This is a genomic window from Kitasatospora sp. NPDC050543, assembly GCF_044457565.1.
In the GTDB taxonomy this organism is placed as follows: Bacteria; Actinomycetota; Actinomycetes; order Streptomycetales; family Streptomycetaceae; genus Kitasatospora.
Window position 1 is genome coordinate 298628 of sequence record NZ_JBITGZ010000002.1, and the last position, 54978, is coordinate 353605.

The following is a 54978-nucleotide window of genomic DNA, read 5'->3' on the forward strand; positions in this document are numbered from 1 at the left end:
CGCCCCCCCCCCCCGGCCCCGCCCCCCCCCCCCCCCCCGCGCGCCGCCCCCCCCCCCCCCGGGGGGGGGGGCCCGCCGCCGTTGGTGCATGCTCCGGCCTCGCCTCGTCCGGACGGACGAAGCGAGGCCGGGTGCTCAGCCGAGCTGCTGTTCGATGGCGCGCAGCTTGCGCTCCAGCGAGTCCAGCTTGGGCATCGACAGGGTGTCGTCGTCGATCGTCAGGTCGATGGACGACGAGGAGGAGTAGGACGAGGACTGCGAGGAGCCGACGGCGGCCCGCGGGCGGCGGCCCGCCGACAGCGCGCTCATCGACGCGGGTTCGAGCACCGAGCGGCCGGCGGCCGAGAGGTCGCTTTCCGCGGCTAGAGCAGGCTCCGTAGAGTTCGGGCCGTCCCCGGCAGCGGTCAGCGCGGGCACCTGGCGCCCGCTGCGGGCCCGGGCGAGCATGCTGCCCTGCCGGGAGATGGCCTTCAGCTCGGCCCGCTCACGGCGGTCCGCACTGCGGGCGCGCTGCTTGGCGTCCAGCTTGTTCTGACGCTCCTCGCGGACCTCCTCCACCGCCTCGTCCAGGCTGCGGACGTTCTCCAGCAGCATCAGCGACCAGGCCGCGTAGGTCTCGCGCGGGGCGCGCATCCAGCGCACTATCCGGATCTGCGGCAGCGGGCGCGGCACCAGGCCCTGCTCACGCAGCGCGGCCTTGCGGGTCTGCTTCAGCGCCCGGTCGAAGAGGATCGCGGCCGAGATCGACATGCCGGAGAAGAACTCCGGGGCGCCGTCGTGGGCACCGCCGCGCGGGGCGTGCACCCAGTTGAACCACGCCGAGGCGACCGCGAACACCCAGACCAGCAGGCGCGAACCGAGCGCCGCGTCACCGTGGCTGGCCTCACGCACCGCGAGCACGGAGCAGAACATCGCCGCGCCGTCCAGGCCGAACGGGACGAGGTACTCCCAGCCGTTGGAGAGCCCGAGGTTCTCCTTGCCGAAGCCGACCAGGCCGTGGAAGGACAGCGCGGCCGCGACGCCGGCGCAGCAGAACAGCAGGACGTAGGAGGAGATCCCGTAGACCATCTCCTTGCGTCGCCGGCGCTCCTCGCTGCGCTCCCAGGAGTCACCGGACTCCTCGCTCTTGGTGCTCTTGAAACGCAGCGTGGCCACCAGGATGGCGGTGAACAGCAGGGCCGCGCCGCCTACGACGGTCCAGACCAGCTGTATGGACGAGAGGTTCATTGCGGGTCGGGCCTCGGCTTTCCGCAGGAATGGGCACTGTGCGGCACAGGGAGTCAGGTCCCGGGGAGTGTGGTGGGTTTGACGGTGTGTCGGTTCCCACCGTGAGCGACTGCTGCGCCCGTACGTGGTTGCCGGGACACCTGTGCGGCTAGACGATATCGCGTCCGAAGGAACGGCATCGTACGGGAGGCCCGCTGCCGGCCGCCACTTCGGCCGGTGGGAAGCCGGACGGTGCCCGGCGTTCACCACTGGGTAGATGAATTCATGCGCACGTGGGTCGACCGATGAAGGATCATGGGGCGTCAGATCATCTGGCGGACCTGGGGGAGGACTGGATGGCCTCGGTTTGGGAGTACCTGCGGGGGGAGCGCAACACCCTCGATCCCGGTGGGCAGCACAAGGTGACCCTCACCAAGTCGCAGCCGCAGCACCGGATCGCCGGCGCCGCGGCCACCACCGGCTACCTGTACGTCAATCTGCACTGGACCACCAGGGAGGGCGGCGGCCGCTCGGCCCGGGAGTCCGTACGGCGTTGGTTCAGCCCCCGGATCCTCAGCCCGATGGAGCCCGACTCGTACCAGCCGACCCGGGTCAACGTGGACCTCGACCTCGCCTGCCTGTACGAACTCACCGACGGTGCCCGGGGGGTGGTGCAGCCGCTCGGCAAGTACTTCGGGGACCTCCAGAAGCCGCCGTACATCAAGCTCAGTGGCGACGACGTGTACGGAGCACCCTCCGGCGAGACGATGTACGTCAACCTGGAGAAGAAGGAGAAGTTCAAGCGGCTGCTCATCTTCGTGTACATCTACGACGGCACGCCGGCCTTCGACCAGACCCACGCGGTGGTCACGATCGTGCCGCAGACCGGCCCGCGGATCGAGATCCAGCTGGACGAGCGGGCGCCGGCCGCCCGCTCCTGCGCGGTGGTGCTGATCGAGAACACCGGGGACGGCGAGCTCACCGTACGCCGCGAGGTCCGCTATGTGAACGGGTTCCAGGCGGACCTCGACCGGCTGTACGGCTTCGGGATGCAGTGGCAGCGCGGCTACAAGACGGGCCCGGGGTCGGGGGAGTAGCGGGACGGCTGTAGTTGCGGTCGCGCTGCTCTCCCGCGGTGCCCGGGTGCGGGTGGCGGTGCGGGCATCAGCGCGGCTGGAACTGCGGTCCCTGCGGGGGCAGTGCGAAGCCGTCCGGAGAGGGCTGCTGGGCCGCCGGCGGCGCGGCGGGCGGGGGTGGCTGGACCGGCTGCTGAGGCTGCTGGGTCTGGTGCGACTGCGGGTAGCCGTAGCCCCCGGGCTGCGCCGGCTGGGGGTAGCCGTATCCGGCCGACTGCGGCTGCTGGTGCGGCTGGGGTGCCGGCGGGTAGCCGTAGCCGGGCTGCTGGGTCGGTTGCGGGTAGCCGTAGCCTCCGGGCTGCGCCGGCTGTGCGGCGGCGGCCGGGGCCGGGTGGTGCGGCTGGGGTGCCGGTGGGTAGCCGTAGCCGGGCTGCCGGGCCGGGGGCACGGGCGGCTGGGCGGGGTGCTGGGTGGGCGGCGCGGTCGGCGGCGGGGGCGGCAGCGGGGTGGTCGACGGTACGGCGGGCGCGAGGGTGTACGTGCCGGGCTCGGAGCGCGGCTCGGGGCGCGCGTCCGGCCGGTGCGCCGGGGCGGGCGCCGGCGCGGGGTGGCTACGGGGGTCCGGTGCGGGAGCGGTAGGCGCGGATGCTGCGGCGGGCGCGGTGTGCGGCGCGGGCGCGGGGGTCGAGCCCGCGGCCTCGGCCGGGGCCTGCTCGTCGTCCTCGACCGTGATGCCGAAGTCCGTGGCCAGGCCGATCAGGCCGGAGGCGTACCCCTGGCCGACCGCCCGGAACTTCCACCCGCCGTCGCGCCGGTAGAGCTCGGCCGCCAGCAGCGCCGTGACCTCCTCGGCGTCCGTCACGGCGAACTCCGCCAGCGCGGCGGCGCCGTCGCCCGCGGTGGCGTCGTACAGCAGCACCCGCAGGCGGGCCACCGCACGGAAGGAGCCGCCCTCCGCGGAGCCGGCCAGCACCACCCGGTCGACGTCGGCGGGCAGCTTGCCGAGCTCCACCTCGATGGTGTCGGCGATGTCACCCTCGGAGCCGACCCGGTGCTTGGGCAGGTGGCGCACCACGCCCGAAGGGTGCCGGGGCTGGTTGTAGAACACGAAGTCCGCATCCGAACGAACCCGGCCGTCGGAGCCCAGCAGTAGCGCGGAGGCGTCCACGTCCGGGGCGCCGGGGGTGGCGTTCCAGCGCAGCACGGCGCGGACCGCGGCCGCCGGCAGCGGGATGTTGGCGCCCTTGGCCATCACGTGCGTCATAGCCGACCATCCTGCCTCTTCGCCACCCATTCGGACAACGTGGCCGAAGGTGGCTGAACCGTGGGGGACTTTGCCGAATGCTTGCGCTTTGTGAAGTGGACGGTAACCTTCCGAGAATTCGATGTTTCGGAGCCGCATTCGCTGGGATCGGTCCGTACGATTGGCGGCCAGTGGCTCCGGGGGGTTCAGTGGTCCAGTACATCCGCCGACCGGCCGTCCCGCAGAACGCCGTCGGGCCGGGGCAACCCCGTCACCGATCCGGGAACCACCGGGCCGCGTGGACCGGTTAGCGATACGTCGGCCGGGCCGCTGCCGCGCAGACCGCACCGCCGCAATCCCGCCGCCCCGCCGCACACCGTGCCCCCTGCCGTACCCCCCGTCGCACCCAGCCCGGCTCCCGCCGTCGTTCCCAGCTTCGTCAGCACCACCAGTACCGCCAGCACCCGAACTTCGCGGCCGTGACGCCCTGCACGGCGCCACCCGCACCCCCGCCGCCCCGGCGGGCCGGACCTGATCGAGGAGAGCACCTTGCGCCATTTCGGCCACCTCGCCGACGACGTACGCGACCGCCTCTTCCTGGAGCAGCCCAGGAACTTCGGCCGGGACAGCGAGGCGGCCGTCCTCTCCACCGCGCTCGGCGCCACCCTCTACAGCCCCGCCACCAGGACCACCCTGCGCACGGACATCCGCAAGCAGGCCTCGCGGGGTGTGGTCTCGATGGTGCTCTGCCTGGAGGACGCGATAGCGGACCACGAGGTGCCGGCGGCCGAGGAGAACCTGGTCGCCAGGCTTGGCGAATTGCACACGGACAGCACACAGGATCTTCCCCTTCTCTTCATTCGGGTTCGCACCGCCGATCAGATCACCGACCTCACCCGCCGGCTCGGCCCGGCCGTCCGCCTGCTCACCGGATTCGTTCTGCCGAAGTTCACCGAGGAGAGCGGCGGCGACTTCCTGGAGGCCCTGACCACGGCCGAGAACGTGAGCGGGCACCGCCTGTTCGCCATGCCGGTGCTGGAGTCCCCCGAGCTCGCCCATCTGGAGACCCGCCGGGAGCAGCTCTTCGGCATCTCCCGGCTGCTCGGCAAGCACCGCGAGCGCATCCTCGCCGTCCGGCTCGGCGTCACCGACCTCTGCTCCGCGTACGGCCTGCGCCGCTCCCCGGACCTGACCGCCTACGACGTGGCGCTGGTCGCCGGGGTGATCGGTGACGTGGTCAACGTGCTCGGCCGGGCCGACGGCAGTGGCTACACCGTCACCGGGCCGGTCTGGGAGTACTTCCCGGTCCAGGAGCGGATGTTCAAGCCGCAGCTGCGCCGCACCCCGTTCGTCGAGGCCGACCCACCGGGTGAGGACGTCCGCCGCCGGATCATCGAGCACGACCTCGACGGCCTGATCCGCGAGATCGAGCTGGACCGCGCCAACGGCCTGCTCGGCAAGACCTGCATCCACCCCAGCCACGTCCCCGCCGTGCACGCGCTGTCGGTCGTCACGCACGAGGAGTTCTCCGACGCCCGCGACATCCTGGACCGTGAGCGGGGCGGCGGCGGGGTGCTGCGCTCGGCGTACACCAACAAGATGAACGAGGCCAAGCCGCACCGCGCCTGGGCGGAGCGGGTGATGGTGCGGGCCGAGGTGTTCGGCGTGGCCAGGGAGGACGTGAGCTTCGCCGAGCTGCTGGCGGCCTGCCTCTGCGCCTGAGCCGCCCCGTACCCTCGGACCTCGTAGGCCCGGCCGGGCGGCCTGCGCGGGCGCGGTGCCCGTCCGCATCCGTCCCACCCGTACGGCCGGCTCCACCCGTGGCGCCAGTTCTACCCGTGGCACCCGTGGGACCCCTGGCGCCCGTAGTACCCGTAGTGCCCGTACCACCAGCTCGCCGTACCACCGAAAGCAGGGCCAGTGACAGCACAGGCAGTACCAGCCGCAGCGCAGCCGGACGCGACCCCGGCGCCGTGGACCGGCCGCTGGGTCGCGGACCGGCTCGGCATCGGCCTGACCGGCTCGGACCGGCTGCCCGAGCTCGTCGGCCTCGCCCTGCGGGAGAACCCCCGGCGTGCCCACCTGCTGGTCTCCACCGTGCTCGGCAAGCACGTGCCGCAGCGCCCGGAGGTCGTGCACGGCGCGGGCCTGGAGCTCGGCCGCCGGGTGCACGAACTGCTGGGCGCCGAGCCGGCCGCCCGCGCGGTGGTGCTGGGGTACGCGGAGACCGCGACCGGCCTCGGCCACAGCGTGGCCGACGCGCTCGGTGCCCCCTACCTGCACTCCACCCGCAGGCCGGTCGAGGGCGTGGCGGCGGTCGGCGGCTTCGAGGAGGAGCACTCGCACGCCACCTCGCACCTGCTGCTGCCCGCCGACCCCGCGCTGCTGACCGGGGACGGGCCGCTGGTCCTGGTCGACGACGAGTTCTCCACCGGCAACACCGTGCTCAACACCATCCGCGCCCTGCATGCCGGTCATCCGCGCTCGCACTACGTCGTCGTCTCGCTGGTCGACCTGCGTGGCGAGGCCGACCGCCGGCGCCTCGAGGAGGCCGCGACCGAGCTCGGCGCCCGGCTGGACCTCATCGCCACCGCCGTCGGCGGCGTACGGCTGCCCGAGGACGTCCTCCCGCGCGCCCAGGAGCTGATCGCCGCCGCAGGCCCCGCCCCCGCCCCGCCGGCGGGCTCGCCGGCGCCGCTCGTCCGGGTCGCGCTGGCCTGGCCCGAGGGCCTGCCGGACGGCGGCCGGCACGGTTTCACCGCCGAGCACCGGGCGCAACTGAACGCCGTACTGCCCGAGTTGGCCGAGCAGCTGGCGCAGGCCGTGACCGGCCCTGCCGGGGCCGGTGTGCCGGTCGAGGCCGCCGCGCGACAGGCACGACCGGTGCCGGGGGTCCCGCGGGTACTCGTGCTCGGCTTCGAGGAGCTGATGTACGCCCCGCTGCGACTGGCCGGCGCACTCGCGGACCGGTTCGCCGGGCAGCTCGGCGACGAGCACGTGCGGTTCTCGACCACCACCCGCTCCCCGGTCCTCGCCGTGGACGACCCCGGCTACGCGATCCGCACCCGGCTGGCCTTCCCCGCCCACGACGACCCGGCCGACGACGGCTCGCGCGAGCGGTACGCCTACAACGTCGCCCCCGGCGCGGACCCGGACCGCCGCTTCGACGCGATCGTCCTGGTGGTCGACGGGCCCGGCGACACCCCCGCTCTGCACGAGGGCGAGCGCGCGCTGCTGCGGCAGCTGCGGCTGGTCGCCGACCGGGTCGTCCTCGCCGTCCTCCCGTCCCACCGGCCGGCGCCCACCCAGCCCGCGTCCGACCCGACGCCGTCCCCTCGGCCACCGTCCGACCGACGGCCGTCCGACCGGCCGTCCGATCGGGGGCTCTGATGCCGGGAACACCGTCCGACGAGGGGAACGCCGCCGTTCGCGCACTCGTTCGATCAACAGCCTTTGACCACCAGCCGAGCAACAGACCGAAGGCGAGCATGACCACGACGCCCCCCAGCACCGCGACCGAACCGCGCCCGCTGTACGGACCGGACTTCTCCTCCTACGCACGCGCCGACGTCACCTGGCTGCTCACCGACCTCTCCGACGTCCCGCTGGAGGCCCCGACCGAGGAGCGTGAGGAGGCCGTCCAGTCCGGCGGCGCCCACTACGCGGAGTCCCTGCCGGTCGAGTACCAGCCCAGCCCCGAGTACCAGGAGCTGTTCCACCAGGCCCTGCGCGCCTCCGCCCGCCGGATCGCGCTGGCCGTGGGCACCGTGGCCGAGACGCTGCTGCGCGAGCGCGGCCCCGACCTGGTGATCGCCTCGCTGGCCCGGGCCGGCACGCCGGTCGGCATCCTGATCCGCCGCTGGCTGGCCTTCGCCCATGACCTGGACACCCCGCACTACGCGGTCTCGATCATCCGCGGCCGAGGCATCGACCCGGTCGCCCTGCGCTACCTGGCCGCCCACCACCGCGCCGCGGACGTCGTCTTCGTCGACGGCTGGACGGGCAAGGGCGCGATCACCCGCGAACTCACCGAGGCGCTCGCCGGCACGGACTTCAACCCCGAGCTCGCCGTCCTCGCCGACCCCGGTGGCTGCGTGCGCACCTACGGCACCCGCGACGACTTCCTGATCCCGTCCGCCTGCCTCAACTCGACGGTCTCGGGCCTGATCTCGCGTACCGTGCTGCGCGCCGACCTGATCGGCCCCCACGACTTCCACGGCGCCAAGCACTACGCCGAACTGGCCGGCGCGGACGTCTCCAACGCCTTCCTGGAGACGGTCGCCGACCACTTCGCCGCCGTACGCGAGGAGGCTCTCGCCGCCGCCGCGCAGCTGGCCGACGCGGACGGCGAGCGCACGCCGAGCTGGGAGGGCTGGGCCGCCGTCGAGCGGATCAGCGCCGAGTACGGCATCGACAACGTCAACCTGGTGAAGCCCGGCGTCGGTGAGACCACCCGGGTGATGCTGCGCCGGGTGCCGTGGCGGGTGCTGGCCCGGCGCGGTGCGGGTGCGGACCTGGACCACGTGCGGCTGCTGGCCGCCCAGCGGGGCGTACCCGTGGAGGAGGTGGACGACCTGCCGTACTCCTGCGTCGGCCTGATCCACCCCCGCTACAACCGGGGCGCGATCGGCGAGTCCGGTACGGCCGTCCTGGCGAAGGAGTCCTGATGAGTGCCGCTGCCCCCGCCGCTGCTTCCGGCGCCGGCTCGGCCGCCTCGCGGTTCCTGGTCGCGAGCGACCTCGACCGCACCCTGATCTACTCGAACCGCGCGCTCGCCCTGGACGTCCCCGACCGGCTGGCCCCCAGGCTGCTGTCGGTGGAGGTGCACGACGGCAAGGCGCTCTCGTTCATGACCGAGCAGGCCGCCGGACTGCTGGTCGAGCTGATCCGGGCGAGCGTCTTCGTGCCCGCCACCACCCGCACCCGTACCCAGTACGAACGCGTCAACCTGCCAGGCCCGACACCGGGTTGGGTGCCGCAGTACGCGATCTGCAGCAACGGCGGGCAGCTGCTGGTGGACGGCGTCCCCGACCAGGACTGGCGCACCGAGGTCCGCTCCCGGCTGGCGGCCGCCTCCGCGCCGCTGAACGAGGTCGTCGAACACCTCGCCCTCGCGGCGGACCCGGAGTGGACGCACAAGCGCCGGGTCGCGGAGGATCTCTTCGCCTACCTGGTCGTCGAGCGCGCCGAACTCCCGCAGGGCTGGCTGGAGGAGCTCGCCGGCTGGTGCGAGGAGCGCGGCTGGACGGTCTCACTGCAGGGCCGCAAGGTCTACGCGGTGCCCGCCCCGCTCAGCAAGAGCGCGGCTCTGGCGGAGGTCGAGCGCCGGGTCGGCGGCGCGATCGTGCTGTCGGCCGGCGACTCGCTGCTCGACGCCGAGCTGCTGCTCGCCGCCGACGCCGGCTGGCGGCCCGGCCACGGCGAACTCGCGGACGCCGGCTGGACGGCGCCCGGCGTCACCGCGCTCACCCATGTGGGTGTGGCGGCGGGGGAGGAGATCGTCCGCCAGTTCCTCGCCCGGGTACGGGCCGGCACGCAGGCCGTCGCGGTCCGCTGACGCGCCCGGCCGCTGTGGCGGGGGTGGGTTGGTGGCCGCTGTGGCGGGCGGCGCGCCCGCCACAGCGGCCTTGACGGGCGTCCCGGCTCAGGGACCGGTGCCGTCGAGCAGTTCGCGCGCCGCGTGCTCGAAGTCGGCCAGGGCCTGCGGGTCGCCGGCGCAGTGGTCCGCCCAGAACCCCGGGCGCTGCCAGCTGGCCGGGGCCATGCGCACGCTGCCGTCGGCCAGGACGGCCGTCCAGCTCGCGGGGATCCGGTCGTCCACCGTCTCGAAGTCGACCGGGTCCCAGAGCAGCCCGGGCGCCTCAGCGCCCTCGCCCAGCAGGCGGATCCATACCTCGTCCACCCCGGCGATCAGCTCCAGTACCGGGTAGACGCCGCCGACCCGGACGCCTTCGAACTCCGCCACGGGGATGTCGGCCATCGGATGGATGATCCCGGTGCACTTGACTCTCATCGGAGCAGTCTCGCAGCGGGGGGTTGCGGCGGTCGGGGCCGGGTGCGCGCGCCCGCCTGGGCTTCGGTGCGGGCTAGCCGCAGCAGCCTCCGCCACAGCAGCCGCCACCCCCACCGCCTGCGCCGGAGGGCGGCTGCGGCGAGCTGCTGCCGCCGCCCACCCCGGTCACGGCGACGGTGGAGAGCAGCTTGACGGTGTCCGGGTGCCCCTGCGGGCACACCGCCGGGTCACTGGCCTGCGCCATCGTCCGGCGCAGTTCGAACGTGGCTCCGCAGGAGCGGCAGCGGAAGTCGTAACGAGGCATACCCCGCAGCGTACCGAGCCGCTCAGCCGCCGGGTACGTCGCGCGGGCGCTTCTCGCGGATGTACACCTGCTTGCGCACCCGGGCGACGACGCCGCCGTCCGACGCCAGCACCTCGGTGTCGAACCAGACCAGCGCCTTCTTGCCCTCCTGGGTCAGCTCGCGGATCTCGGCGAGCCGGTCGTCGCTCAGTGCGAACTCCGCGAAGATGTCGCCGCGCCCCGGCGATACGAAGGTGATCTCGGCGGCGGCGTCCCAGACCACGTAGTCGCGGCCGAGGTTCTGCATGATGAGCAGCATCCAGAACGGGTCGGTCATCGCGAAGATCGAACCGCCGAAGTGGGTGCCCACGTAGTTGCGGTTGAGCCGGCCCAGCCGGAGCCGGACCTTCGCGAAGCGGAAGTCCTCGGAGACGGCCATCACCCGGATGCCCGCGAAGAGGAACGGCGGCCAGAGGTTGATGCCACGCCGGAAGGTCGCGGCCGTCATGGTGCGCTTTCGTGCCATGGGGCCGACTCTAGCCGATTATGTTACTCGCCAGTAATGGCCTCGGGTGGCCGATTCCGGCCCCGAGATGTGGCCGCGAGGGATGCCCCCGCCTCCCCGGCGGCTGCCGCCCGGCGACGCGGCACGCCCGTCCCGCCTGGGCCCGTCAGTGGTGCCCCGAACTGCCCAGATCGCCCCGGATCAGCGAGACCACCTCGGCCGCCGACGCCCGTACCGCAGCCGTCTCGCCCAGGAAGTGCCAGTAGTCCGGGTGCCGCCCCGCCGCCTCCAGGGCCGCCACCGCCCGGTCCAGCCGGCCGACCGCGGCGTCCAGCGGCCCGGCGTGCCGGGGATCCGGCGCCTGCCGCCCCGCCATCGCCAGCCGCTGCGCGTCGCGCAGAGCGAAGCGCGTCCGCTCGATCTCGTGGCTCGGGTTGTGCTCCACCTCGTTCAGCTGCCGCAGCCGCTCGTTCACCGCCGCCACCGAACCGTCCGCCGTGTCCAGCAGCGCCCGTACCGTACCGATCGCGCCGGTGGCATCCGCCCAGCGCTGCTCGTCGCGCGCCCGCGCCGCCTCGGACAGCTTCTGCCCGGCCGCCCGTACCGCCTCCGCGACCTGGTCCGGAACGCGCTGGAGGTCCTGCCAGCACGCCGCGCTGAACCGGCGCCGCAGCTCGCTCAGCGCAGGGTCGACGGTGCCGGCCTTGGTCTCCAGCGCCTGGATCCGGGTCCGCAGACTCGCCACCCGACGGTCGATCTCCCGGGCCTTCTCCGGACGCTGCTGCGCCGACGCCGCGATCGCATCCGCCCGCAGCGCCACGTCGTCCGCACGCCTGAGCGTCGCCGCCACCCCGTGCTTCGCCGCGCCCTCGTTGAGCCGGCTCAGCTCGGGCGCCAGCTCCGCCAGCCGCGTCGCCAGGTCGTCCGCCTGCAACCCCGCCGCGCGCACCGCCTCCAGCGCGGTGGTCGCGGCGAGCAGTGCGCGCTTCGCCTTCTCCACCGCCGGCGTCACCCGCATCAGCTGCGCCTCGGCATGATCCAGCAGCGGCTGCAACCGCGCCAGGAACCCGTTCAGCTCCGCCTGCGCCGCACCCAGCTGCCCCTTCACGTCCTCCAGCTGCCGCCGGGCCCGCGTCGCCGCGCCCGACTCCAGCTCCTCCGCGTCCAGATCGTGCGCGTCCAGCGCCGCCAGGTAGTTCACGCTGACCTGGTCCACCCGGCCGGAGATCTGCTGGAAGTCCGCCAGCGCCTGCCGCGCCGCCGCGCTCTCCTCCGCCGCCCGTACCGTCTCCACCGCCAGCTGGACGTCGCGCTGGGTGGAGTCCAGCTCGTAGAACGCCTGCTGCGCCTCGTCCCGCGCGGCCTTCGCCTCGGCCCGGCCGGCCTCACCCCGCCGCCACCAGCCACCCCGGCCGCCACCCGTACTGCCGAACGACGCCGCGACCACCGCCGGCAGTACGAGCGGCAGCATCAGCGTCAGCCCCAGCGCCTCGACCGCCGCGCCCCGGCGCCGCCCCCGCCCGCTCCCGCCGGCCACCCTCACTCCGCGCTCCCTGCTCCGACGTCCGCCCCGCCCCGGCGCCTCACGGCCCGCCCGGCGGGTGATCCACCACCCATTCTTCCCGATCACCCCACCCCACCGGCACCCCTCCCACCACCCCGCCGCTCCCCCTCCCCCCACCTGTCCCGAGCCCCCCGGCGGACCAGGTACTCTTGGCTGTCGTCGTACCCCCACCGGGCCGCGACGGGGGCGCGTAGCTCAGTGGTAGAGCGCTGCTCTTACAAAGCAGATGTCGGCGGTTCGAAACCGTCCGCGCCCACCAGCCGAAATGCCCCGCAGCGATCACGCTGTGGGGCGTTTGACTGCACTGACTGACCGCAACGGCTGATGTCAGCCGGCCTTGCGGCGCCGCTTTCGGTGGGCGGTCCGTGTGCCCCGCCTGCTCCGGACCGTCGTCGGCCCGGACCAGGCCTTCCGTCACTGAGGTCCGGCATGATGGACCGGTGGACTTCGAGCCGTACCGGGGCGAGCTGACGGCGTACTGCTACCGGATGCTGGGCTCCTATCAGGACGCCGAGGACCTGGTGCAGGAGTCACTGCTGCGCGCATGGAAGGCGCGGGACCGGTACGACCCGGAGCGGGCGTCGGTACGGACCTGGCTCTACCGGATCGCGACCAACGTGTGCCTCACCGCGCTGGAAGGCCGCGCGCGGCGTCCGCTGCCGTCCGGTCTCGGCGCGCCCGGTGAGGACCCGAGGGTGCCACTCGTGCCGGCCCCGGACATTCCCTGGCTGGAGCCGTTCCCCGACGCCCGCTTCGATCTGGAGACGCGCGCCGACCTGCGACTCGCCTGGGTGGCGGCGGTCCAGCTGCTGCCGGCGAGGCAGCGGGCCGTACTCGTGCTGCGTCAGGTGCTCGGGTTCACCGCCGCAGAGGTCGCCGGCCAGCTGGAGACCACGGTCGCGGCGGTCAACAGCACACTGCAGCGCGCCCGCGCCACCCTGGCCCTGGCCGGTGAGCGCACCGATCTCACCGAGCTCACCGAACCGGACAGTCCCGAGGCGCGCGAGGTGGTCCAGCGCTACGCCCGTGCCTTCGAGGCGGCCGATGTCCCTGCCCTGGTCCGGCTGTTGGCCGAGGACGCGATCCTTGAGATGCCGCCGGTCCCACTGTGGTACCTCGGCCGTCAGGACTACGGCCGGTTCATGGACCGGGTGTTCGAGATGCGCGGCCGAGGCTGGGCCACACGGCAGCTCACCGCCAACGGCCAGCCCGCGCTCGCCACGTACCTGCCTGAGGCAGTGGCAGCGGACGCCTTCCGACTCCACAGTCTGCAGGTCTTCACTGTCCACGGTGGCCGGATCACGCACAACGTGGTCTTTGCTGATCCACGAATGCTGCGGGTCTTCGGCCTCCTCTCGCGAACTTCTTCCGAAGAGCTGCGCCGGGAGCGATGAGTCCGGTCGGTGTCGCCGGTACGTACTGGTGAACACCACACCGAAGGAGACTCGTCATGAGCGTCATCGTCATCGCGTTCACCACCCTGGACGGGGTCGTCTCCGACCCCGACGGCTCTGCGGGCACGCCGGAGGGCGGCTGGATGTTCCGGTTCGGCCGTGAGGAGATCGACGGCGACAGGTTCCGGATCGGGAGCACGCTGGAGAGGGGGGTACTGCTGCAGGGGCGGGGGACCTGGCAGCAGTTCTCGAAGCTCTGGCCGCACCGCGAGGGTCCGTTCGCCGCGCAGATGAACGCCGTCCCGAAGCTGGTCGCCACCCGTACCCTGACCGACACCTCGGCCTGGGCGAACTCCCGGCCCCTCGACGGCGATCTCGTCGACGCCGTCAAGCGCGAGGACCGCGACGTGGTCGTCATGGGCAGCCTCGGTATCGTGCGCCAGCTGATGGCCGAGGACCTGGTCGACGAGTACCGGCTGATGACCTTCCCCACCGTCCTCGGCGCCGGCCGGCGGATCTTCCCGGCCGACGGCCCGCACACGGACCTGGAGTGCCTGTCGGCGGAGCGGGTCGGCGCCCTCGTCCTCACCCGCTACCGCAGGGTTGCCGCCCGCTGAAGGCTTTCCACCCCTCGCGGCCCACGGCGGGTCGCGACGGCCCGGGCGCTCGGCCTTGCCAGGTGCGGCTGTCGCGGGCGGCGGTGTGGATGCTGTCGACCTGGCTGCTGGAGAGGCGGGGGTGCGGCCCGACAGGCGCTGATCCACGGCTGCCCCGTCCAGGTGGAGCACGGGGGACAGGGCGGAGCTCACCTCGATGGACGCGGCTCCGACGATGGCGATCACGGGGTGGACCGGTACGGGGAAGCCGCAGCGGGCGGACAGCGGGCGGGTGGCCCTGGCGGCTTCGGCCTGGCTGATGGGGACGTAGCGCGCCCCGCGACGGAGTCGCCCACAGCGCGATACACGACTCGACGCAAGCTGAAGCCGTCTTCACGATCTGACTGCGCCTGGTCGACCCAGTTCTGAACAGGTGCGGCAGGAACGCGTCGCGGCGGAAGCCCTTCGAGAGGTCGCGGTCACCCGTTCTGACCGGGGTGGTCTTCCTGTCGCGTCAGGGCAGTGGCGGCCCAGCCGTGTTCCAGCAGGGCAAACAGGTCGCGCATGGTCCGGGCAGGGTCTTCGCTTGCACGGGCGATGCTGGGGGCTTCCAGGGCGAAGCGTGCCAGGCCGGTGACGGCGGGAGCGTCCGGGGCGAGCCCGGTGGCTTCGGCGAGGGTGGCGGCCAGCGTGCTCTCGTGGCGCGACCACATGCGCCGGGCGTAGTCCCGGAGCGCGGGGGTGGATTCGACGAGGACGAAAGTGGGGTCGTCGGTCCGCACGGCGGTTCGGCTTTGCACCATGTGGTCGCGCAGGGCGTGCAGCACGGGCTGACCGGGGGCTCGGTCGCGAACGGCGGCGACCAGGGCGCTCTCGACGTCCGCGTCCAGGTCGAAGACGAGGGCTTCCTTGCTGGGGAAGTGCTTGAAGAGCGTGCTCAGCGAGACGTCGGCCGCCTCCGCCACCTCGCGTACACCGACGTTGTCGAAGCCGTGCTCGGTGAACAGCCGCAGTGCGGCGTCCGCCAGGGCCTGCCTCGTCTGGGCCTTCTTGCGTTCGCGGCGTCCTGTCGTTGTCTCGGCCATGCCCCCACTCTACCCCCTTGAGGGGATTCGATCGCAAATGCTATCGAGGAGAAAATCAGAGCGGTTGTACTTTTGTAGCTGCTGTGTTTCTGTGAGTGGGGACGGCTGACCGGCACCCACCTGTCGGACCCGGGACGCGTCCCACACCGGAACGACTGATCCGCCATGCCCAGAACACCGGGCGTTGTCACAAGACACCAGCACTCTCCTCAACCGTTGAACGGAGCGTGACCCTCATGTCCACCACCCCTCGCATCGCGATCACCGGTGCCGGCCTAGGCGGCCTCGTCTGCGCGTGCGTCCTGCAACAGCACGGCGTGCCGGTCACGGTCTTCGAGCGTGAGACCGCCCCCCATTCCCGCTCGCAGGGCGGCACTCTCGACATCCACGAAGACACCGGCCAGGCGGCCCTGCGCGCAGCCGGACTGTTCGACCAGTTCCTCGCCCTGTCCCGGCCCGAAGGCCAGGAGTGGCGCCTGTACGACCGCCACGCGACCCTGATACGCCACGACCGGGCCGACGACGACGATCTGACCAGGCCCGAGATCGACCGCGGACAGCTGCGCGCGCTCCTGCTGGACTCCCTCGCCCCCGGCACGGTCCGCTGGGGTCACTCCGTAAGGGCCGTCACCCCGCTACCCCGTGGCACCGTCCGCCTGCACCACCATGACGGTACGGACGAAGACTTCGACCTGGTCATCGGCGCCGACGGCGCCTGGTCCCGGGTGCGCCCCGCGCTTTCCGAAGCCCAACCCTCCTACGCTGGTGTCACGTTGGTGGAAGCTCACTTCGACGACGTCGACCACCGTCACCCCGGCATCGCCCGCCTGGCCGGTCGCGGCACCATGTCGGCCAAGGCGGGCCGCCGCAGCCTGGTGCTGCAGCGCAACAGCAATGGACACGTCCGCGCCTACATCAATTTCCGCGGCCCCCAGGACTGGCACGCCGGCCTCGACCTCGCAGACACCCAAGCAGTACGTACGCGCCTCCTCGCGCAGTACCAGGGCTGGCACGAGAGCCTGCTGGACATCCTGCGCGACAACGAGGGCGGTTTCGTCAACCGGCCCATGTTCGTCCTTCCCGTTTCCCACTCCTGGCGGCGTGTCCCCGGCATCACCCTGCTCGGCGACGCCGCCCACCTGATGCCGCCCGTCGGCGTCGGCGCCAACCTCGCCCTGCTCGACGGCGCCGAACTCGCCCAGGCCGTCATTGCCCACTCCGACATCGACGAGGCCCTCGACGCCTACGAAGGCGTCATGCTGCCCCGCGCCGCCGACAACGCGAAGACCGCCCAGCAGATGCTCACCACCCTCATGCCTGACAGCGACTCCGACGCCGCCGCCTTCCCCGACAACCTCTGGCCGGCCAGCACCCTCCCTGACGCTCCCGCTCACACCGGCTGAGCTCGGCCGACCTCGCACCTCCCGGCTCCGCCGACGGGAGAGCCACCAGGAGCGATCTCAACGGCGGCCGAGCAATTCGCGTGATTGACTTCACCGACCATGCAGGCGTCCACCGCGCGCACCGCCCGCACCGCCCGCACCTGTTCGAGCGTCAGCCCGTACATGCCGGCCGTCGTCCGCAGTGCCTGGACCTGCGCCAGGCAGTCCTCGCTGCGGTAGCGGGACCGGCCGTTGGCCGGGTAGCGGGCTTCGCACTGCTCGCAGCGCGTGGTCCGGTGACCTCGTGGCGCGGGCGGCGCGGTGAGCTGTTCCCCGTGGTCGTCCTGGTCGACGGCGTGGGCGGCCGCCCGGGGACTCGTGTCGCTGCGTCAGGCATGGTGACGAGAGTAGGAGTCGGCACCGACATGGTGACCCGAACCGTGGACGGCGGGGCAGGGGTGCTGTACGGGTGCGGTACGACCTCCGGGCCGGGCAGCCGGGGAGCTGAGGGCCCGGGGGCCGACCGGCGCTACAGGCTGAGCAGCAGGTCGGCGGCCGCCGTGGCGTCGGGGGTGGTGTGGTCGGGGGCGGGGTGGCGGTGGGGCCAGGCGGGGTCGGGGGAGATCCAGATCGAGTGGAGTCCGACCGCCTGGGCGCCGAGGATGTCGGTGGCCGGGTTGTTGCCGATCATCCAGCCGCCGGCCGAGAGGTGGTGGCCGCAGCGGGCGGCGGCCGTGTGGAAGATCGCCGGTTCGGGTTTGGGCGCGCAGACCTCCTCGGAGACGCAGACGGCGTCGACGGCGTCCAGCAGGCCGGTCACGGCGAGCTTGGCGCGCTGGACGTCGGTGGCCCCGTTGGTCACCACGGCGATGGTCCAGCCGGCGGCGCGCAGCCGGGCGAGGGCGTCGAGGACGCCGGGGAAGCACTCCACCCGGGACGCGGCGCCGTCGACGTACTCGTCCCACAGGGCCTCGCCCGACCCGGCCAGGCCGTAGGTGGCGCTGAGCTCGGCGAACGTCCGCCGGTAGGTGCGGGCCCGCACCGAGGCGTGGACCAGTTCGGCGGCGCCCGGGGGGAGCCCGAGGCTGTCGCAGAAGGTCGTGGCCCAGTTGACGACGGTGCCGCGACGGTCGATGAGGGTGTGGTCGAGGTCCGTGAGCACCAGCCGCTGCATGGCCGCGAGCGTAGTGGCGGCCCGGGTCGGGGGCGGGTGGACGCACCGCGCGCCCGCGTGCGCGCTACCCGGTCGCACCCGTCCCCGTATTACCGCGGCGCACCCTCGTACCACCGGCCGTACCACGCCCGCGTACTACAGGGGGAGTACGCGCGACCGCCTCGCCGGGGTGACGCCCGGTGGGGCGGGGTTGGCCTAGCCTCGCGGCATGGCAGCTGAAGAGGATGAGGCCGGCGCTCACGGCCCCGAGCCGTGGCGGCCGCCGTGGGTGCGGGCCGCGAAGGCGGGCTGGCCGGTGGCGTCGGCGCTGGTGATCGCGGTGGTGCAGGTGGTGGGCAGCACCGTGGCGGGGCGGCATCAGACCTCCGGCCGGGTGAGTCTCGACGCGCTCGGCTACTTCCTGCTGTTGCTGGGCCCGGCGCTGCTGGTGCTGCGTCGGCGGTGGCCGGCGGCTGTGGTGGCGGGCACCGCCGTCGCCACCGTGGCGTACCTGCTGGCCGGGTATCCGTACGGTCCGGTGTTCATCAGCCTCGCCGTCGCGGTCTGCGTCGCCGTGGAGACCGGGCACCGTCGGGCCGCCTGGCTCAGCCTGGGGGCGGCGTACCTCGCGCATGTGCTGATCACCTTCGTGCTGCCGCAGGGCTGGCAGCGGGCGCCGGAGCCCCGGCTGGTGTGGGAGCAGGAGCTGGGGGCCAGCGCCTGGGTGCTGCTGGTGGTGGCGTTCGCCGAGATCCTGCGCTTCCGGCGGGAGCGGATGGCCGCGCACCAGGCGTACCGGGCGCAGGCCGAGCGGCGCCGGGCGGACGAGGAACGCCTGCGGATGGCCCGGGAGTTGCACGACATCCTGGCGCACAGCATCTCGCTGATCCACCTCCAGGCGGGGGTGGCGCTGGAGCTGCTGGACACCCGGCCCGAGCAGGCCCGGACGGCGCTGGTCACCATCAAGAGCGCCAGCAAGGAGGCGCTCGGCGAGGTGCGGCAGGTGCTCGGCACGCTGCGCTCGCCCGGAACCGCCGCCCCGCGCACTCCGGCGCCGGGTCTGGCGCGGCTGGACGAGCTGACGGCGCAGGCCCGCGGGGCGGGGCTGGAGGTGAGCGTGGTGGTCACCGGCACCCGCCGGGCGCTGCCCGCGGGCGTGGACCTGGCGGCCTTCCGGATCGTGCAGGAGGCACTGACCAACGTGATCCGGCACTCCTCGGCACGCCGCGCCGAGGTGCTGCTGGACTGGAGCAGCCCGGACGGGATCGTCGTCCAGGTGGACGATCCGGGGCCGGCCGGCCGCGCGGAGGCGGGCGGCTCGGGCAGTGGACTGGTCGGCATGCGGGAGCGGGTGGCTGCGATCGGCGGCACGCTGGAGGCGGGGCCGCGCGCGGACGGCGGTTTCCGGGTGCGGGGTGTGCTGCCGGTGCGGGCGGCCGCGGGAGGAGCGCAATGATCCGGGTGCTGCTGGCGGACGACCAGACGCTGGTCCGGGCGGGATTCCGGGCGCTGCTCGACGCCCAGGACGACCTGGAGGTGGTCGGCGAGGCCGATGACGGCGTGGCGGCGGTCCGGCTCGCCCGCGAACTCGCCCCCGACGTCGTGCTGATGGACATCCGGATGCCGAACCTGGACGGTCTGGCGGCCACCCGCCGGATCGCGGACGATCCGGAGCTGGCCGGGGTGCGGGTGGTCGTGCTGACCACCTTCGAGCTGGACGAGTACGTCTTCGAGGCGCTGCGCTCCGGCGCGGCGGGCTTCCTGGTCAAGGACACCGAACCGGCGGACCTGCTGCGCGCGGTACGGGTGGCGGCGGCGGGTGACGCGCTGCTCTCACCGGGGGTGACCCGGCGTCTGATCGGCGAGTTCGCGGCCCGTTCCAAGCCGCCGGACGGCGCGGGGCAGGAGCTCTCGGCGCTCACCGAGCGCGAGCGGGAGGTGCTGGCGCTGGTGGGCATGGGGCTGTCCAACGAGGACATCGCCCGTCGCCTGGTGGTGAGCCCGCTGACGGCGAAGACGCATGTCAGCCGGGCGATGGTGAAGCTCGGTGTCCGCGACCGGGCGGGCCTGGTGGTGGTCGCGTACGAGTCGGGGCTGGTCCGCCCGGGCTGGCTGGGCTGACCGGAGGCCGGGACGGGGCCCGCGCCTGGGGCGGCGGCCCGGCTTGTGCGGATCACGCACTGAGCGGTACCCGTACTCCGCAGGCGGTAGGCGCGGTGCCGCCACCCGTAGGACGCGCCCGCACCCCCGGCGGCGGAATGCTCGAAGCACCCCGGGAGGCACTCCCGGGCAGAGCTCACCGCCGAGGAGATGAACCCCCATGTACGCGCTGCTGGCAGACAACGACTGGCACGGCCCGGGCCCGTGGATCCTGCTGATCCCGCTGTTCTGGCTTGCCGTGGTGTTCCTCGTGATCATCGTCCTGCGCCGTACCGTCTGGCGCCGCGGCTGCGCCGGCCGCCCGGGTGCCCCGCTCGCGGACAGTCCGATCGCGGTGCTCGGCCGCCGCTACGCCGAGGGTGGCATCGACGCGGACGAGTACCGTGCCCGGCGCGACGTCCTCGCCGAGGACCCGGGCCTGCACCGGGGTCAGGACCCGACCCAGGGCCGGGGGCCGTACCCGAGCCAGGCCCCGGACCCCCGCCGGGACGCCCGCCAGGACCTGCGCAAGGACCCGCGCGACGACCACGGAGGTGCCGAGTGACCACGCTGGACGTCGTGCGCACCGCCGCCGCCCGGGTGGAGGACGCCGTCAAGGTGTACGGCGCCGGCGCCACCCGGGTGCGCGCGCTGGACCACGTCACCGTCGATTTCCCGGCCGGACGGTTCACCGCCGTGATGGGCCCCTCCGGCTCGGGGAAGTCCACCCTGATGCACTGCGCCGCCGGGCTGGACACCCTCAGCGCGGGCAGCGCGTACATCGGCGACATCGAGCTCGGCACGCTGAACGACCGCCGGCTGACGGTGCTGCGCCGGGAGCGGATCGGCTTCGTCTTCCAGGCCTTCAACCTCGTGCCCACCCTCACCGTCCGGGAGAACATCACCCTCCCGCTGGACCTCGCGGGGGCCGCGCCCGACCGGGCCTGGCTGGACGTCCTGATCGACACCGTCGGACTGGGTGACCGGTTGCACCACCGGCCGAGCGAGCTCTCCGGAGGCCAGCAGCAGCGGGTCGCGGTGGCCCGCGCGCTGGCCGGGCGGCCCCGGGTGGTCTTCGCCGACGAGCCCACCGGCAACCTCGACTCCCGCGCGGGCGCCGAGGTGCTCGGCCTGCTCCGGCGGGCGGTGGACGAGATGGGCCAGGCCGTGGTGATGGTCACCCACGACCCCGTCGCCGCCGGTTACGCCGACGAGGCGCTCTTCCTCGCGGACGGCCGGCTGGTCGACCGGATGGCCAAGCCCAGCGCGGACCGGGTGCTGGACCGGCTGAAGGCCTTCGAGCGGGGGCGATCATGAGCACGCGGCCCACCACCCCGTCGACCACCACACCACCGCCCACCACCCCGTCGGGCCGCAGCGCCGCGAGCACCCTGGGCTCCGTACGCGCCGCCCTGCGGATCAGCCTGCGCTCGCTGCGGGCCCACCGGCGCCGCCTCGCCGGCACCTTCCTCTCCGTCCTGCTCGGCGTCAGCTTCCTGACCGGCACCATGGTGCTCGGCGACACCCTGCGGGCGAACTTCGACACCCTGTTCGCCGACGCCAACGCCGGTACCGACGCGGTGGTGCGCAGTGCGGACGTGCTCGACGCGCCGAACACCCCCGGCGGCGTCCGGGCGCCGCTCGACGCGGCCCTGGCCGACCGGCTGCGCACCGTACCGGGCGTGGCGGCCGCGGAGGCCTCCGTCCAGGGCGCCGGCCAGCTGGTCGGCAGCAACGGCAAGCCCGTCGGCGGCCAGGGGCCGCCCACCATCGCGGGGACCTGGCTGGCCGACGCGAAGCTCAACCCGTACCGCCTGGCGGAGGGCCGGGCGCCGGCCGCGCCGGGTGAGGCGGTGGTCAACCGGGGTGCGGCCAAGGCCGGCGGCCTGCACATCGGCGACACCACGGTGCTGCGCACGCCCGACCCGGTGAAGGTGACCATCGTCGGTGTCGCCACCTTCGGGGCGAGCGCCGACGGGATGGGCCCGAGTACCTTCACCGGCCTCACCGTGGCCGACGCCGAGCGGTACCTCACCCCCAAGGGCGCGGGGCAGGCCAGTTCCGTACAGGTCCGGGCGAATGCGGGCACCTCGCAGGCCGCGCTGGTGAAGGCGATCGCCCCGCAACTGCCCGCGGGTGTCGAGGCGGTGACGGGTACCGCGGCGACGGCCGAGAGCACCGCGCAGGTCTCCGGCCGGTTCCTCAGCATGTTCACCACCCTGCTGTTGGTGTTCGCCGGGATCGCGCTGCTGGTGGCGACCTTCACCATCCACAACACCTTCGCCATCGTGGTCGCCCAGCGGACCAGGGAGAACGCGCTGCTGAGGGCGCTCGGCGCGGCCCGCGGGCAGGTGCTGGCGGCGACCCTCGCCGAGGCGCTGGCGGTCGGCGTGCTCGCGTCGGTGGGCGGGCTGCTCGGCGGCGCCGGCGTGGCGGCCGGGCTCAAGGCGCTGTTCTCGGCCTTCGGCTTCTCGCTGCCCACCGGCGGCATGGTGATCACCGCGGCCGCCGTGGTGCTGCCGCTGGTGGTCGGTACGGCGGTCGCGGTGGGCTCGGCGCTGCTGCCGGCCGTCCGGGCCGGGCGTACCGCGCCGCTCGCCGCGCTGCGGGAGACCGCGGTGGACCGTGCGGCCGGCGGGCGGGCCGGGCGGGTGCGGCTGGCGCTCGGCGGGGTGCTGCTCGCGGGGGGTGTGCCGCTGGCCGTCGTCGGCGCGACCGGCGGGCCCTCCGTCCTGCTGACCGTCACCGGGGCGCTGGCCACCCTGGCCGGGGTGGTGGTGCTCGGTCCGGTCGCCGCCGCCTTCGCCGTACGGGTGCTCGGTGCCCCGCTGCCCCGGTTGCGCGGTGTGCTGGGGACGCTGGCGCGCCGCAACGCCGCCCGCAACCCCCGGCGGACGGCCGCCACCGCGACGGCGCTGATGGTCGGTGTGGCGGTGGTGACCCTGTTCACGGTCTTCGGGGCGTCCATCAAGGCCACCCTGGACCGGACGGTCGCGGACTCCTTCGCGGGCGATCTCGCCGTCACCGCTCCTTCGTTCGGCGCGGGCGGCAGCGGGGTGAGCCCGAAGCTCGCCGACGCGCTGGCCGGGCTGCCGGAGGTCGGGCAGACGGTCGGCCTGGGCCGCGGGGTGGCCCGGATCGAAGGCCACGGCCGGGTGCTGGACGTCACCGACCCGGCCCGGCTCGCCGGCATCGTGGACCTCGGACGGGTGGACGGCTCGCTGGACGCCCTGGGCACCGACGGTCTCGCGGTCTCGCGCGCGGAGGCGGACAAGCACGGCTGGCGGCTCGGGCAGAGCGTCACCGTCGGCTTCACCGACGGCGCGAGCGGGCCGTTCACCGTCCGGGTGCTGTACCAGGGTGGCGGGCTGGCCGGCGACTACCTGATCACCCGCCAGGCCTGGGCTCCGCACCGAGGGCAGGACGCCGACACCATGGTCGCGGTCGCGCTCCGGGACGGTGTCCCGCTGGCGACGGGCAAGGCGGCCGTCGAGCGGGCCGCCGCTCCGTTCGGCAACCCGCAGGTGCAGGACCGGGACGAGTACGCGGCGAGCGCCGCCGGCGGCGTCGACATGATGCTCTCGATCGTCTACGCGCTGCTCGCCCTGGCGGTGCTGATCGCGCTGCTGGGCATCGCCAACACGCTGACCCTCGCGGTGCACGAGCGGACCAGGGAGCTGGGGCTGCTGCGGGCGGTCGGGCAGACCAGGGCCCAGCTGCGCGGGATGGTCCGCTGGGAGTCGGTGCTGGTGGCGGCGTTCGGTACGGTCGGCGGGCTGGGCCTGGGCGTCTTCCTGGGCTGGGCGCTGGTGCGGGCCTCGGACGGTGCGGGGACGGGCGCCTTCGCGATCCCGCCCGTGCGGCTGGCCGTGGTGCTGGTGGCCGGGCTGCTGGCCGGGGCCGTGGCGGGGCTGCGGCCGGCCGGGCGGGCCGCCCGCCTGGACATCCTTCGGGCCATCGCGGCCGACTGACGCCGGATCGGATCGCCGGGTGGCCGCACCGCTCGCGTGCGCGGTGCGGTCACTGCGCGGTACGGCTGCGCGCCGGGTGTGGCCGCGCCAGCTGCGGTCAGCTGCCGAACTCGAAGAGGACGCCGTGGCCGGCGATGGTGGTGACGAGGAGGATCGCCAGGTCGGCGATGCCCAGGGCGAGACCCAGGACGGCGCGGCCGCGGCGGCGGGTGCCGCGGACCAGGGCGAGGGTCGCCAGGGTGATGGCGAGCGGGCCGAGCGCGATGTTGAACAGCAGCAGGCCCGGCAGGCCGAGCAGGAACGAGGCGACGGCGAGGTTGTCGGCGTCGGCGACGGCGGCCTTGGTCCGGTCGGTCCGAGGTGCGGTCAGGGTTGCCACGGGGTCCACTCCTTCGGTGTCTCAGCGGTCTGTCGGCGGTCTGTCAGGGGTTGTCTTGGCGTGTCCCGGCGCTGCCCGGTCGGGGCCGGCGGCGGCGCGGCACTCTCTCAGCGGTGGCGCAGGCGGGCGATGCCCTCGCGGGCACCGAAGGCGAGCAGCCAGGCGGCGATGGCGGCGGCCGCCAGCAGGAAGACGGGCATCGGCAGGTGCGCGGCGGCGCCGATGACGACTCCCATGGCGACCAGTGCGACGAAGAGGATCATGGTGCGGCCCTTCCGAGTAGTCCCATTGGTGCGAGCGATGCGAGCGGTGCGAGTGATCCGAATGGTCCGCGCGAACGGTCCACGGCCGTGGGGCGAAGATTCGGCGAACACTTGGGTTCACAACTGTTCGCCGAGTTCCACTCTACGCTGGTCAAAGTCAGCAAACAGTTGTTTACTGAATGATGTGAGTCACATCGTGGGGGTCAGGCAGGCCCAGAAGCAGCAGAGCCGGCGCGCGCTGATGGATGCGGGCCTGCGCCTGCTGGAGGACCAGAACCTCACCAGCCTCGGCGTACGCGAGGTCACCCGGGCCGCGGGCATGTCCCCGGCGGGGTTCTACCGGCACTTCCGGGACATGGCCGACCTCGGCGTCGCGCTGGTGGAGGAGTCGCTGGCGAACGTGCACGTCCTGGTCCGCGCCGTCCTGGCCGGGCAGGGTGACGCCGAGCAGCTGATCGACCGTACGGTCGAGGTCATCGCGCAGCACGTCCGGGAGCACCGCGCGCACGTCCGCTTCCTGGCGCGCGAGCGGCACGGGGGAGTGCGGCAGGTCCGGGAGGCGATCGCGGCGGAGCTGGACCGCTTCGCGTACGAGGTCGGTGCCGCGCTCGCGCTCCAGCCCGTCTCCACGGGCTGGAGCGGGGCGGACCTGCGGATGCTGGCCGAGCTGTACGTCGAGCACATGGTCTCGACCGCCACCTCCTTCCTGGAGGCGGGTACGGACGACCCGGGCGCGGAGCGGCGGATCGCCGCCACCGCCGGGCTCCAGCTGCGCCTGATCAGCCTCGGCCGCCGTCACTGGCGCGAGATCTGACGGCTCACCGACTCATCGGCTCGTGGCTTCATCGGCTCATCGCTTCATCGTTGTGGGGCTCTTGACATCTCGTCATGTCCGCGCCAGCTTTGGTGCACCCCCACACGAGAGGCCCTCTCATGAAGAAGCCGCTCATAGGCGTGCTCACCGCGCTGCTGCTGGCCGGGGCCACCGCCCTCACCGGTGCCGCCCCCGCGACCGCCGCCCCGGCGGTCGCCGTCAACTTCGCCGGGACGGTGGCGCTCAGCAACTGCTCCGGCTCGCTGGTCCGGCTGCCCAACTCGACCTCGGGCGACCCGGCGCTCATCCTCTCCAACGGCCACTGCCTGGAGAGCGGCATGCCCTCACCCGGACAGGTGGTGGTCAACCGCTCCTCCAATCGCTCCTTCACGCTGCTGAACTCCGGCGGCGGCTCGCTCGGTACGGTGCGCGCCACCAAGATCGTGTACGGCACCATGACCGACACCGACATCTCGCTCTACCAGCTGAACACCACCTACGCCTCGATCCAGTCGCGGTACGGGATCGCCCCGCTGACCGTCTCCGCGAGCCACCCGGCCCAGGGCGCCTCGATCAAGGTCGTCTCCGGGTACTGGAAGAAGATCTACTCCTGCTCGGTGGACGGCTTCGTCTACCGGCTCAAGGAGGGCGGCTGGACCTGGAAGGACTCGGTCCGCTACACCTCCAGCTGCAACACCATCGGCGGCACCTCGGGCTCGCCCGTGGTGAGCACCGCCACCGGTGAGGTCGTGGCCGTGAACAACACCGGCAACGAGGACGGCGGGTCCTGCACGGTCAACAACCCGTGCGAGGTAGACCAGAACGGCAAGGTGACGGTCCGCCAGGGCATCAACTACGCCGAGGAGACGTACCTCATCCCCGCCTGCTTCGCGCCGGGCAACCGGCTCGACCTGACGCTGGCCGGCTGCACCCTGCCGCGCCCGTAGCACCGCGCGCCCGGGTGGGTCATCCGCAGAGCGCGGGTGGCCCACCCGGCCGCATGCCGACGGCCGGTACCGGTCCGCGCCGGGAGCCGACACCACCGGCACTCAACCGCACCAGCACCCGAACCGCACCAGCCCGCCCGATCAACGGAGAGTCGATGCGCACCAAGCTCAGGAGGCTGCTGACCGCAGCGCTGCTGATCCCCCTGCTCGCACTGGGTCTGGCCGTACCGGCGTCCGCCCGGGCGGCGCCGGCCAAGGACATCCGGGAGCGCCTGGCGGCGATCCCCGGAATGACCGTCACCGAGGAGAAGCCCACCACCACCGGGCACCGGTACTTCCTCCTCACCTTCACCCAGCCGGTGGACCACGACCGGCCCTGGCTGGGCACCTTCCAGCAGCGGCTGAGCGTGCTGCACCGGGGTGAGGACCGCCCGACGGTCTTCTACACCAACGGCTACACCCTGGGCACCACCCCGTCCCGGACCGAGCCGACCAGGCTCACCGACGGCAACCAGGTGTCCATCGAGTACCGCTTCTTCACCCCCTCCCGCCCGCAGCCCGCCGACTGGTCGAAGGCCGGCATCGAGCAGGCGGCGGCCGACGCGCACCGGCTGATCGGCGCCCTCAAGCGGATCTACCGGCAGGAGTGGATCTCCACCGGCGCCAGCAAGGGCGGCATGTCCTCGGTCTACCACCGGCGCTTCTACCCGGACGACGTCGACGGCACCGTCGCCTACGTCGCGCCGAACGACGTCGACGACCGCGAGGACTCCGCGTACAGCGCGTTCTTCGAGCACGTCGGCAGCGCCGAGTGCCGCGCCGCCCTGAGCGCCGCCCAGCGCGAACTGCTGGTGCGCCGGAGCACCCTGGAACCGCGCTACGCGGCCGACAACGCGGCGCGCGGCGGCACCTTCGAGACCGTCGGCAGCGCCGACCGCGGCTACGAGATCGGCGTGCTCGACGTCGTCTGGGCCTTCTGGCAGTACGCGGGAGAGGCGGACTGCGCGGCCGTCCCCGCCGCCACCGCCACCGACGACCAGCTGTACGCCTGGCTGGACACCCACTCGGGCATCGACTCCAACACCGACCAGTCGCTCGCGGCGTACACCGCGTACTACTACCAGGCGGGCACCCAGCTCGGCTCGCCCGGCTTCGACGTCTCCGGGCTCACGGGGCTGCTCCACTACGACACCCGGGAGCTGTACACGCCGCGCAGCTACGTGCCCAGGTCGATCCCGATGCGCTTCGACCGGCACGCGATGCGGGACATCGACAGCTGGGTGCGCCACGGCGCCGAGCGGATCATCTTCGTCTACGGCCAGAACGACCCGTGGGGTGCCGAGCGCTTCACCCTCGGGCGGGGCAGTGAGGACTCCTACGTCTACACCGCCCCCGGGGCCAACCACGGCGCCAAGATCGCCGCGCTGACCCCGGCCGACTCGGCCGCCGCCACCGCGAAGCTCCTCGACTGGGCGGGCCTGGGCGGTACGGGCTCCCTCCTCGCCCCCCGCGTCCAGCCCTTCACCGACCTCGACCACGAGGGCCTGCTCCAGGAACACCACCGGCTGTAGTCCCGCCCCGGGCCCTGGTCCCCGACCGTCCTGGGCCCCCGCAGGCGCCTTCGGGCCACCCGCGCCGTCGCGTGGGTGGCCCGAAGGCGTTCCCGGCGGGCCTCTGTCGGAAGTACTGAATCAGTGCTTCAATTCTTACGTGGCCTACCGACGCACACCCGCCGTACAGGCCCGCCTCGACGCCCAGCGCGAGGCGGTGCTCCAGGCCGCCGTGGCCCTGCTGGCCGACCGCGGGTACGGCGGCTGCTCGATGGCCGCCGTCGCCGACCGGGCCGGCATCGCCACCGGGAGCATCTACCAGCACTTCGCCGGCAAGGCGGAGCTCTCCGTGGAGCTGTTCCGGCGCGTCGTCACCCGGGAGATCGCCGCCGTCAACGCCGCCGTCGCCCGCCGGGACACCCCGCGCTCGCGGATCGCCGCCGTCGTGGAGACCTTCGCCGACCGGGCCCTGCGGGCGCCCCGGCTCGCGTACGCGCTGCTGGTCGAGCCGGCCGACGCCGTCGTCGACACCGAGCGCCTGGTCTTCCGCCGGGCCTTCCGCGACGTCATCGCGACCCAGATCGCCGAGGGCGTCGCCCTCGGCCAACTGCCCCGCCAGGACCCGGACCTGACCGCCGCCGCGATCGTCGGTGCCGTCGGCGAGGCCCTCGCCGGCCCGCTGGCCGCCGGCTCCGCCCCGGCCGAGGTCATCCCCGCCCTGGTCGACTTCACCCTGCGTGCCCTGGGAGGACACGATGCCACCGACGCATGAGGTCACCAACCAGGTGCCCCTGCCGTACGGCCATGACAGCGCCGCCGACCCCACCCTGCTCGACGCGCTGCACCGCGCCGGCGCCGGCTGGGCCGAGCCCGAACTGCGCGAACTCGGCCGCCTGGCCGGCTCCGAGCAGGCCGGCGAGTGGGGCCGGCTGGCGAACGAGAACCCGCCCGTGCTGCGCACCCACGACCGGTTCGGCAACCGGATCGACGAGGTGGAGTTCCACCCGCACTGGCACGACCTGATGCGCACCGCCGTCGCGCACGGGCTGCACGCCGCGCCCTGGCGCGACCAGCGGCCCGCCGCGCACTCCGCCCGCGCCGCGAAGTACTACGTCTGGGGCCAGGTCGAGGCCGGCCACATGTGTCCGATCACCATGACGTACGCCGCCGTGCCCGCCCTGCGCGCCACCCCGGCCCTCGCCGAGTGGCTGGAGCCGCTGCTGGCGGCCCCCGAGTACGACTTCGGGCTGCGCGAGCCGCACACCAAGCGCGGCCTGATCGCCGGCATGTCGATGACGGAGAAGCAGGGCGGCTCCGACGTCCGCACCAACACCACCACCGCGACCGCGCACGCCGACGGCACGTACCGGCTGCGCGGTCACAAGTGGTTCACCTCGGCGCCGATGTCGGACCTCTTCCTGACGCTCGCCCAGGCGCCCGGCGGCCTCAGCTGCTTCATGCTGCCGCGCGTCCTGCCCGACGGCAGCCGCAACCGCATCCTGCTCCAGCGGCTCAAGGACAAGCTGGGCAACAAGTCCAACGCCTCCGCCGAGATCGAGTACGACGGCGCGGTCGGCTGGCTGGTCGGCGAGGAGGGGCGCGGGGTGCCGACCATCATCGAGATGGTCAACATGACCCGGATGGACTGCACCCTGGGCGCGGCCTCCGGCATGCGCCTGGGCGCCACCCGCGCGGTCCACCACGCCACCCACCGGCGGGCCTTCGGCGCCCGGCTGGTCGACCAGCCGCTGATGCGCAACGTCCTGGCCGACCTGGTCGTGGAGTCCGAGGCGGCCACCGCCGTCGGGATGCGCCTGGCCGCCGCCACCGACGCGGCCCTCGCCGGCGACGAGAGCGAGGTGCTGGTCCGCCGGCTGGGGCTGGCCGTCGCCAAGTACTGGGTCTGCAAGCGCGGCCCGGCGCACGCCGCCGAAGCCCTCGAATGCCTGGGCGGCAACGGCTACGTGGAGGAGTCCGGCATGCCCCGGCTCTACCGGGAGGCCCCGCTGGTCTCGATCTGGGAGGGCTCGGGCAACGTCGCCGCCCTGGACACGCTGCGCGCCATGGCCAAGCGCCCCGAGAGCGTGGAGGCCTTCCTCGGCGAACTCGACCTCGCCGCCGGCGCGGACCGCAGGCTGGACGCGGCCGTCGCCGAACTGCGCAAGCAGCTCACCGACCTGAGCGACCTGGAGTACCGCACCCGCCGCCTCGTCGAGTCGATGGCGCTGGCCTTCCAGGGCTCGCTGCTGGTACGCCACGGCAGCCCGGCGGTCGCCGACGCGTTCTGCGCCTCGCGCCTGGCCGGCGACCACGGCGGCGCCTTCGGCACCCTGCCGCCCGGCCTGGACACCGGCGCGATCATCGAGCGCGCCACCCCGGTCACCGCATGAGCACGGCCGAGGTCCGGGCCTTCTGGCAGGGCCTCGGCCTGCCCGGGCTCGTCGACGTCCACACCCACTTCATGCCGCAGAACGTCCTGGACAAGGTCTGGGCTTACTTCGACGCCGCCGGCCCGCTGACCGGCCGGCCCTGGCCGATCACCTACCGCGAGGAGGAGGGCCGGCGGGTCGAGCGGCTGCGGGAGTTCGGCCTCCGGGCGTTCACCGCGATGCTCTACCCGCACCGGCCGGGCATGGCGGCCTGGCTCAACGGCTGGGCCGCCGACTTCGCCGCCCGCACCCCCGACTGCCTGCACACCGCCACCTTCTTCCCCGAGCCCGAGGCCCGCGGGTACGTGGCCCGGGCCCTGGACGACGGCGCCAGGGTGTTCAAGGCCCACCTCCAGGTCGGCGCGTACGACCCCACGGACCCGCTGCTCGACGAGGTCTGGGGCCTGCTCGCCGACAGCGGCACGCCCGTGGTCACGCACTGCGGCTCCGGCCCCGCCCCCGGCAAGCACACCGGCCCCGGCCCGATCGGCGCCGTACTCGCCCGTCACCCCCGGCTGCGGCTGGTGGTGGCGCACATGGGCCTGCCCGAGTACGGCGACTTCCTCGATCTCGCCGAGCGCCACCCGGACGTCCACCTGGACACCACCATGGCGTTCACCGACTTCACCGAGCGCGACAGCCCCTTCCCGCCCGCCGAACTGCCGCGCCTGCTGGGCCTGCAGAGCCGGATCCTGCTCGGCAGCGACTTCCCCAACATCCCGTACCCGTACGCGGAGGCCCTGCAGGCGCTGGCCCGGCTCGGGCTGGGGGAGGACTGGCTGCGCGCCGTCTGCCACGACAACGCCGCGCGGTTGTTCGCCCTCCCGCCCGCCGGCTGACCGCCGCGCAGGCCACCACGGCCGGTCGCGCCCTCGCGGGCCCGCGGGCGGGCGTGGGATCCGGGCCGCCGGCCGTCAGGCGCCCGTGGTCGATCCGGGGCGGACGACCATCAGGACGACGACCACCGCCCACAGCAGGTTGAACACACCGGCCGTCATCGGGAGCAGCCGAAGGCCCTGGACGGCCTCGCCATGCTCGGGGCGCTGCGGGTCGCCGGCCTCCAGGGCGTCCACGGCGGCCTGCTGGGCTGGCAGGACGAACAGCAGCAGGCAGAGCGCGGCAACGGCGGTCAGCACCATCGAGGCGATCAGCCAGGACTGGCCGAGCACGTCCATCACCTGGGCGGTGCCGATGCCCATCACCGGCACGGCGATCCCCAGCAACGCGTAGACCTGGGTGATCCGGTGCAGCAGCCGGACGGCGGCGGTGTCCGAGGCGAGGCCGGGCCCGCCGGCGAGGGCCGCCCGGGCCTTGGCCGGGAACATGCTGACGGCCACCGCGACCGGGCCGATGAACAGCACCGAGGCGAGGACGTGCAGGCTCAGAAGGAGCTTGGCCATGATGGGGGACACCCTTTGCGATCGCGGAACCGTGCCGGCCGGGGCGTCCACCGGAGGAAGGCCCCGAGCACGCTAACACCGCCCCCGCGTGGGCCCGGACGCCGGGTGGCCGGCGCAGCCGGAACGGCGTCAGGCCCCCAGAACCTCGGCGGTGAGCAGGCGCGGCGCGGCGCTGCCGACCACGGAGACCATCGCCGGATGGGGCTCGCCCTGCGACCAGTCCAGCAGGTGCAGGTCGCCGAAGCGGCTGAGCAGCGGGGCGCCGTCCGGCAGGTCCACCGGCAGGGCGGAGAGGTCGATCTCGTCGAGGGTGTCCAGGGTGGTTCGGCCGATCTTGACCATGGCCTCCTTGCGCACCCACTGCCGCAGGAACGCGCGCGCCGGGTCCGGGTGTTGCTTGACCTGCTTCAACTCGCGCCCGGTCAGTACGCGTTCGAGCACCTCGACCGGCGAGCCGCCGCGGCTGGGCAGCTCGACGTCGATCCCCACCGGCTGGCCGGCGGCCGCGGCGGCCACCACGCCCCGGGTGTGCGAGAGGCTGACGTGGACGTCCGGGTGTTGCGACAGGTACGGCCGGCCGTGGCCGCTCCTGCCGCAGCCGGGGCAGTGCTGGGCGAGCGTCAGAGAGGCGGCGTCGGTGCCGAGCAGCCGGGCGGCGCAGAGCCGGACCAGGAGGTGCGCGGCGACGAAGTCACGGCGGCCCGACTCGTGCCGGAAGCGGTCGGCGCGCTCCCGCTCGACCGCGGTGAGCAGTTGGTCACCCATCCCGGGGTGCCGCAGGACGGCGTCGCTGGCCGCCACCGCCGCCAGCGGTGAGTTCCGGTCGTCCGTGCCGCTGTCCATCGCCGTCCCCGTCCCCGCCGCCCTGTTGGCCCGCCGGGGCCCAACCTACGGGCCGTCGCGGGCCCGGACAAGCAACGCCCGTGCCGCGCGGCGCAAGTGGCGGCCCGGCCGGAGCGCCGGCCGGGTAAATCACCCGGCCGGCGGCTCGGCCGAACGGCCGAGGGCGCCCCCGGCTTCGGTGCCGGGGGCGCCCCTGTGGTCGAGCGCGGTCAGCGTTCGGCGAAGAACCGCTCGACCGTGCCCCGCTGAGCGGCGAAGGAGTCGAGCGGCTCGCCGACGATCCGGCCGGCGAGCTCGGTGGCGAGTTCGCCGACGTTCGCCTGGAGGGCGACCGCGGCCAGCGCCTGGTCGACGGCGAGTCGGGCGTGCGCGGCGGCGAGGAGTTCCGCGCGCTCGCGCTGGCCCTCCTCGCGGGCCGCCGCGAGCAGCGCGGCGCCCTGCTCGGCGGCCTCCTGGCGGATCCGGGCGGCCTCGTGGTGGGCGGCGGCGAGCTCCTGCCTGTACTCCGCGAGGGTGCGTTCCGCCTCGGCCTGGGCGGTCTGGGCGCGCTCGGCCCCGCCCTCGATGGCGTCCCGCCGGGCGGCGAGGGTGCGTTCGAGGCGGGGCAGCACGATCCGGCCGAGGACGCCGAAGAGGAGGAAGAAGCAGATCAGGCCGACGGCCATCTCGGGGTAGTCAGGCTCCAAAGGTCCCATGCGTCTCATCATACGATCGGCATGGATGGTGGTGCCGAGTGACCCTGCGTCAAGTCGCTTCATTGGTGGCAGAGATCGCCGAACCGGCCACTGCGCCACCCCGCCGCTGCTGCGCCATCACGCCACCGCGCGACGCGCGCGGCACCGGAGCACCCGTCCACCGCCCCGCCACCTCGCCGCCGTGCCGCCTAGGTCACGGCCCCGCGCCTGCTGAACCGCGGCGCCCGCCACTCGCCGGACTCCAGCACCTGCGCCAGCTCCCGCGCCGCGTCCCACACCTCGGTGTGCGACAGGTACAGCGGCGTGAAGCCGAACCGCATCAGGTCCGGTGCGCGGAAGTCACCGATCACCCCGCGCTCGATCAGCGCCTGCACCACCGGATACCCGTCCGGGTGCCGCAGGGCGACCTGACTGCCGCGCCGCGCGTGCTCAAGCGGTGTGGCCACCTCCAGTCCCAGCGGCTCGACCAGGGAGATGAACAGGTCGGTCAGCGCCAGGCTCTTCGCCCGCACCGCCCGCAGGTCCGCCCGCTCCCAGACGTCCAGGCTGGCCCCCAGCGCGGCCTGCCCCAGCAGCGACGGCGAGCTGGTCATGAACCGCCCGACGCCGGCCGTCGGCGCGTAGCCGGGCTCGAAGGCGAACGGCCGGGCATGGCCGAACCAGCCGCTCAGCGGTTGCTCGGCCGCCGCCTGGTGCCGCTCGGCGACGTACAGGAAGGCCGGCGAACCGGGGCCGCCGTTCAGGTACTTGTAGGTGCAGCCGACCGCGAGGTCGGCGCCGCAGGCGCCCAGTTCCACCGGCAGCGCGCCCACCGAGTGGCAGACGTCCCAGATCATCAGCGCGCCGGCCCGCTGCACCTGCTCGGTGATCGCGGCCATGTCCAGCAGCTCGCCGGTGCGGTAGTCCACGTGCGAGAGCACCACGGCGGCGACGTCCTCGCCCAGGTGGCGCTCCAGTTCCTCGGTGGTGACCGACGGCAGCAGGACGCTGCGCGCCCCCTCGAACAGCCCGGTCACTCCCTCGGCGATGTACAGGTCGGTGGGGAAGGCCGCACCGTCGCCCAGCACCGTGCGCCGCCCCGGCCGCAGCCGCAGGGCCGCCGTGAGCAGCTTGAAGAGGTTCACCGAGGTGGTGTCGCAGACCACCACCTCCTCGGGCCCGGCCCCGATCAGCGGCGCGATCCGCCGGCCGAGCCGGTACGGCTGCTCGAACCAGCCGGCGTCGTTCCAGCTGCGGATCAGCTCCCGGCCCCACTCGGCCTCGACCACCTCACGCACCCGGGCGGGCGTGCCCGCCGGCAGCGCGCCGAGCGAGTTCCCGTCCAGGTAGATCACGCCCTCCGGCAGCGTGAACTCCTTGCGGAAGCCGGCCAGCGGGTCGACGGCGTCCAGCGCCTCGCACTCCTCGCGGGTGATCACAGTGCACTCCTGACGGTCCACAGCTCCGGGAAGACGTCCTGCTCGGCCGAGCGCTTCAGCCAGCTCAGGCCGCTCGACCCGCCCGTGCCGGGCTTGTCGCCCATCGCGCGCTTGACCGAGTTGTAGTGCCGCTGCCGCCACCGGGTGACCCGCTCGGCGGTGTCCAGCAGCGCCTCGCCGAGCGCGGCCAGGTCCCCGTACGCGGACGGGTCCGTGTAGACCCGCCGCCAGGCCTCCTCCACCTCGGCGCTCGGCTGGTACCGCTGCTCGGAGGGCTCCGGCGCCGCCGGCAGGCCGCGTCTGGCCAGCAGTGCCAGCGCGTCGTCGTACAGGCCCGGCGCCCGCAGCGCGTCCGCCAGCTCGGCGTGCGTCTGCGGCACCTCCTCGTACATCCGCAGCAGGTGCTCGCTCTTGTTGCCGAGCAGGAACTCCAGCTTCAGGAACGCCGAGGACTGGAAGCCGGAGGCCTCGCCGAGCACCTCGCGGAACGCGCCGAACTCCAGCGGCGTCATCGTCGCCAGCAGGTCCCAGGAGCTCACCAGCACGTCCTGGACGTGCGCTCCGCGCCGCAGCGCGGCCAGCGCCTGCGACAGGTCGTCCTCGCGCAGCGCGTGCTGCGCCTGCGTCCACTCGTGCCGCAGCAGGTCGAACAGCAGCTCCATCACCTGGGTGGTGATGATGAACGAGAGCTCCGCCGGCACCTTGCTGCGCGGGTTCTGCAGGCTGTGCAGCTCCTCCAGGCGCGCGTACCGGGCGTACGGGGTGCCGTGTCCCGGCTCCTCGGCCCGAACGAACGACAGGTTGGGGGTGCTCACCGCGTCGTGGCCCATCCCGACTCCTCCTCTGGTCCGGTCTGCGCCGGATCTGGTCCGGTCTGTACCGGATGGCCCGCGCGTCCGATTCGTCCCGGCGGCGGGGTGGCCCTATTGTGCGGCGGCCGCCACCCGCTCTTGAATGGGTGGCGGGCACGGGATCGGGGGCCGCGCCTTCCGATCAAAAGGTCTTTGGCCCATCCGGCCTCATGAACGCAAGCCTCACCCGCCAGCGCCGTCAGGGAGCACTCAAATGGACGCCGTCGACCGCCGCCTTCTGGCCGAGCTCCAGGGCGATGCCCGGCTCTCCTACAACGAGCTCTCCCGGCGGGTCAGCCTCTCCGCCCCCGCCGTGGCCGAACGGGTGCGGCGGCTGGAGGCGGACGGGGTGATCAGCGGCTACCACGCCCACATCGACCTCGCCCGGGCCGGCCTGCCCGTCACGGCGCTGGTCCAGATCCAGTGCTACGGGCCGCGCTGCGTCCTGCGCGACCCCGAGGTGGCCTCCTGGCCGGAGGTGCTCCAGCTGCACCGGGTGACCGGCGGCGCCTGCTGCGCGCTGCTGGTCGCGGTGCCCGCGATGGCCCAGTTCGAGGAGCTGATCGACCGGCTCGGCGCCTACGGCCAGCCCGCCAGCTCGATGATCCTCTCCAGCCCGGTGCCCTGGCGCCCGGTCGTCGTGCCGTAGGCGGCGCCGGGTAGGTTGGCACGATGCCGACGAACCGTCACGTCCTGCTGATCTCGGGAAGCCTGCGCGAGGGCTCCGCCAACCAGAGCGTGCTGCGCACCGCCGCCGAGGTCGCCCCGGAGGGTGTCACCGCCGCGCTCTACCCGGGGCTGGGCGGCCTGCCGCACTTCAACCCGGACGAGGACGGCGATCGGCTGCCCGCCCCCGTCGTGGAGCTTCGGGCGGCGATCGCGGCGGCGGACGCGTTGCTGTTCTGCACCCCCGAGTACGCCGGCACGCTGCCGGGCTCCTTCAAGAACCTGCTGGACTGGACGGTCGGCGGCGTCGAGATCAGCGACAAGCCCTCCGCCTGGATCAACGCGGCCGCCCCCGGCCGCGGCCGGGGCGCGGAGGCCACCCTGCGCGCCGTGCTCGGCTACACCGGCGCCCTCGTCCTGGACGAGGCCTGCGCCACCATCCCGGTGGACCGCGCCCTGGTCGGCTCCGACGGGACGATCACGGACCCCGCCGTCCGCGCCCGGATCACCGAGGTACTCGCCCGGCTCGCCGGCCGCTGACCCGCGCGCACGGCGCCGGGCTCAGTGGTGCTCGCCCGCGAAGGGCACCCCGAGGCCGACCAGGCCGTTCAGGATGAGCTCGACGCCGACCGCCGCCAGTAGCAGTCCGAGCAGTCGCGAGAGCAGCTCCAGGGTGGTCTGGTGGCTGCGCTGGAGCAGCGGGGCCAGCAGCAGGACGCTGACGCAGTTGATCGCGACCACCGCGAGGTAGGCCACCGCGACCGTCCCGCGCCAGGGCCAGTTGTCCTTGCTGAGCGAGGCGACCAGCACACCGGTCATCGCGAGCGGGCTGGCGATGTACGGCAGCAGCAGCGCGCGGATGCCGTCGACCAGCGGGTTCGCCAGGTGGTCGTCATCGGAGTCGCCGAGGCCCAGGTGGATGCCGAGGACCAGCGCCACGGCGTAGATGAAGAAGATCACCCCGCCGGCCAGCTGGAGCGACTCGTCGCTGACGTGGAACAGGTTGGTGATGAAGTCGGCGCTGTACGCCATCATCACGCCGACCAGCGCCGCGACCAGGGTGCTCCACAGCGCGAGCAGGCGCAGGTCCCGGGTGCTTCGGCCGACGCCGAGCTGGGCGAAGGCGAGCAGGATCTTCGGGGGGCCGACCACCGCGAAGAGGGCGACGAACGCGCTGCTCAGGCTGAAGACGTACATGCACCCAGCTTTACCGCAGCAGCACCGTCACGCCCCCTTCGCGGAGCGTTTCGACGATCGCGTCGAAGTAGCCGACCTCCCGCCCGCCGATCACCCGGTGGTCCGTCAGCACCCGCCGGGCGACCCCGGAGTCGTGCCAGTGCAGGGTGAACGGCGGTACCGGCCCGAAGCCGCCGCGCATGCAGTCCGCCAGCGCGTCCAGGTTGCTGCCGTAGTACCCGCCGGGGCCGTTCACCGCGACGCCGAGCGCGGCGTAGAACCCGGGCCGGTCGGTGATCCCGGCGCCGTCCAGGTGGTACTCGACCTGCTGCTCGGCCATGACGTCTCCCGTCCCTCGGGCGCCCGCGCGGACGGCGGACCACAGCGACGATGGTCGCCCGAATGGCGGCCCCGGGTCGAGCCCGGGACGCCTTTGGGCTGGGATGGGAAGCGGACCATCAGCCGTTCGGAACGAGGGCCCGCCATGACCTGTCTCAACCGCAAGGATCTCGGCCTGCTCGCCCTGCGCACCGCCGTCGGCGGGGTGCTCATCGCACACGGCACCCAGAAGCTGTTCGGCTGGTTCGGCGGCGGCGGGCTGGAGGGCACCGCGCAGGCGATGGAGCACATGGGCTTCCACCCGGGCCGCCAGAGCGCGCTGGCCGCGGGCCTCGGCGAGGCGGGCGGCGGTGCGCTGCTGGTGGTCGGCCTGGCCACGCCGGCCGCCGCGGCGATCGTGGCCGGCACCATGGCCGGCGCGATCGCCGTACACACCCCGGCCGGCTTCTTCGCCACCTCCGGCGGCTACGAGTACCCGGCGCTGCTCGGCGCCACCGGTGTGGCACTCGGCGTGGCGGGCGCGGGCCGCTACTCCATGGACCACGCGACCGGCCACGTCTTCGACCGGCCCTGGATGGGCCTGCTGTCCTTCACGGCCAGTGCCGCCGCGGCGTACGGGGTCGTCGTCCGCCGTCGCCAGGTGGTGCGGCTGCGTGAGGAGCGCGCCGCGATGGAGGCCGAGCGCCAGGAGGGCGTCGGCCTGTCCTGAGCGCACCCGCGGGCCGATGCGCCTCGGACGGGACGCCCGCGTGAGCCGCCCGGGCCCGTGCCCGCGTGGCTCACCCGGACGCATCAGCCCTGCTGGCGGCGGGCGTCCGGGGCACCGAGGGTGGGCGGCAGAGCTGCGGAGCAGCACCCCGCGAGCGCCACCCGACAACAGCAGCCCACCACGGCACCCCCCCAGCAGCCCACCGCAGCAGCCCGCCACAGCGCCCCGGACCGGCGCTCAAGCCGAGCGCAGTGAGTCAGCGAGCCGAGCCCGAAAGAGGATGTCATGGACCGCCAGCCACCCCGCGTGACCCAGCAGGACACCACCGCTCCGGCCGTACGGCGGCCCCGCGCCGCGTTGGCGGCCGTGCTGGTGGCGGGGCTGATCGGAGTGGGCGCGCTGGCCGGCTGCTCCTCGGACGCGTCGACGAACCCGGCCGTGCAGTCGGGCCTGTCGGCGGCGGCCTCCGCCGCTTCCGCGGCCGCCTCGGCGGCGGCCTCGGCGCTCGCCTCGGGGGCGGCGGGGGTGAGCTCGGGCCTGGCCTCCGCAGGGTCCGCCGCCGCGTCCGCGCTGGCCTCGGCAGCCGCCTCCGCCCAGTCCGAGGCCTCCTCGGCGCTGGCGAGTGTCAAGGGCGGGCTGGACGCCAAGGGCGATGTGACGCTCGGTGAGGTGACCATCTCGGACGGGCGGGCGCAGGTACAGGTCACCATCGCCAACCACACCGCGCAGTCCAACCGGTACGTGGTCCAGGTCAACTTCACCGACCCGTCGGGGAACGTGCTCGACGCGACCGTGGTGAACCTCTCCGACCTCGGGGCCGGGCAGAGCGCCCAGGTGACGGCGCGCAGTAACCGCGACCTGTCGGGGACGGTGAAGGCCGTCGTGGCGGCCGCCCTGCGCTACTGACCGCGGTGGTCGTGATCCGGCGTTCCCCGGCTCAGCCGGGGCGGCCGGGGCGGCCGGGGCGGGAACCTTAACGGCGGCTCAAGGGCCGACATCAGCTCTTGACGACGGAGTTGGTCTAGTCCATTTTGATCCCCAGGTGCAGGGAGCCCCTGAGCCGGCGTCGGTGGTCCAGACCTCCGGCGCCGGTTCGGCTCACCCCGGCGCCTGCCTCCGGCATGCCCCGCTCGATTCCCCTGTCATGTCCCCGGCCGTGCGGCCCCACTCCGCGCGGACCCCACCGGGGTCGCGGCAGCATCCCCCACGACCTGGAGTCACGCACCCATGCTTCGATCCGTCACCACGCCTGTCCGGGAGCCGAACCGCCGGCGCCGGCCCAAGAGCCTGGTCGCGCTCGCGGTCGGCACCGCCGCCTCGCTGCTGCTCGGCGCCGGCCTGGCGCTCACCTCCGGCGGCACCGCCAACGCGAGTGCCACCAACACCACCGGCGCGCCCGCGACCAGCGGCGGCATCAAGGTCGCCTACTTCGACCAGTGGTCGGTCTACGGCAACGCGTACTACCCGAAGACGATCCAGGACACCGGCGTGGCCGGCAAGCTCGACTACCTGATCTACGACTTCGCCAACATCCACCCGACCGACCTCAAGTGTTTCGAGGCCACCAAGGCCGCCTCCCAGGACGACAACAACCCCAATGCCGGTGACGGCGCGGCCGACGCGTTCGCGGACTACCAGAAGTCCTTCGGCGCGGACACCAGCGTGGACGGCGTCGCCGACACCTGGAACCAGCCGATCACGGGCAACTTCAACCAGCTGAGGAAGCTGAAGGCGAGGAATCCCGGCCTCAAGGTGCTGCTGTCGATCGGCGGTTGGACGTACTCCAAGTTCTTCTCCGACGTCGCCGCGACCGACGCCGCCCGCAAGACCTTCGTGTCCTCCTGCATCGACATGTTCATCAAGGGCAACCTGCCGGTGGACGGCGGCTTCGGCGGGCCGGGCTCGGCGGCCGGGGTCTTCGACGGCATCGACATCGACTGGGAGTACCCGGGCGGCGGCGGCCACACCGGCAACCACTCCTCGCCCGCCGACAAGCAGAACTTCACCCTGCTGCTGGCCGAGCTGCGCGCCCAGCTGGACGCCCAGGGCAAGGCCGACGGCAAGACCTACGCGCTCGCCGCGGCGGTCGGCGCCGGGCAGGACAAGATCACCAATGTCGAGACCGACAAGGTCGGCCCGTACCTGACCTTCCTGGACGTCATGACGTACGACATGCACGGCGCCTGGGACGCCACCGGGCCGACCAACCACCAGGCCCCGCTCTACTCGGGCCCGAACGACCCGATGACCCCGGTCAAGCCGGGCACCTCCAAGTACTCCATCGACGAGGCGATCAAGGCCTGGACGGTCGGTGACCCGGAGTACGGGATCAAGGGCGGATTCCCCGCCAAGAAGATCAACATGGGTGTCCCGTTCTACTACCGCGGCTGGACGGGCGTGCCGGCCGGTGCCGGTCACGGCCTGTTCCAGAGCGCCACGGGCCCGGCCGCCGGCGCGGCGATGTCCGGCAACGTCAACGGCATCCGGATGTACAAGGAGCTGAACGGCTTCGTCGACAACCCGGCGTACAGCTACTGGGACGACACCGCCAAGACCTCGTACTTCTACGACGGCACCACCTTCTGGACCGGTGAGAACGCGCAGTCCATCCAGGCCAAGCTCGACTACGCGCACTGCAACGGCCTGGGCGGCTCGTTCGCCTTCTCGCTGTACGACCTGGGCACCCAGACCGCGCTGTTCGACAAGATGGTGACGGCCACCAACGGCTCCGCCGCGAACTGCCCGGCCGCCCCGACCCCGACCGCCACGGCGACCGCCACCGCGACCGCGTCGCCGACCGCCACCGCCGGCCCGACCGCGACCTCCTCGCCGACGGCCACCTCCTCGCCGACCGCGCCGGCCGGCTGCGCCGCCGCCCCGTCCTGGGACGCGGCCGCCACCTACGCGACCGCCGGCACCAAGGTCTCCTGGAGGGGCCACTACTGGACCAACAAGTGGTGGACCAAGGGCGAGGACCCGACCGCCGGCGGCCAGTGGGGCGTGTGGAGTGACAACGGCCCCTGCTGACCGGCTGTCGGCAGGTCCGAGCGCCTGAGGGCTCGGCGGAGCCCGGTGCCGGAACACGGAGCAGCCCCGGACGGGGAATCGTCCGGGGCTGCTCCCAGGTGTCCGGGGCCCTGTCGCGCGCCGCGCCCGCGGGGCGGCGTCAGTCCAGGTCGTCGGTGCGCCCGAGGGCGTCCGGCTGGCTCTTCTCGATCCGGCGCAGCATCCGCCCGAGCATGCCGGAGAGCACGGCGCGCTCCTCGGTGGGGATGTCCTGGAGCAGTTCCTCCTCGAAAACCGCCGCCATCCGCATCGACTCCAGCCACTTGTCGCGGCCGTTCTCGGTCAGCTCGATGATCACGCGGACTCGGTTGGCCTCGTCGCGTTCGCGGGTGACGAGGTCCTCGGCGACCATCCGGTCGATCCGGTGAGTCATGGCGGCCGGGGTGAGCCCGAGCCGCTTGGCCAGCTCGCCGGGTCCCAGCTGGTAGGGGCTGCCCGCGACGACCAGCGCCTTGAGCACCTCCCACTCGGCGGAGGTGATTCCCAGCACATTCAGCTGCCTGCTGTAGGCGACGCCCATCCGCCGTGCGACCCGGGAGAGGGTCTGCACGATGGTCTCCACCTGGGGGTCGACCAGAGGGAATTCCCGCTGGTAGACGGCCACCTGCTCGGCGATCCCCAGCTCGCCGCCGGCGGGCGGGTCGGGCTTGCGTGCGCTCATGGGGACAAGTGTCGCATGCCCCGGTGCAGCCTTTAAGACTTTGACGGCGCACACTTCCGATGCTTAGAGTTTAGCTCTGAAATCTTGCGGACTTAAGAGTATCCAGCGAAAGGGTGTGCACGGTGACCGGCACGGTGAAGCAGCAGAGGCAGCGGCGTCATGGGGCGGGCGGCCCGCTGCGCCGCGTCCAGATCGGCAATGCGCTCAGCGCCTTCGGGAGCGGGTTCACGATGCCGTACATGTTCGTGTACGTGGACCAGGTGCGGGGCCTGGGCTCGCCGGCAGCCGGGATGGTGTTCACCGTCTTCGCGCTGGCCGCGCTCGCCGTGCTGCCGCTGACCGGCCGCGGCATCGACCGGTACGGCCCCCGCCCGGTGCTGCTGGCGGGCGCCGCCATCGCCGCCACCGGCGCGTTCGCCTTCGGCCACGCCACGGGCACCCCCGGGCTGCTGGTCTCCTCCTTCCTGTTCGGCGCGGGCGTCACCACCTGCCAGCCGGCGCTGGCGACGATGATCGTGCGCTGCTCCACCAAGGCCACCCGCTCGCACGCCTTCGCGCTGCAGTTCACCCTGGTCAACCTGGGAATGGGCATCGGCGCGCTGGTCGGCGGGCAGATCGTGGACGTCGCCGACCCGGCCAGCCTGACCAGGCTCTTCACCATCGAGGCCGCCACCTTCCTGGGCCTGGCCCTGGTCACCGGCAGCGCCCGGATCCCGGCGGCCCCGCCGGTGCTGCTCCAGGACGCGAACGGCCCCAGCGGCCTGCGTGCCCTGGTCGCGGACAAGGCCATGCTCAAGCTGTGCCTGCTCGCCGGGCTGATCTTCTTCACCTGCTACGGCCAGTTCGAGTCCGGCGTCGCGGCCTTCGCCACCGACACCGTCGGCACCGCCCCCTCCACCCTGGGCCTGGCGATCGGCGCCAACGCGCTGACCATCGTGGTGCTGCAGATGTTCATGGTGAGGATCACCGCGCGCCGCCGGCGCACCACGGCGATGGCCGCCGCCGGCGTGGTCTGGCTGGGCGCCTGGGCGATGGCCCTGGTCGCCGGGCTGATCCGGACCGAGACGATGGCCGCCACCGTGGCGATCATCTCCATCTACGCGCTGTTCGGCGTCGGCGAGTCGCTGCTCGCCCCGACGCTCGGCCCGATCGTCGCCGACCTCGCGCCGGCCAGGCTGCTGGGCACCTACAACGCGGGCTACGCCCTGGTGAAGCAGATCGCCATCGCGGTCGGCCCGGCCGTCGGCGTCCTGCTGGTCGGTTCCGGTACCTGGCCGCTCTACCTGGCCGCGATGGCGCTCTGCACCCTGCTGATCGTCACCCTGTCGCTGCGGCTGCGGGCCCACCTCACCCCCGCCCAGGACAACGCCCGTCCGGTCGCCACCGTCGTGCGGCCCGCCGCCCCCGTCCGGGAGCTGCAGACCGCCGCGTGATCGCCCGTCACGCTTGGATTCAGGACAGGCGGCACATAGTGTCAGTCGCTGGCGAGCAGACGAGTTGGCGAGCAGGCGAATCGGCGAGGCAATGACGCAAGCGGCACTCACGCAGCACCCGGCACCACCAGCCCCCGCAGGCCCCGCACCGGCCTGGCGGGGGCTGGTGTCATGGTCCCTCGCGCACTCCGGCTGGCTCGGGCCGATCGGGGTGGCGCTCTTCGCCGGACTCCTGCGGTTCTGGGACCTCGGGCACCCGGACGCCTTCGTCTTCGACGAGACGTACTACCCCAAGGACGCCTGGTCACTGCTCGAACAGGGCTACGAGGGCGTCTGGCCGGACACCGCCAACACCGAGGTCCTGGCCGACCCCCAGCACATCCCGCTCACCCCGGACCCCGAGTTCATCGCCCACCCGCCACTCGGCAAGTGGGTGATCGCCGCCGGTGAGCAGCTGCTCGGCCTGCACCCCTTCGGGTGGCGCTTCATGACGGCGCTGCTCGGCACCGTCACCGTCCTGATGCTCGCCCGGATCGGGCGCCGGCTCTTCGCCTCCACCCTGATCGGCTGCACCGCCGCGCTGCTCATGGCCGTCGACGGACTGCAGTTCGTGATGAGCCGGATCGGCCTGCTGGACGGCATCCAGATGTTCTTCGTCCTCGGGGCGTTCGGCTCCCTGCTGATCGACCGCGACCACGCCCGCCGACGGCTCGCCACCGCCTGGCCGAACGGCGACCGGGTCCGGCTCGGCCCGCGCCCCTGGCGGATCACCGCCGGACTGCTGCTCGGCGCCGCCTGCGCCGTCAAGTGGAACGGCCTGCCGATCCTGGCCGCCCTCGGCCTGCTCACCGTCCTCTGGGACCAGTCCGGCCGCCGCTGGGCCGGCGCCAGGCGCCCCTGGCGCTCGATGCTGCGCCGCGACGCCGGGCCCGCGGTGCTCGCCATGGTCGGCTCCGCCGCCGCCGTCTACCTGGCCGCCTGGTCCGGCTGGTTCGCCACCTCGGGAGGCTTCGACCGGCACTGGGCCGACGGCCGCGCAGGCCGCTCCACCGCCTCGCTGCTGGGCGTGCCGTTGCCGCAGGTGGACCTGACCTGGGTGCCGGCCCCGCTGCGCAGCTGGTGGCACTACCACTCGCAGATGTACGACTTCAACACCGGCCTGAGCACCCCGCACGACTACCAGTCCAACCCGTGGAGCTGGCTCGTCCAGGGCCGCCCGGTCAGCATGTACTGGCAGAAGCCGGCGCAGGGCCAGCAGGGCTGCACCTCCGCCGACGGCTGCGCCGTCCAGATCCTCGGGCTCGGCACGCCGCTGCTCTGGTGGGCGGCCTGCTTCGCGCTGCTCTACCTGCTCTGGCGCTGGTTCTTCCGCCGGGACTGGCGCTCCGGGGCGGTGCTCTGCGCCGTCGCCGGGATCTACCTGCCGTGGTTCCGCTACCAGGAGCGGACGGTCTTCTCCTTCTACATGGTCGTGCTGGTGCCGTTCCTGTGCCTGGCCGTCGCCCAGATGCTCGGCGCCATGCTGGGCCCGCCCGGCTGCCCGCCCCGACGCAGACGGCTCGGCGCCGCCGGGGCCGGGCTGATCGTGCTGGCGGTCGTCGGCTGCTTCGCCTTCTTCTACCCGCTGTACACGGCGGAGGTGATCCCGATCTCCGACTGGCAGGCCCGGATGTGGTTCACCAGCTGGGTCTGAGCCATGGCCGCGGCGGTGGCGGCCGGCCAGCTGCTGCCCGTCACCCCGGCGCTCTGGGTGGCGACGGGCCTGCTGCTCGCCGTCGCCGCCGCGGTGGCCGGCCGCGGCATGCTCGGGTACGGCCAGGCGGTGCTGCGGGCCGGGCTGCGGGCCGTGCTCCAGCTGGCCGGGGTCGCGCTGGTGATCACCTGGGTGGCCCGCTCGCTCTGGACGTCCGCGCTGTTCGTGCTGCTGATGCTCGCCGTCGCCGTCCGCACCGCCGGGCGGCGGATCACCCGTGGGCCGGGCTGGGTCTGGGCGGCCGTGCCGATCGGGGTGACGGTGCTGCCCGTACTGGTGCTGCTGCTGGCCGCCGGGGTGCTGCCCCGGCAGGGCCTGTCGCTGATCCCGGTGGCGGGCATCCTGACCGGCGGCGCCCTGACCGCCACCTCGCTGGCGGGCCGGCGCGCCCTGGACGAGCTGCGCCAGCGGCACGGCGAGGTGGAGGCGGCCCTGGCGCTCGGCTTCGAGGAGCGCGCCGCCCGGCTGGAGATCTGTCGCACCGCCGCCGCGACCTCGCTCGTACCGGCGCTCGACCAGACCAGGACGGTGGGCCTGGTCACCCTGCCGGGGGCGTTCGTCGGGATGCTGCTGGGCGGGGCCTCGCCGGCGGCGGCCGGGGCGGTGCAGCTGTTCGTCCTGATCGCGCTGCTGGCGGTGGAGGCGACGGCGATCGTGGTGGTGCTGGAGCTGGTCGGCCGCGGGGTCGTGGCCCACGGCGGCCCGGGGGGCATCGGGTAGTCTTGGCGGCGTTGAAGGGGAGTAGCCCTCCACCGGACCGTCGACATACTGGCCCTCACGGGCCCGGCGCCCGGGGCACCAGGCTCGTTCGGGTGCCGGCGAGACCTTCGGCCGCAGTGCTGTGATTCTGACCAGTGCTGTCGGGCCGAGGCGTCCCCTGACGGAGCTGCTGCGGCCGGGCAGCCCGACCGAGGGAACCAACCCCCGATGAACCTGACCGTCGCCGCCGTCACCTTCGGCATCGTCTTCCTGGCCGAACTGCCGGACAAGACCGCCCTGGCCGGCCTGATGCTCGGCGCCCGCTACCGGGCGAGCCACGTCTTCGCCGGCATCGCCGCCGCCTTCGCCCTCCAGGTGGGCATCGCCCTGGCGGCCGGCCAGCTGCTCGCGATGCTGCCCCAGCGCTGGGTGGAGGGCGTCACCGGGCTGCTCTTCCTGGCCGGCGCCGCGATGCTGCTCTTCCACGGCGGCGGGGACGAGGACGGGCACGCCGCCAAGGAGCCGTCCGCGAACAGCTTCTGGAAGGTGGCCGGCGCCAGCTTCGTCGTCGTCGCGGTGGCCGAGTTCGGCGACCTCACTCAGATCATGACGGCCAACCTCGCCGCCAAGTACGCCGACCCGCTGTCCGTGGGCCTGGGCGCCTGGCTGGCGCTGTGCGCCGTGGCCGGGATCGCCGTCGTGGGCGGTCAGAAGCTGCTGAAGCACGTACCGATGAAGGTGATCATCAGGGTCGCGGCCGGCGCGATGCTGCTGATGGCCGCCTTCAGCATCTTCCGGGCCGTGACGGGCTGACGCCGGATCAGCAGTAGGTGCGCTTGTCCAGGGCGGCCCGGGTGTTGGGCCCGTAGACACCCCGGGGGTCGCCCTGGACGCCCTGCATGCTCTGGAAGTACGAGACCGAGCTCTCGGTGTCCTTGTCGAAGTTGCCCGTCTCGGGGACGTACAGCCAGCACATCACCACCGAGAGCTGCTGCTGCATCGCGAGGACGTCGGCGCCGCTCATGCCCCGCTTGAGGGTGCGCGCCGCCGTGGTGGCGCTCACGGTGACGGTGGGCGTGGCGCTCGCCGTCGCGGTGGCGCTCGCGGTCGCGGTGGGCGTCGCGGTGGGCGCGGTGGTGGAGGGTGCGGGGGTGGGCGGCGGTGTCGCCGAGCGGGTGGGCGTGGCGCTGCTCGGCGTCGCGGTCGGGGACTTGCTCGGGCTCGCCTTCGCGGTGCTCCGGGTGGGCGAGGGGCTCGGCGAGGCGGTGGGGGCGGAGGCGGTGGCGCTCAGCGGGCCGCTCGCGCTGCCGGGCGGGCCCGGCAGGGTGGCGTCGACGGAGACCGGCGGCGCCGTCATGGCCTGCCGGCCGTCGCCGCCCGAGGGCGCGGCGGCGTACGCGATGCCCACACCCAGTGCGACCAGTCCCGCGCCGGCCGCCAGCACGGTGGCCCGGCGGCGGTTCAGCGGGCCGCGCTGCTCTGCCCGGCGCCGGCTCTCGGCCCGGCCGACGGCCGGTGCCTGGGCGGCGCCGGGCCCGGCTGGGAGGGCGGGGAGCAGCTGCGTCGCCTCGTACGGCGCGGGCTGCTCCGGCGGCACGGGGGCCTGCTGCTGGTACCGGGGCTGGTACTCGTCCGGCGCGACCTGTCCGATCGCCTGCGGGACGTACGGGCGTACCAGCGGCGGGCCCTCGATGTGCGGCAGCACCGAGGTCTCGACCAGGTCCGGGGGGCACGCGCAACCGTGTGCGATCCGTCCCGTGCCGCACACGGGGCAGTGCTGGTCCGGCATCGGCCGGTCCTCCTCGGGTTGGGTGTCGGACGCGCCTGATTATGCAGGACGTTCCCGAGCGGGGGACAGGTTCGATCGGCCATTCCCGGGGCTTGTGTGGCAGTTGATGAGGGTTTAGACCCGTTGAAGGTCAGGTGCCCAAGAGGTGGATGTTCCGTGTGCACCGAGGGTGGGGTGGGGGCGGCGTCGCGGCCGGAGTGGGAAGTCGGCCCGCCCGACTTCCCACTCCGGAGGCTCGGGGCCGGATCCCGACCGCGCCTCCGGAGCGCAGGCACGGACCCGGCGCTCCGGCCCTGGACGGCCGAAGTGCCGCCGTCATGTAGCAGACTGCGGGGACAGGCAGGTTCGACCCGTAGGAAGAGGTGCCAGATGGCCGTAGTGAAGATCAATGTGCTCACCGTGCCGGCCGAGCAGCGCGAGGTGCTGGAGAAGCGGTTCGCATCGCGGGCCGGGACCGTCGAGAACTCCGACGGATTCGAGTGGTTCGAACTCCTCCGCCCGGTGGAGGGGACAGACCAGTACCTGGTCTACACCCGCTGGCGCAGCGAGGAGGACTTCAAGGCCTGGATGGAGGGCCCGATGCAGGCGGCGCACCGTCAGGGGCCGCCGTCCGCCGAGGGCGGGGCGCCGCAGCGTCCGGCCGCCTCCGGCTCGACGCTCTGGTCGTTCGAGGTCGTCCAGTCGGCGGGCCCCAAGGCCTGACCCCCCACCGCGGCGAGGGCGAGCGGCGAGTGAGCCGAAGGGGCGCGCCGGTGCCGAAGGGGAGGAGCGAGGAAGCGACCGAGGTACGAGGGAGCGCGGGAGCGACGACCGTCGGCACCGGACGTGAGCGCCCCGGAGGCGAACCGAGCCCTGAGTAGGCCGGCTCAGCCATTGAAGAGGTCGTGCCCCACGTCCGAGGGCACCACGTCCTGGAAGGGCGTGCTGCCAGGGCCGGGGACGCGGGCGCCCGGTACCGGCTGGTCGTCGATCCGGTGCAGCAGCACCACCCCGTCCTGCGCCCAGATCTGCCGGTAGCCGTGCGCCAGCAGCAGGTCGATCCGTTCGACCTGCTGCCGGACGCTGGAGAACGGGAAGGTCCGGGTGTCGGAGCGGATCAGCACGTAGGCGCGGGCCCGCGGGGTGCCGTCGACCAGGATGGCGTCGGTGCGGGTGACCAGCCGGGGCACGATCTGGTTGTCGGCCTCGACCGTCGCCCCGTCGGGGACCAGCGCGGCCGCCCGCACCAGCGCGTCCCCGCTGGTGCCGGGCCGCCACTCGGCGGGGGTGAGCAGGCCCTGGAGTCCGAGCGGTACGGCCGCCGCGAGCGAGACGGCCGCCACCGCGAGCCCCAGACGGCGCGCCGTCGGGCGCGAGCGCTCCCTGCCGTGCAGGCGGCCCAGCACCTCCAGCGTCGCGGTCAGCAGGATCGGCCAGAGGAACGCGTCGTAGTGATGGGCGACCGACCAGTGGTTGGGATTGTCCGACAGCACCCGCTCGGTCAGCAGCGGCAGGGCGCAGAGGGCGGTCGCCGAGCGCAGCGGCAGCGCCAGCAGGGTGCCGAAGAGCCAGAGCACCAGCAGCGGCTTCAGCGGCGCGCTGAACGCCGCCTGGAACAGCAGCAGCGGGTTGCCGAGCAGATTGCCGAGCGCCGATCCGAGGTCCGGCCCGATCTGGCCGTAGTTCCAGTAGTAGTCCGGCCGGCCGCCCATGGCCGGGATCAGCCAGCTGATCGCGGCCACCGAGGCGAGCGGGCCGCCGACCAGCAGACCGATGCCGTACTTCAGGCCCGCCTCGTCGTGGCTGCGCCGGCTGCGCAGCACCAGCACCAGGCCGTACAGGCCGACCATCAGGCCCAGGTCCTCCTTGGTGAGGCAGAGCAGCAGGCCGGCGAGTGCCGCCAGGTCGTACCGGCGGGCCAGGCTCCGCTCGAACAGGAGCAGGGTGAGCGGGACGGCGAAGGCGACCTCGTGGAAGCCGCCGCGGGCCGCCGCCAGCAGCGGCCAGCCCAGGGCGTACACCAGGCCGGCCAGGTCGGCCGCCCGGCGGCGGTGGACGGGCGAGGCCCCGGGGAAGCAGCGGGCGGCGATCCGGCGGATCAGCGGCACCCCGGCCGCGAGCAGCAGCGACTGACCGATGATCAGCGAGCGCGGGTCGTCCCAGATCCAGTACAGCGGGGCCAGCAGGGCCAGCACCGGCGAGAAGTGGTCGCCGAGCAGCGAGAAGCCGGGCGGGAACTCGTGGTGGTAGCTCTTGACGGTGGAGACCGGCAGGCCCAGATGCGCGTAGCCGTCCACCCCCTGATGGAAGATCGCCAAGTCGAAGCCGCCGAGGTGGACCGCCGTCCACTGCTGTAACCCGGCGGCCAGGCAGACGCCGAGGCACAGCAGCGTCAGGAGCACCGTACGGCGGCGCGTCGTGCGGGCGGGGGCCGGCGCGGTACGTGGCGGCAGGGCCGCCCCGGGGCGTGGGCGGAGCTCGGGTTCGACTGTCACGTGGTACCTGCCAGGTGGACGGTGCGGGCCGCGCGGGGTTGCGGGCAAGGGCGGGGCGCGGTGCGGGCCGTCGGTCGCCGGCCCGGTGCGGGCTCAGCCACGGCGGCCCGCCGGGCAGGCCGGGGCGAAGTGACCATCTGGTCGTCCGGACATGACAGTTGACCCCCCGTAGGACAGCTTCCGCCCCGCGCCGCGGGACGAGTCGAACACGCTAGTCGCACACGGCGCGGCCATCCGTGACGGCGGTCACCCCGGCCGTCACGATGGCGTCACAGCGGCCGGCGGGCCCTGCCTGCGCAGCAGGGTGACGCCCCCGTGCTCCAGTACCACCGCGTACCCGTGCTGCTCGGCGCCCGCCAGCTCCTGGCGTTCGCGCTCGGGGGTCAGCGGCCACCCCATCGGGTCCGCCTCCTCCACCACGATCCACTCCGCCGCCGTCCAGCCCTCGGGCCAGCCGAACTCCAGGACGCGGCAGCGGTTCGTCAGCTGCGGCACCAGCCGGTTGGATGCCGCGACGGTGGCGCCGGACGGGATCTGGGCCAGCACCGTACGGGCGGCCTGCGCCCGGGTGGAGGGGCGCCAGAAGTCCGCGGTGCCCAGCTGGCCCAGCGGGAACTGCGGCACCACCATCAGCGTGACCAGGACGCTCGCGGGCAGTGCGAGGCGCACCGCCCGGCGCGAGAGCGCGCCGAACTCCGGACGCGGCCTGCCGAGCACCTCGACGAAGGCGGCGAACACGATCGGCATCAGCACGGCGCTGTAGTGGTAGTGCGTGCCCCAGTAGTTGGGGTTGTTGGAGAGCATCCGCCAGCCCAGCGTCGGCAGCGCGATCAGCAGCAGCGGCGAGCGCAGCGCCAGCAGCAGCGTCGGGGCGAGCAGCAGGACCAGCGTCTGCGCCTTGTCGGGCGGGCTGATCAGGTCCATCGGCAGCGAGAGCAGGCTGTGCCCACCCGGGTCGTTGCCGCCGCCCATGGTGTTCCAGTACGCGAAGCTGCTGCTGGGGCTCATCGCGGGCAGCAGGACCAGCATCTCCAGCAGGCTGGCGCCGATCCCGCCCACGACCGTCAGCAGGCCGAGCCGGCGTTCGCCCCGCCAGCAGACGTACGCGCCGACGGCGGCGAGCGTGACGCCCAGGTCCTCCTTGACCAGCACCAGCGGCGCGGCCCACAGGACGGCGCTGCGCCAGCGCTGTTCGCCCAGCGCGACCATCGCGTAGGCCATCAGCGGTACGGCGAAGGTGATCTCGTGGAAGTCGAAGCCGACGGCGGAGGCGATCCCCCAGGAGGCGCCGTAGCCGAAGGCGACCGTCACGGCGGCGGCCGGGCCGACCCGGCGCAGTGCCCAGCGGCTGAGCGGCAGGACGGGCAGGGCCATCAGTGCGGCCTGGGCGAGTAGCAGGACCTTGGCCGAGTGCCACAGCCAGTACAGCGGGGCCAGGGTCACCAGGACCGGGGAGAAGTGGTCCCCGAGGATGTTGTAGTCGCCGCCCTTGAGGGCGACGAGGGGGGCGTGGCCCTCGGCGTAGCCGCGTACGGCCTGCTCGAAGATGCCCAGGTCGTAACCGGTGGTGAGGACGAGGTCGTGGCGCCGGAGCGAGAACACCGCGTAGATCAGGAAGGTGGCGAGGGCGAGCCCCGGTGGCAGCAGTCGTATTCGGCGCCCGGCGTTCTGCCGTGCCGCGGTTGGCTCTGCGCTGCCCGGGGATGCCGTCGGAGCCGACGGGCGTAAGGCTGTGGACACGGGAATTCTGCCGTTCGTGAGCTGAGGATCTGGCTCCCGCACAGTATGCACACGGTGACTAGTGGGCAGAGCGGTTCAGCTGGTGGTGAAATACAGTCAATTGTGGTCGGACTCGGGAACTTTGGCGACCGAGCTGCGGGCGGCAAATGGTCCGCGGGGGGAGTTCCGGTGGATTCTTCGGGAGCTATCCATCCGATTCGGACACGTTTTCGGTGAAGCTGACGGGGGCGGCGAAGGCCGCACGGCGGGAGGCCCGGCGCAGGGCGCGCAGCACGGCGCCCCCGAGTGTGAGGCAGAGCACGACCGTCAGCACCGCCCGGGGGAGGTCCCAGCCGAGCGAGGTGGTCAGGCAGTACGCCACGAAGCGCGGCAGGTTGGCGCGCAGCGGGTCGCCCGGGACGAAGGAGACCGAGCTGGACAGGCCGCCGATGTAGGGCCAGCCCTGCAGGTTCATCACCGTCCCGTACGCCACGGAGGCCACCGCGCCGTAGCCCGCCAACAGCACCAGTTCGCGGCGTCCGCGCAGCGTGGCGGGGCCGGGCAGCAGGCCCGCGCCGAGGCAGACCCAGCCCATGGCGAGCATCTGGAACGGCAGCCAGGGGCCGACGCCGCCGGTGAGCAGGGCGGAGGCGAACATCGAGACCGAGCCGAGGACGAAGCCGAACCCCGGCCCCAGGACCCGCCCGGCGAGCACCATCAGGAAGAACATCGGCTCCAGCCCGGCCGTCCCCGCGCCGAGCGGGCGCAGCGCGGCGCCGGCGGCGGCCAGCACGCCCAGCAGCGCGACCGCCTTGGCGTCCATCCCCGTCTCGCCGCCGGTGGCCGAGCGGCCCTCGGAGATCTGGGCCACCACCACGGCCAGCAGCAGCGGCATCAGCAGGGCGAACAGCCAGGGCGCGTCGGTGGAGTGCCCGACCAGGGCGGACCCGGTCGAGGCGAGCAGCGGCCAGCCGAAGCCGACCACGCCGATGGCGCTGATCAGCAGGATGGTCGCGATCGAGCGGCGGCCGAGCGGCACCGGGCGGGCGAGCCGGGCGCGGTCGGCGGTGGCGCTGCCGTCCGGCGGCGCGGTGGCGGTGGCGGTGGGCGGGGTCATTCGGCGGCGTCCCGGGCGGTGGCGGTGTCGCCGGCGGCTTCGGTGGCGGTGTGGGTGTCGGCTCCGGCGCCCGGGGCGCTCTCGGCGAGGGCCCGGCGGACCTGCGGGACGGTGAGCCAGGGCGAGGGCGCGAGGATCTTGGACACCTGGGGGGCGAAGACGGGGGAGGAGACCACCACCTCCGGCGTCGGGCCGTCCGCGACGATCTCCCCGTCCGCCAGGACGACCGTCCGGTGGGCGAGTTCGGCGGCGAGTTCGACGTCATGGGTGGCCAGCACCACGGCGTGCCGCTCGGCGGCCAGCGCGCGCAGGATCTCCACCAGCCGCGCCTTGGCCGCGTAGTCCAGTCCCCGGGTGGGCTCGTCGAGCAGCAGCAGCGGGGGCCGGGTGGTCAGCACGACGGCGAGCGCGAGGCTGAGCCGCTGGCCCTCGGAGAGGTCGCGGGGGTGGGCGGTGCCCGCGATGCCGGGCAGCAGTCGCTCGACCAGCGCCCGGCAGCTGCCGGGCCCGGCGCCCGCGTCCCGGTCGGCGGCCGCGCACTCGCCGTCCACGCTCTCGCCGTACAGCAGGTCGCGCGGGTCCTGCGGGACGAGGGCGACCTGGCGGATCAGCTCGCCCGGGCGGGCCCGGTGAGGGGTCAGGCCGCCGACCCGGACGCTGCCGGCGGCGGGGGCGTGCAGCCCGACCAGGCTGCCCAGCAGGGTCGACTTGCCGGCGCCGTTGCGGCCCATCAGCGCGGTGATCGAACCGGGGCGCAGCTCCAGGTCCACCCCGCGCAGGGCGGGGACGGGCCCGCGCTTGACGGCCAGGCGCTGCACGGTCGCGATCGGCGTACCCGTCGGCGCCTCGGCGCTCGCCGGCCGCAGGCCGTCCAGGCGGGCGCGCAGCGGGGCGGCCCGGCGGCGGGCGTCGCGTACCGAGAGCGGCAGCGGCGACCAGCCGGCGGCCAGGCCCAGGCCGACCACCGGCGGGTGGACGGGCGAGTGGGCCATCACCTCGGCCGGCTCGCCCAGGACGGGCGCCTGGCCGGGGCCGGGCAGCAGCAGCACCTGGTCGGCGTACTGGACGACGCGCTCAAGGCGGTGCTCGGCCATCAGGACGGTGGTGCCGAGGTCGTGGACCAGCCGCTGGAGGACGGCGAGCACCTCCTCCGCCGCGCCCGGGTCCAGCGCCGAGGTGGGTTCGTCCAGGACGAGCACCCGGGGGTGCACGGTGAGCACCGACCCGATCGCGACGCGCTGCTGCTGGCCGCCGGAGAGCGAGGTCAGCGCGCGGTCGCGCAGGTCGGCCAGGCCCAGCAGGTCCAGGGTCTCCTCGACCCGGCGCCGCATCACCTCCGGCGCCAGCCCCAGCGACTCCATGCCGTAGGCGAGTTCGTCCTCGACGGTGTCGGTGACGAAGTGCGCGAGCGGGTCCTGCCCCACCGTGCCGACCAGGTCGCTGAGTTCGCGCGGGCGATTGGCGCGGGTGTCCCGGCCGCCGACGGTGACCCGCCCGTGCAGCACACCGCCGGTGAAGTGCGGGACGAGCCCGCTGACCGTACCGAGCAGGGTGGACTTGCCCGAGCCGGACGGGCCGACCAGCAGGCACAGTTCGCCCTCGGGGACGGTCAGGTCCACGCCGCGCAGGGCCGGCGCCGGGGCGTCGGGGTACTGGACGGACACCTGCTCGAAGGTGATCACGGGGCACTCCGGGGCGGGGTCGGGGCCGCGAACGCGGGCACCAGTCCGATCAGGACGGCGAGCGCGGCGGCCAGCGGCAGGGTCGGTGCGGTGAGCGGCACGACGGAGGGGGCGAAGGCGGCCGGGTCGCGGGCGGCCAGCCAGCCCACCAGCGCGGCGACGGCGATGCCGGAGCCCGCCACCAGCCACTCCCGCCAGGCCCAGGGGTCGGGCCGGTAGCTGGATCTGACGGCACGTCGGCTCCCGAGTGCCAGCCCACCGCAGGCGGCGGTCAGGCCCAGCCCGAGCAGGGGCAGCGCCCAGGCGGTGCCGTCGGCGGTGAGCAGCCCGTACGCGGCGACGCAGACCCCGAGCAGCCCGGCCAGGGTCAGCGCGGCGGTGGTCCTGGCGATCCGGCGCGGTACGTCGGCGCTGCGGCCGAAGCCCCTGGTGTCCATGGCGGCGGCCAGCGCGACGGAGCGCTCCAACGCGCCCTCCAGCACCGGCAGTCCGACGC

51 protein-coding genes, 1 tRNA gene and 1 pseudogene (1 of these 53 running past the window's edge) are annotated in these 54978 nt (G+C 73.6%); 29 read left to right on the top strand and 24 right to left on the bottom strand.

Going from position 1 to position 54978, the window contains the following annotated elements:
- Nucleotides 1-135: 135 nt before the first annotated feature.
- A complete protein-coding gene (locus ACIBH3_RS03700; protein ID WP_396310207.1) occupies nt 136-1227 on the bottom strand; it encodes a DUF2637 domain-containing protein in 1092 nt (363 codons plus the stop codon).
- Between the two features lie 335 nt (nt 1228-1562).
- On the opposite strand from ACIBH3_RS03700, the gene ACIBH3_RS03705 reads away from it, so the two are divergent.
- On the top strand, nt 1563-2303 hold the full coding sequence (locus ACIBH3_RS03705) for a Tellurium resistance (protein WP_396310208.1): 741 nt from the start codon (nt 1563-1565) through the stop codon (nt 2301-2303).
- 67 nt (nt 2304-2370) lie between these two features.
- Here the strand turns inward: ACIBH3_RS03705 and ACIBH3_RS03710 are convergent, their stop codons facing one another.
- Nucleotides 2371-3546, bottom strand: coding sequence for a TerD family protein (locus tag ACIBH3_RS03710; RefSeq protein ID WP_396310209.1), 1176 nt, complete (start codon nt 3544-3546; stop codon nt 2371-2373).
- Nucleotides 3547-4074: 528 nt separating this feature from the next.
- Between ACIBH3_RS03710 and ACIBH3_RS03715 the strand changes: the two genes are divergently transcribed.
- From ACIBH3_RS03715 to ACIBH3_RS03725, 3 genes and pseudogenes are all read left to right on the top strand, one after another.
- Nucleotides 4075-5247: an HpcH/HpaI aldolase/citrate lyase family protein gene (locus ACIBH3_RS03715; RefSeq protein ID WP_396310210.1), complete on the top strand. Its 1173-nt coding sequence runs from the start codon at nt 4075-4077 to the stop codon at nt 5245-5247.
- Between the two features lie 198 nt (nt 5248-5445).
- Nucleotides 5446-8192: pseudogene (locus tag ACIBH3_RS03720) on the top strand (phosphoribosyltransferase).
- Complete coding sequence (locus tag ACIBH3_RS03725; protein WP_396310211.1) at nt 8192-9082, top strand: HAD family hydrolase; 891 nt, start codon at nt 8192-8194, stop codon at nt 9080-9082. The pseudogene ACIBH3_RS03720 and the gene ACIBH3_RS03725 overlap by 1 nt, the downstream one beginning before the upstream one ends.
- An 87-nt stretch (nt 9083-9169) precedes the next feature.
- Here the strand turns inward: ACIBH3_RS03725 and ACIBH3_RS03730 are convergent, their stop codons facing one another.
- From ACIBH3_RS03730 to ACIBH3_RS03745, 4 genes are all read right to left on the bottom strand, one after another.
- Nucleotides 9170-9505 (bottom strand): hypothetical protein, encoded by a 336-nt coding sequence (locus tag ACIBH3_RS03730; RefSeq protein WP_396310212.1) that lies wholly within the window; start codon nt 9503-9505, stop codon nt 9170-9172.
- A gap of 106 nt (nt 9506-9611) precedes the next feature.
- Nucleotides 9612-9842: a zinc ribbon domain-containing protein gene (locus ACIBH3_RS03735; protein WP_396310213.1), complete on the bottom strand. Its 231-nt coding sequence runs from the start codon at nt 9840-9842 to the stop codon at nt 9612-9614.
- Between the two features lie 22 nt (nt 9843-9864).
- The gene (locus ACIBH3_RS03740) at nt 9865-10347 is read right to left on the bottom strand and encodes a DUF4442 domain-containing protein (protein WP_396310214.1); all 483 of its coding nucleotides are present in this window, start codon (nt 10345-10347) and stop codon (nt 9865-9867) included.
- 145 nt (nt 10348-10492) lie between these two features.
- A complete protein-coding gene (locus tag ACIBH3_RS03745; RefSeq protein WP_396310352.1) occupies nt 10493-11797 on the bottom strand; it encodes a hypothetical protein in 1305 nt (434 codons plus the stop codon).
- A gap of 277 nt (nt 11798-12074) precedes the next feature.
- On the opposite strand from ACIBH3_RS03745, the gene ACIBH3_RS03750 reads away from it, so the two are divergent.
- From ACIBH3_RS03750 to ACIBH3_RS03760, 3 genes are all read left to right on the top strand, one after another.
- A tRNA-Val gene (locus ACIBH3_RS03750) sits at nt 12075-12149 on the top strand.
- A 106-nt stretch (nt 12150-12255) separates the two neighbouring features.
- On the top strand, nt 12256-13284 hold the full coding sequence (locus tag ACIBH3_RS03755) for a sigma-70 family RNA polymerase sigma factor (protein WP_396310215.1): 1029 nt from the start codon (nt 12256-12258) through the stop codon (nt 13282-13284).
- A 56-nt stretch (nt 13285-13340) separates the two neighbouring features.
- Entirely contained in the window at nt 13341-13901 is a 561-nt protein-coding gene (locus tag ACIBH3_RS03760; protein WP_396310216.1) for a dihydrofolate reductase family protein, read from the top strand.
- 458 nt (nt 13902-14359) lie between these two features.
- Here ACIBH3_RS03760 and ACIBH3_RS03765 read toward each other — a convergent pair whose 3' ends face one another.
- A complete protein-coding gene (locus ACIBH3_RS03765; RefSeq protein WP_396310217.1) occupies nt 14360-14965 on the bottom strand; it encodes a TetR/AcrR family transcriptional regulator in 606 nt (201 codons plus the stop codon).
- Between the two features lie 236 nt (nt 14966-15201).
- Here ACIBH3_RS03765 and ACIBH3_RS03770 point away from each other — a divergent pair, with 236 nt between their 5' ends.
- Complete coding sequence (locus ACIBH3_RS03770) at nt 15202-16368, top strand: FAD-dependent oxidoreductase (protein ID WP_396310218.1); 1167 nt, start codon at nt 15202-15204, stop codon at nt 16366-16368.
- A gap of 508 nt (nt 16369-16876) precedes the next feature.
- Here the strand turns inward: ACIBH3_RS03770 and ACIBH3_RS03775 are convergent.
- Nucleotides 16877-17521 carry an HAD family hydrolase gene (locus ACIBH3_RS03775; RefSeq protein WP_396310219.1) on the bottom strand — a complete coding sequence of 215 codons (645 nt, stop codon included), beginning with the start codon at nt 17519-17521 and terminating at the stop codon, nt 16877-16879.
- A 208-nt stretch (nt 17522-17729) separates the two neighbouring features.
- Between ACIBH3_RS03775 and ACIBH3_RS03780 the strand changes: the two genes are divergently transcribed.
- From ACIBH3_RS03780 to ACIBH3_RS03800, 5 genes are all read left to right on the top strand, one after another.
- The gene (locus ACIBH3_RS03780; protein WP_396310220.1) at nt 17730-18956 is read left to right on the top strand and encodes a sensor histidine kinase; all 1227 of its coding nucleotides are present in this window, start codon (nt 17730-17732) and stop codon (nt 18954-18956) included.
- Complete coding sequence (locus tag ACIBH3_RS03785; RefSeq protein ID WP_396310221.1) at nt 18953-19621, top strand: response regulator; 669 nt, start codon at nt 18953-18955, stop codon at nt 19619-19621. The genes ACIBH3_RS03780 and ACIBH3_RS03785 overlap by 4 nt, the downstream gene beginning before the upstream one ends.
- A gap of 199 nt (nt 19622-19820) precedes the next feature.
- Nucleotides 19821-20204, top strand: coding sequence for an SHOCT domain-containing protein (locus tag ACIBH3_RS03790; RefSeq protein WP_396310222.1), 384 nt, complete (start codon nt 19821-19823; stop codon nt 20202-20204).
- Nucleotides 20201-20956 carry an ABC transporter ATP-binding protein gene (locus tag ACIBH3_RS03795; protein WP_396310223.1) on the top strand — a complete coding sequence of 252 codons (756 nt, stop codon included), beginning with the start codon at nt 20201-20203 and terminating at the stop codon, nt 20954-20956. Before ACIBH3_RS03790 ends, ACIBH3_RS03795 begins: the two co-directional genes overlap by 4 nt.
- Nucleotides 20953-23610: an ABC transporter permease gene (locus ACIBH3_RS03800; protein WP_396310224.1), complete on the top strand. Its 2658-nt coding sequence runs from the start codon at nt 20953-20955 to the stop codon at nt 23608-23610. The genes ACIBH3_RS03795 and ACIBH3_RS03800 overlap by 4 nt, the downstream gene beginning before the upstream one ends.
- A 97-nt stretch (nt 23611-23707) precedes the next feature.
- On the opposite strand, the gene ACIBH3_RS03805 is transcribed toward ACIBH3_RS03800, so the two are convergent.
- Nucleotides 23708-23989, bottom strand: coding sequence for a DUF4190 domain-containing protein (locus ACIBH3_RS03805; RefSeq protein ID WP_396310225.1), 282 nt, complete (start codon nt 23987-23989; stop codon nt 23708-23710).
- Nucleotides 23990-24096: 107 nt separating this feature from the next.
- Nucleotides 24097-24252, bottom strand: a complete 156-nt coding sequence (locus ACIBH3_RS03810) for a hypothetical protein (protein WP_396310226.1) — start codon at nt 24250-24252, stop codon at nt 24097-24099.
- A 184-nt stretch (nt 24253-24436) separates the two neighbouring features.
- On the opposite strand from ACIBH3_RS03810, the gene ACIBH3_RS03815 reads away from it, so the two are divergent.
- The 6 genes from ACIBH3_RS03815 (at nt 24437) to ACIBH3_RS03840 (ending at nt 30831) form a co-directional block, all read left to right on the top strand.
- Nucleotides 24437-25066, top strand: a complete 630-nt coding sequence (locus tag ACIBH3_RS03815) for a TetR family transcriptional regulator (protein ID WP_396310227.1) — start codon at nt 24437-24439, stop codon at nt 25064-25066.
- A 119-nt stretch (nt 25067-25185) separates the two neighbouring features.
- Entirely contained in the window at nt 25186-26013 is an 828-nt protein-coding gene (locus tag ACIBH3_RS03820) for a serine protease (protein ID WP_396310228.1), read from the top strand.
- 155 nt (nt 26014-26168) lie between these two features.
- Nucleotides 26169-27584, top strand: coding sequence for a S28 family serine protease (locus tag ACIBH3_RS03825; RefSeq protein WP_396310229.1), 1416 nt, complete (start codon nt 26169-26171; stop codon nt 27582-27584).
- 139 nt (nt 27585-27723) lie between these two features.
- Nucleotides 27724-28335, top strand: a complete 612-nt coding sequence (locus tag ACIBH3_RS03830; RefSeq protein ID WP_396310230.1) for a TetR/AcrR family transcriptional regulator — start codon at nt 27724-27726, stop codon at nt 28333-28335.
- Nucleotides 28319-29953 (top strand): acyl-CoA dehydrogenase family protein, encoded by a 1635-nt coding sequence (locus tag ACIBH3_RS03835; protein WP_396310231.1) that lies wholly within the window; start codon nt 28319-28321, stop codon nt 29951-29953. Before ACIBH3_RS03830 ends, ACIBH3_RS03835 begins: the two co-directional genes overlap by 17 nt.
- Nucleotides 29950-30831: an amidohydrolase family protein gene (locus ACIBH3_RS03840; protein WP_396310232.1), complete on the top strand. Its 882-nt coding sequence runs from the start codon at nt 29950-29952 to the stop codon at nt 30829-30831. The genes ACIBH3_RS03835 and ACIBH3_RS03840 overlap by 4 nt, the downstream gene beginning before the upstream one ends.
- Before the next feature lie 75 nt (nt 30832-30906).
- Here ACIBH3_RS03840 and ACIBH3_RS03845 read toward each other — a convergent pair whose 3' ends face one another.
- The 5 genes from ACIBH3_RS03845 to ACIBH3_RS03865 form a co-directional block, all read right to left on the bottom strand.
- On the bottom strand, nt 30907-31392 hold the full coding sequence (locus ACIBH3_RS03845) for a DUF2269 family protein (RefSeq protein ID WP_396310233.1): 486 nt from the start codon (nt 31390-31392) through the stop codon (nt 30907-30909).
- Between the two features lie 129 nt (nt 31393-31521).
- Complete coding sequence (locus ACIBH3_RS03850; RefSeq protein WP_396310234.1) at nt 31522-32235, bottom strand: 4'-phosphopantetheinyl transferase family protein; 714 nt, start codon at nt 32233-32235, stop codon at nt 31522-31524.
- 209 nt (nt 32236-32444) lie between these two features.
- Nucleotides 32445-32930, bottom strand: coding sequence for a hypothetical protein (locus ACIBH3_RS03855; RefSeq protein ID WP_396310235.1), 486 nt, complete (start codon nt 32928-32930; stop codon nt 32445-32447).
- 188 nt (nt 32931-33118) lie between these two features.
- On the bottom strand, nt 33119-34345 hold the full coding sequence (gene kynU, locus ACIBH3_RS03860; protein WP_396310353.1) for a kynureninase: 1227 nt from the start codon (nt 34343-34345) through the stop codon (nt 33119-33121).
- Nucleotides 34345-35178: a tryptophan 2,3-dioxygenase gene (locus ACIBH3_RS03865; protein ID WP_396310236.1), complete on the bottom strand. Its 834-nt coding sequence runs from the start codon at nt 35176-35178 to the stop codon at nt 34345-34347. The genes kynU and ACIBH3_RS03865 overlap by 1 nt, the downstream gene beginning before the upstream one ends.
- Before the next feature lie 235 nt (nt 35179-35413).
- Between ACIBH3_RS03865 and ACIBH3_RS03870 the strand changes: the two genes are divergently transcribed.
- Both ACIBH3_RS03870 and ACIBH3_RS03875 read left to right on the top strand, forming a co-directional pair.
- On the top strand, nt 35414-35848 hold the full coding sequence (locus ACIBH3_RS03870; RefSeq protein ID WP_396310237.1) for an Lrp/AsnC family transcriptional regulator: 435 nt from the start codon (nt 35414-35416) through the stop codon (nt 35846-35848).
- Nucleotides 35849-35871: 23 nt separating this feature from the next.
- A complete protein-coding gene (locus tag ACIBH3_RS03875) occupies nt 35872-36405 on the top strand; it encodes an NADPH-dependent FMN reductase (RefSeq protein ID WP_396310238.1) in 534 nt (177 codons plus the stop codon).
- A gap of 21 nt (nt 36406-36426) precedes the next feature.
- Here the strand turns inward: ACIBH3_RS03875 and ACIBH3_RS03880 are convergent, their stop codons facing one another.
- On the bottom strand, nt 36427-37062 hold the full coding sequence (locus tag ACIBH3_RS03880; RefSeq protein ID WP_396310239.1) for a MarC family protein: 636 nt from the start codon (nt 37060-37062) through the stop codon (nt 36427-36429).
- A 10-nt stretch (nt 37063-37072) separates the two neighbouring features.
- Complete coding sequence (locus tag ACIBH3_RS03885) at nt 37073-37381, bottom strand: barstar family protein (protein ID WP_396310240.1); 309 nt, start codon at nt 37379-37381, stop codon at nt 37073-37075.
- 144 nt (nt 37382-37525) lie between these two features.
- Between ACIBH3_RS03885 and ACIBH3_RS03890 the strand changes: the two genes are divergently transcribed.
- The 3 genes from ACIBH3_RS03890 (at nt 37526) to ACIBH3_RS03900 (ending at nt 41116) form a co-directional block, all read left to right on the top strand.
- Nucleotides 37526-38089: a DoxX family protein gene (locus tag ACIBH3_RS03890; protein WP_396310241.1), complete on the top strand. Its 564-nt coding sequence runs from the start codon at nt 37526-37528 to the stop codon at nt 38087-38089.
- A 285-nt stretch (nt 38090-38374) separates the two neighbouring features.
- Nucleotides 38375-38995 carry an FxLYD domain-containing protein gene (locus ACIBH3_RS03895; RefSeq protein ID WP_396310242.1) on the top strand — a complete coding sequence of 207 codons (621 nt, stop codon included), beginning with the start codon at nt 38375-38377 and terminating at the stop codon, nt 38993-38995.
- Nucleotides 38996-39316: 321 nt separating this feature from the next.
- Nucleotides 39317-41116, top strand: a complete 1800-nt coding sequence (locus ACIBH3_RS03900; protein WP_396310243.1) for a glycosyl hydrolase family 18 protein — start codon at nt 39317-39319, stop codon at nt 41114-41116.
- A gap of 139 nt (nt 41117-41255) precedes the next feature.
- On the opposite strand, the gene ACIBH3_RS03905 is transcribed toward ACIBH3_RS03900, so the two are convergent.
- On the bottom strand, nt 41256-41816 hold the full coding sequence (locus ACIBH3_RS03905; protein WP_396310244.1) for a MarR family winged helix-turn-helix transcriptional regulator: 561 nt from the start codon (nt 41814-41816) through the stop codon (nt 41256-41258).
- 134 nt (nt 41817-41950) lie between these two features.
- Between ACIBH3_RS03905 and ACIBH3_RS03910 the strand changes: the two genes are divergently transcribed.
- The 4 genes from ACIBH3_RS03910 to ACIBH3_RS03925 all read left to right on the top strand — a co-directional run bounded on the left by ACIBH3_RS03910 (nt 41951) and on the right by ACIBH3_RS03925 (nt 46514).
- The gene (locus tag ACIBH3_RS03910) at nt 41951-43249 is read left to right on the top strand and encodes an MFS transporter (RefSeq protein WP_396310245.1); all 1299 of its coding nucleotides are present in this window, start codon (nt 41951-41953) and stop codon (nt 43247-43249) included.
- A 91-nt stretch (nt 43250-43340) separates the two neighbouring features.
- Nucleotides 43341-44942, top strand: a complete 1602-nt coding sequence (locus ACIBH3_RS03915) for a dolichyl-phosphate-mannose--protein mannosyltransferase (RefSeq protein ID WP_396310246.1) — start codon at nt 43341-43343, stop codon at nt 44940-44942.
- A gap of 3 nt (nt 44943-44945) precedes the next feature.
- Entirely contained in the window at nt 44946-45722 is a 777-nt protein-coding gene (locus tag ACIBH3_RS03920; RefSeq protein WP_396310247.1) for an ABC transporter permease, read from the top strand.
- A gap of 207 nt (nt 45723-45929) precedes the next feature.
- Entirely contained in the window at nt 45930-46514 is a 585-nt protein-coding gene (locus ACIBH3_RS03925; RefSeq protein ID WP_396310248.1) for a TMEM165/GDT1 family protein, read from the top strand.
- Between the two features lie 7 nt (nt 46515-46521).
- Here ACIBH3_RS03925 and ACIBH3_RS03930 read toward each other — a convergent pair whose 3' ends face one another.
- Entirely contained in the window at nt 46522-47490 is a 969-nt protein-coding gene (locus ACIBH3_RS03930; protein WP_396310249.1) for a peptidoglycan-binding protein, read from the bottom strand.
- 369 nt (nt 47491-47859) lie between these two features.
- On the opposite strand from ACIBH3_RS03930, the gene ACIBH3_RS03935 reads away from it, so the two are divergent.
- Nucleotides 47860-48192, top strand: a complete 333-nt coding sequence (locus ACIBH3_RS03935) for an antibiotic biosynthesis monooxygenase family protein (protein WP_396310250.1) — start codon at nt 47860-47862, stop codon at nt 48190-48192.
- A 164-nt stretch (nt 48193-48356) separates the two neighbouring features.
- Here the strand turns inward: ACIBH3_RS03935 and ACIBH3_RS03940 are convergent, their stop codons facing one another.
- The 5 genes from ACIBH3_RS03940 to ACIBH3_RS03960 all read right to left on the bottom strand — a co-directional run.
- Entirely contained in the window at nt 48357-49964 is a 1608-nt protein-coding gene (locus tag ACIBH3_RS03940; protein WP_396310251.1) for a DUF2079 domain-containing protein, read from the bottom strand.
- 258 nt (nt 49965-50222) lie between these two features.
- Nucleotides 50223-51704 carry a DUF2079 domain-containing protein gene (locus tag ACIBH3_RS03945; RefSeq protein ID WP_396310252.1) on the bottom strand — a complete coding sequence of 494 codons (1482 nt, stop codon included), beginning with the start codon at nt 51702-51704 and terminating at the stop codon, nt 50223-50225.
- A 184-nt stretch (nt 51705-51888) separates the two neighbouring features.
- Nucleotides 51889-52800, bottom strand: coding sequence for an ECF transporter S component (locus ACIBH3_RS03950; RefSeq protein WP_396310253.1), 912 nt, complete (start codon nt 52798-52800; stop codon nt 51889-51891).
- Nucleotides 52797-54482, bottom strand: coding sequence for an ABC transporter ATP-binding protein (locus tag ACIBH3_RS03955; protein ID WP_396310254.1), 1686 nt, complete (start codon nt 54480-54482; stop codon nt 52797-52799). The genes ACIBH3_RS03950 and ACIBH3_RS03955 overlap by 4 nt, the downstream gene beginning before the upstream one ends.
- Nucleotides 54479-54978: the 3' portion of a CbiQ family ECF transporter T component gene (locus ACIBH3_RS03960; protein WP_396310255.1), read on the bottom strand. 604 nt of this gene lie beyond the right edge of the window; the window shows 500 of its 1104 coding nt (coding positions 605-1104); its start codon lies beyond the right edge, outside the window; it ends in the stop codon at nt 54479-54481. The genes ACIBH3_RS03955 and ACIBH3_RS03960 overlap by 4 nt, the downstream gene beginning before the upstream one ends.

What these genes read in the sequence shown, in the direction of transcription:
- ACIBH3_RS03770 (WP_396310218.1), top strand. Translation starts at nt 15,202, where the DNA reads ATGTCCACCACCCCTCGCATCGCGATCACCGGTGCCGGCCTAGGCGGC.
- ACIBH3_RS03735 (WP_396310213.1), bottom strand. Translation starts at nt 9,842, where the DNA reads ATGCCTCGTTACGACTTCCGCTGCCGCTCCTGCGGAGCCACGTTCGAA.
- ACIBH3_RS03920 (WP_396310247.1), top strand. Translation starts at nt 44,946, where the DNA reads ATGGCCGCGGCGGTGGCGGCCGGCCAGCTGCTGCCCGTCACCCCGGCG.
- ACIBH3_RS03760 (WP_396310216.1), top strand. Translation starts at nt 13,341, where the DNA reads ATGAGCGTCATCGTCATCGCGTTCACCACCCTGGACGGGGTCGTCTCC.
- ACIBH3_RS03730 (WP_396310212.1), bottom strand. Translation starts at nt 9,505, where the DNA reads ATGGCCGACATCCCCGTGGCGGAGTTCGAAGGCGTCCGGGTCGGCGGC.
- ACIBH3_RS03780 (WP_396310220.1), top strand. Translation starts at nt 17,730, where the DNA reads ATGGCAGCTGAAGAGGATGAGGCCGGCGCTCACGGCCCCGAGCCGTGG.
- ACIBH3_RS03835 (WP_396310231.1), top strand. Translation starts at nt 28,319, where the DNA reads ATGCCACCGACGCATGAGGTCACCAACCAGGTGCCCCTGCCGTACGGC.
- ACIBH3_RS03935 (WP_396310250.1), top strand. Translation starts at nt 47,860, where the DNA reads ATGGCCGTAGTGAAGATCAATGTGCTCACCGTGCCGGCCGAGCAGCGC.
- ACIBH3_RS03785 (WP_396310221.1), top strand. Translation starts at nt 18,953, where the DNA reads ATGATCCGGGTGCTGCTGGCGGACGACCAGACGCTGGTCCGGGCGGGA.
- ACIBH3_RS03905 (WP_396310244.1), bottom strand. Translation starts at nt 41,816, where the DNA reads ATGAGCGCACGCAAGCCCGACCCGCCCGCCGGCGGCGAGCTGGGGATC.
- ACIBH3_RS03880 (WP_396310239.1), bottom strand. Translation starts at nt 37,062, where the DNA reads ATGTACGTCTTCAGCCTGAGCAGCGCGTTCGTCGCCCTCTTCGCGGTG.
- ACIBH3_RS03930 (WP_396310249.1), bottom strand. Translation starts at nt 47,490, where the DNA reads ATGCCGGACCAGCACTGCCCCGTGTGCGGCACGGGACGGATCGCACAC.
- ACIBH3_RS03895 (WP_396310242.1), top strand. Translation starts at nt 38,375, where the DNA reads ATGGACCGCCAGCCACCCCGCGTGACCCAGCAGGACACCACCGCTCCG.
- ACIBH3_RS03915 (WP_396310246.1), top strand. Translation starts at nt 43,341, where the DNA reads ATGACGCAAGCGGCACTCACGCAGCACCCGGCACCACCAGCCCCCGCA.
- ACIBH3_RS03925 (WP_396310248.1), top strand. Translation starts at nt 45,930, where the DNA reads ATGAACCTGACCGTCGCCGCCGTCACCTTCGGCATCGTCTTCCTGGCC.
- ACIBH3_RS03855 (WP_396310235.1), bottom strand. Translation starts at nt 32,930, where the DNA reads ATGGGACCTTTGGAGCCTGACTACCCCGAGATGGCCGTCGGCCTGATC.
- ACIBH3_RS03740 (WP_396310214.1), bottom strand. Translation starts at nt 10,347, where the DNA reads ATGGCACGAAAGCGCACCATGACGGCCGCGACCTTCCGGCGTGGCATC.
- ACIBH3_RS03790 (WP_396310222.1), top strand. Translation starts at nt 19,821, where the DNA reads ATGTACGCGCTGCTGGCAGACAACGACTGGCACGGCCCGGGCCCGTGG.
- ACIBH3_RS03850 (WP_396310234.1), bottom strand. Translation starts at nt 32,235, where the DNA reads ATGGACAGCGGCACGGACGACCGGAACTCACCGCTGGCGGCGGTGGCG.
- ACIBH3_RS03900 (WP_396310243.1), top strand. Translation starts at nt 39,317, where the DNA reads ATGCTTCGATCCGTCACCACGCCTGTCCGGGAGCCGAACCGCCGGCGC.
- ACIBH3_RS03820 (WP_396310228.1), top strand. Translation starts at nt 25,186, where the DNA reads ATGAAGAAGCCGCTCATAGGCGTGCTCACCGCGCTGCTGCTGGCCGGG.
- ACIBH3_RS03950 (WP_396310253.1), bottom strand. Translation starts at nt 52,800, where the DNA reads ATGACCCCGCCCACCGCCACCGCCACCGCGCCGCCGGACGGCAGCGCC.
- ACIBH3_RS03865 (WP_396310236.1), bottom strand. Translation starts at nt 35,178, where the DNA reads ATGGGCCACGACGCGGTGAGCACCCCCAACCTGTCGTTCGTTCGGGCC.
- ACIBH3_RS03810 (WP_396310226.1), bottom strand. Translation starts at nt 24,252, where the DNA reads ATGATCCTCTTCGTCGCACTGGTCGCCATGGGAGTCGTCATCGGCGCC.
- ACIBH3_RS03710 (WP_396310209.1), bottom strand. Translation starts at nt 3,546, where the DNA reads ATGACGCACGTGATGGCCAAGGGCGCCAACATCCCGCTGCCGGCGGCC.
- ACIBH3_RS03845 (WP_396310233.1), bottom strand. Translation starts at nt 31,392, where the DNA reads ATGGCCAAGCTCCTTCTGAGCCTGCACGTCCTCGCCTCGGTGCTGTTC.
- ACIBH3_RS03875 (WP_396310238.1), top strand. Translation starts at nt 35,872, where the DNA reads ATGCCGACGAACCGTCACGTCCTGCTGATCTCGGGAAGCCTGCGCGAG.
- ACIBH3_RS03800 (WP_396310224.1), top strand. Translation starts at nt 20,953, where the DNA reads ATGAGCACGCGGCCCACCACCCCGTCGACCACCACACCACCGCCCACC.
- ACIBH3_RS03840 (WP_396310232.1), top strand. Translation starts at nt 29,950, where the DNA reads ATGAGCACGGCCGAGGTCCGGGCCTTCTGGCAGGGCCTCGGCCTGCCC.
- ACIBH3_RS03705 (WP_396310208.1), top strand. Translation starts at nt 1,563, where the DNA reads ATGGCCTCGGTTTGGGAGTACCTGCGGGGGGAGCGCAACACCCTCGAT.
- ACIBH3_RS03725 (WP_396310211.1), top strand. Translation starts at nt 8,192, where the DNA reads ATGAGTGCCGCTGCCCCCGCCGCTGCTTCCGGCGCCGGCTCGGCCGCC.
- ACIBH3_RS03870 (WP_396310237.1), top strand. Translation starts at nt 35,414, where the DNA reads ATGGACGCCGTCGACCGCCGCCTTCTGGCCGAGCTCCAGGGCGATGCC.
- ACIBH3_RS03885 (WP_396310240.1), bottom strand. Translation starts at nt 37,381, where the DNA reads ATGGCCGAGCAGCAGGTCGAGTACCACCTGGACGGCGCCGGGATCACC.
- ACIBH3_RS03700 (WP_396310207.1), bottom strand. Translation starts at nt 1,227, where the DNA reads ATGAACCTCTCGTCCATACAGCTGGTCTGGACCGTCGTAGGCGGCGCG.
- ACIBH3_RS03890 (WP_396310241.1), top strand. Translation starts at nt 37,526, where the DNA reads ATGACCTGTCTCAACCGCAAGGATCTCGGCCTGCTCGCCCTGCGCACC.
- ACIBH3_RS03765 (WP_396310217.1), bottom strand. Translation starts at nt 14,965, where the DNA reads ATGGCCGAGACAACGACAGGACGCCGCGAACGCAAGAAGGCCCAGACG.
- ACIBH3_RS03775 (WP_396310219.1), bottom strand. Translation starts at nt 17,521, where the DNA reads ATGCAGCGGCTGGTGCTCACGGACCTCGACCACACCCTCATCGACCGT.
- ACIBH3_RS03745 (WP_396310352.1), bottom strand. Translation starts at nt 11,797, where the DNA reads ATGCTGCCGCTCGTACTGCCGGCGGTGGTCGCGGCGTCGTTCGGCAGT.
- ACIBH3_RS03825 (WP_396310229.1), top strand. Translation starts at nt 26,169, where the DNA reads ATGCGCACCAAGCTCAGGAGGCTGCTGACCGCAGCGCTGCTGATCCCC.